Annotated in this window: 47 protein-coding genes and 15 pseudogenes (1 of these 62 cut by a window edge); 23 read left to right on the forward strand and 39 right to left on the reverse strand. The window is 69.3% G+C overall.

Annotated features, from left to right (window positions below):
- Nucleotides 1–208: 208 nt before the first annotated feature.
- Entirely contained in the window at nucleotides 209–748 is a 540-nt protein-coding gene (locus tag ACFRAC_RS25445) for a hypothetical protein (RefSeq protein ID WP_382928660.1), read from the forward strand.
- On the opposite strand, the pseudogene ACFRAC_RS25450 reads toward ACFRAC_RS25445, so the two are convergent.
- From ACFRAC_RS25450 to ACFRAC_RS25460, 3 genes and pseudogenes are all read right to left on the reverse strand, one after another.
- Nucleotides 666–1,459: pseudogene (locus ACFRAC_RS25450) on the reverse strand (IS5 family transposase). The gene ACFRAC_RS25445 and the pseudogene ACFRAC_RS25450 overlap by 83 nt on opposite strands.
- Nucleotides 1,460–2,050: 591 nt before the next feature.
- The gene (locus tag ACFRAC_RS25455) at nucleotides 2,051–2,320 is read right to left on the reverse strand and encodes a hypothetical protein (RefSeq protein ID WP_382928665.1); all 270 of its coding nucleotides are present in this window, start codon (nucleotides 2,318–2,320) and stop codon (nucleotides 2,051–2,053) included.
- A gap of 296 nt (nucleotides 2,321–2,616) precedes the next feature.
- On the reverse strand, nucleotides 2,617–3,168 hold the full coding sequence (locus ACFRAC_RS25460; protein ID WP_382928674.1) for a hypothetical protein: 552 nt from the start codon (nucleotides 3,166–3,168) through the stop codon (nucleotides 2,617–2,619).
- Between the two features lie 114 nt (nucleotides 3,169–3,282).
- Here ACFRAC_RS25460 and ACFRAC_RS25465 point away from each other — a divergent pair.
- Nucleotides 3,283–3,561 (forward strand): annotated as a pseudogene (locus tag ACFRAC_RS25465) (Tn3 family transposase); the annotation flags it as partial.
- Nucleotides 3,562–3,710: 149 nt separating this feature from the next.
- Here ACFRAC_RS25465 and ACFRAC_RS25470 read toward each other — a convergent pair.
- Nucleotides 3,711–4,512, reverse strand: a pseudogene (locus tag ACFRAC_RS25470) (aminoglycoside phosphotransferase family protein).
- Between the two features lie 56 nt (nucleotides 4,513–4,568).
- Nucleotides 4,569–5,243 (reverse strand): formylglycine-generating enzyme family protein, encoded by a 675-nt coding sequence (locus tag ACFRAC_RS25475; RefSeq protein WP_382928682.1) that lies wholly within the window; start codon nucleotides 5,241–5,243, stop codon nucleotides 4,569–4,571.
- 415 nt (nucleotides 5,244–5,658) lie between these two features.
- On the opposite strand from ACFRAC_RS25475, the gene ACFRAC_RS25480 reads away from it, so the two are divergent.
- Entirely contained in the window at nucleotides 5,659–6,060 is a 402-nt protein-coding gene (locus tag ACFRAC_RS25480) for a hypothetical protein (protein WP_382928691.1), read from the forward strand.
- 265 nt (nucleotides 6,061–6,325) lie between these two features.
- Here the strand turns inward: ACFRAC_RS25480 and ACFRAC_RS25485 are convergent, their stop codons facing one another.
- The 10 genes and pseudogenes from ACFRAC_RS25485 to ACFRAC_RS25530 form a co-directional block, all read right to left on the reverse strand.
- Nucleotides 6,326–7,489: an IS110 family transposase gene (locus ACFRAC_RS25485; RefSeq protein ID WP_382928703.1), complete on the reverse strand. Its 1,164-nt coding sequence runs from the start codon at nucleotides 7,487–7,489 to the stop codon at nucleotides 6,326–6,328.
- A 457-nt stretch (nucleotides 7,490–7,946) separates the two neighbouring features.
- Nucleotides 7,947–8,711: an ABC transporter ATP-binding protein gene (locus ACFRAC_RS25490; RefSeq protein ID WP_382928713.1), complete on the reverse strand. Its 765-nt coding sequence runs from the start codon at nucleotides 8,709–8,711 to the stop codon at nucleotides 7,947–7,949.
- A complete protein-coding gene (locus tag ACFRAC_RS25495) occupies nucleotides 8,708–9,508 on the reverse strand; it encodes an ATP-binding cassette domain-containing protein (protein WP_382928723.1) in 801 nt (266 codons plus the stop codon). Before ACFRAC_RS25495 ends, ACFRAC_RS25490 begins: the two co-directional genes overlap by 4 nt.
- Nucleotides 9,505–10,374, reverse strand: coding sequence for an ABC transporter permease (locus ACFRAC_RS25500; protein ID WP_382928732.1), 870 nt, complete (start codon nucleotides 10,372–10,374; stop codon nucleotides 9,505–9,507). Before ACFRAC_RS25500 ends, ACFRAC_RS25495 begins: the two co-directional genes overlap by 4 nt.
- Complete coding sequence (locus ACFRAC_RS25505; RefSeq protein ID WP_382928742.1) at nucleotides 10,371–11,336, reverse strand: ABC transporter permease; 966 nt, start codon at nucleotides 11,334–11,336, stop codon at nucleotides 10,371–10,373. The genes ACFRAC_RS25500 and ACFRAC_RS25505 overlap by 4 nt, the downstream gene beginning before the upstream one ends.
- Nucleotides 11,336–12,850, reverse strand: coding sequence for an ABC transporter substrate-binding protein (locus tag ACFRAC_RS25510; protein WP_382928746.1), 1,515 nt, complete (start codon nucleotides 12,848–12,850; stop codon nucleotides 11,336–11,338). Before ACFRAC_RS25510 ends, ACFRAC_RS25505 begins: the two co-directional genes overlap by 1 nt.
- 49 nt (nucleotides 12,851–12,899) lie before the next feature.
- On the reverse strand, nucleotides 12,900–13,640 hold the full coding sequence (locus ACFRAC_RS25515) for a DUF1684 domain-containing protein (RefSeq protein ID WP_382928750.1): 741 nt from the start codon (nucleotides 13,638–13,640) through the stop codon (nucleotides 12,900–12,902).
- Nucleotides 13,641–14,390: 750 nt separating this feature from the next.
- Nucleotides 14,391–15,250 (reverse strand): annotated as a pseudogene (locus ACFRAC_RS25520) (IS5 family transposase); the annotation flags it as partial.
- Between the two features lie 124 nt (nucleotides 15,251–15,374).
- The gene (locus ACFRAC_RS25525; RefSeq protein WP_382928756.1) at nucleotides 15,375–15,761 is read right to left on the reverse strand and encodes a hypothetical protein; all 387 of its coding nucleotides are present in this window, start codon (nucleotides 15,759–15,761) and stop codon (nucleotides 15,375–15,377) included.
- Complete coding sequence (locus tag ACFRAC_RS25530; protein ID WP_361349852.1) at nucleotides 15,758–16,021, reverse strand: hypothetical protein; 264 nt, start codon at nucleotides 16,019–16,021, stop codon at nucleotides 15,758–15,760. Before ACFRAC_RS25530 ends, ACFRAC_RS25525 begins: the two co-directional genes overlap by 4 nt.
- Nucleotides 16,022–16,481: 460 nt before the next feature.
- Here ACFRAC_RS25530 and ACFRAC_RS25535 point away from each other — a divergent pair, with 460 nt between their 5' ends.
- Nucleotides 16,482–16,625 (forward strand): hypothetical protein, encoded by a 144-nt coding sequence (locus tag ACFRAC_RS25535; RefSeq protein WP_382928769.1) that lies wholly within the window; start codon nucleotides 16,482–16,484, stop codon nucleotides 16,623–16,625.
- Between the two features lie 6 nt (nucleotides 16,626–16,631).
- Here the strand turns inward: ACFRAC_RS25535 and ACFRAC_RS25540 are convergent.
- Nucleotides 16,632–17,380, reverse strand: a pseudogene (locus ACFRAC_RS25540) (transposase family protein).
- Nucleotides 17,381–17,499: 119 nt separating this feature from the next.
- Here ACFRAC_RS25540 and ACFRAC_RS25545 point away from each other — a divergent pair.
- The 4 genes and pseudogenes from ACFRAC_RS25545 to ACFRAC_RS25560 form a co-directional block, all read left to right on the forward strand.
- Nucleotides 17,500–17,700 (forward strand): annotated as a pseudogene (locus ACFRAC_RS25545) (replication-relaxation family protein); the annotation flags it as partial.
- A 28-nt stretch (nucleotides 17,701–17,728) separates the two neighbouring features.
- Nucleotides 17,729–17,920, forward strand: coding sequence for a hypothetical protein (locus ACFRAC_RS25550; protein ID WP_382928774.1), 192 nt, complete (start codon nucleotides 17,729–17,731; stop codon nucleotides 17,918–17,920).
- Nucleotides 17,919–18,298, forward strand: a pseudogene (locus ACFRAC_RS25555) (IS3 family transposase); the annotation flags it as partial. The gene ACFRAC_RS25550 and the pseudogene ACFRAC_RS25555, both read left to right, overlap by 2 nt.
- Nucleotides 18,299–18,578: 280 nt before the next feature.
- On the forward strand, nucleotides 18,579–18,863 hold the full coding sequence (locus ACFRAC_RS25560) for a hypothetical protein (RefSeq protein ID WP_382928779.1): 285 nt from the start codon (nucleotides 18,579–18,581) through the stop codon (nucleotides 18,861–18,863).
- A 570-nt stretch (nucleotides 18,864–19,433) separates the two neighbouring features.
- On the opposite strand, the gene ACFRAC_RS25565 is transcribed toward ACFRAC_RS25560, so the two are convergent.
- The 3 genes from ACFRAC_RS25565 to ACFRAC_RS25575 form a co-directional block, all read right to left on the reverse strand.
- Nucleotides 19,434–19,832, reverse strand: coding sequence for a hypothetical protein (locus tag ACFRAC_RS25565; protein WP_382928782.1), 399 nt, complete (start codon nucleotides 19,830–19,832; stop codon nucleotides 19,434–19,436).
- A 342-nt stretch (nucleotides 19,833–20,174) separates the two neighbouring features.
- A complete protein-coding gene (locus ACFRAC_RS25570; protein WP_382928789.1) occupies nucleotides 20,175–20,864 on the reverse strand; it encodes a hypothetical protein in 690 nt (229 codons plus the stop codon).
- On the reverse strand, nucleotides 20,861–21,037 hold the full coding sequence (locus ACFRAC_RS25575; protein WP_382928794.1) for a hypothetical protein: 177 nt from the start codon (nucleotides 21,035–21,037) through the stop codon (nucleotides 20,861–20,863). Before ACFRAC_RS25575 ends, ACFRAC_RS25570 begins: the two co-directional genes overlap by 4 nt.
- Before the next feature lie 394 nt (nucleotides 21,038–21,431).
- On the opposite strand from ACFRAC_RS25575, the gene ACFRAC_RS25580 reads away from it, so the two are divergent.
- Nucleotides 21,432–21,827 carry a hypothetical protein gene (locus ACFRAC_RS25580; RefSeq protein WP_382929416.1) on the forward strand — a complete coding sequence of 132 codons (396 nt, stop codon included), beginning with the start codon at nucleotides 21,432–21,434 and terminating at the stop codon, nucleotides 21,825–21,827.
- A gap of 175 nt (nucleotides 21,828–22,002) precedes the next feature.
- Here the strand turns inward: ACFRAC_RS25580 and ACFRAC_RS25585 are convergent, their stop codons facing one another.
- The 8 genes and pseudogenes from ACFRAC_RS25585 to ACFRAC_RS25620 all read right to left on the reverse strand — a co-directional run.
- Nucleotides 22,003–25,335, reverse strand: a complete 3,333-nt coding sequence (locus tag ACFRAC_RS25585) for an SAV_2336 N-terminal domain-related protein (protein ID WP_382928804.1) — start codon at nucleotides 25,333–25,335, stop codon at nucleotides 22,003–22,005.
- 202 nt (nucleotides 25,336–25,537) lie between these two features.
- A complete protein-coding gene (locus ACFRAC_RS25590; RefSeq protein ID WP_361349800.1) occupies nucleotides 25,538–26,488 on the reverse strand; it encodes a MoxR family ATPase in 951 nt (316 codons plus the stop codon).
- A complete protein-coding gene (locus ACFRAC_RS25595; RefSeq protein ID WP_382928817.1) occupies nucleotides 26,485–28,653 on the reverse strand; it encodes a trypsin-like peptidase domain-containing protein in 2,169 nt (722 codons plus the stop codon). Before ACFRAC_RS25595 ends, ACFRAC_RS25590 begins: the two co-directional genes overlap by 4 nt.
- Before the next feature lie 2 nt (nucleotides 28,654–28,655).
- Nucleotides 28,656–28,925, reverse strand: coding sequence for a CU044_2847 family protein (locus ACFRAC_RS25600; protein ID WP_382928823.1), 270 nt, complete (start codon nucleotides 28,923–28,925; stop codon nucleotides 28,656–28,658).
- A 253-nt stretch (nucleotides 28,926–29,178) separates the two neighbouring features.
- Complete coding sequence (locus ACFRAC_RS25605) at nucleotides 29,179–29,379, reverse strand: hypothetical protein (protein ID WP_382928828.1); 201 nt, start codon at nucleotides 29,377–29,379, stop codon at nucleotides 29,179–29,181.
- A 171-nt stretch (nucleotides 29,380–29,550) separates the two neighbouring features.
- A complete protein-coding gene (locus tag ACFRAC_RS25610; RefSeq protein WP_382929426.1) occupies nucleotides 29,551–30,084 on the reverse strand; it encodes a Ku protein in 534 nt (177 codons plus the stop codon).
- 140 nt (nucleotides 30,085–30,224) lie between these two features.
- Nucleotides 30,225–31,214 carry an aldo/keto reductase gene (locus tag ACFRAC_RS25615; protein ID WP_382928845.1) on the reverse strand — a complete coding sequence of 330 codons (990 nt, stop codon included), beginning with the start codon at nucleotides 31,212–31,214 and terminating at the stop codon, nucleotides 30,225–30,227.
- Between the two features lie 159 nt (nucleotides 31,215–31,373).
- Nucleotides 31,374–32,156: pseudogene (locus ACFRAC_RS25620) on the reverse strand (cytochrome P450); the annotation flags it as partial.
- Between the two features lie 570 nt (nucleotides 32,157–32,726).
- Between ACFRAC_RS25620 and ACFRAC_RS25625 the strand changes: the two are divergent.
- The 5 genes and pseudogenes from ACFRAC_RS25625 to ACFRAC_RS25645 all read left to right on the forward strand — a co-directional run.
- Nucleotides 32,727–33,572, forward strand: a pseudogene (locus tag ACFRAC_RS25625) (transcriptional regulator); the annotation flags it as partial.
- Nucleotides 33,573–33,586: 14 nt separating this feature from the next.
- On the forward strand, nucleotides 33,587–34,144 hold the full coding sequence (gene tpg, locus ACFRAC_RS25630; protein WP_382928863.1) for a telomere-protecting terminal protein Tpg: 558 nt from the start codon (nucleotides 33,587–33,589) through the stop codon (nucleotides 34,142–34,144).
- Nucleotides 34,145–34,241: 97 nt separating this feature from the next.
- Nucleotides 34,242–34,661, forward strand: a complete 420-nt coding sequence (locus ACFRAC_RS25635) for a PPOX class F420-dependent oxidoreductase (protein ID WP_382928874.1) — start codon at nucleotides 34,242–34,244, stop codon at nucleotides 34,659–34,661.
- 606 nt (nucleotides 34,662–35,267) lie between these two features.
- Nucleotides 35,268–35,498: a hypothetical protein gene (locus ACFRAC_RS25640; RefSeq protein ID WP_382928886.1), complete on the forward strand. Its 231-nt coding sequence runs from the start codon at nucleotides 35,268–35,270 to the stop codon at nucleotides 35,496–35,498.
- A 169-nt stretch (nucleotides 35,499–35,667) separates the two neighbouring features.
- A complete protein-coding gene (locus tag ACFRAC_RS25645) occupies nucleotides 35,668–36,555 on the forward strand; it encodes a neutral zinc metallopeptidase (RefSeq protein ID WP_382928894.1) in 888 nt (295 codons plus the stop codon).
- Nucleotides 36,556–36,675: 120 nt separating this feature from the next.
- On the opposite strand, the pseudogene ACFRAC_RS25650 reads toward ACFRAC_RS25645, so the two are convergent.
- Nucleotides 36,676–37,531, reverse strand: a pseudogene (locus ACFRAC_RS25650) (IS5 family transposase).
- 71 nt (nucleotides 37,532–37,602) lie between these two features.
- Nucleotides 37,603–38,417 (reverse strand): IS5 family transposase gene (locus tag ACFRAC_RS25655; protein WP_382929436.1). Its coding sequence is split into 2 segments (ribosomal slippage): nucleotides 37,603–38,075 and nucleotides 38,075–38,417, totalling 816 coding nucleotides; the frame shifts between segments, so codons are not numbered across the junction.
- Between the two features lie 73 nt (nucleotides 38,418–38,490).
- Between ACFRAC_RS25655 and ACFRAC_RS25660 the strand changes: the two are divergent.
- Nucleotides 38,491–38,619: pseudogene (locus ACFRAC_RS25660) on the forward strand (hypothetical protein); the annotation flags it as partial.
- Nucleotides 38,620–39,236: 617 nt separating this feature from the next.
- Here ACFRAC_RS25660 and ACFRAC_RS25665 read toward each other — a convergent pair.
- Nucleotides 39,237–40,190 carry a YcxB family protein gene (locus tag ACFRAC_RS25665; protein WP_382928901.1) on the reverse strand — a complete coding sequence of 318 codons (954 nt, stop codon included), beginning with the start codon at nucleotides 40,188–40,190 and terminating at the stop codon, nucleotides 39,237–39,239.
- A 402-nt stretch (nucleotides 40,191–40,592) separates the two neighbouring features.
- Complete coding sequence (locus ACFRAC_RS25670) at nucleotides 40,593–41,519, reverse strand: restriction endonuclease (protein WP_382928906.1); 927 nt, start codon at nucleotides 41,517–41,519, stop codon at nucleotides 40,593–40,595.
- A 207-nt stretch (nucleotides 41,520–41,726) separates the two neighbouring features.
- Here ACFRAC_RS25670 and ACFRAC_RS25675 point away from each other — a divergent pair, with 207 nt between their 5' ends.
- The gene (locus ACFRAC_RS25675; RefSeq protein ID WP_382928914.1) at nucleotides 41,727–41,978 is read left to right on the forward strand and encodes a WhiB family transcriptional regulator; all 252 of its coding nucleotides are present in this window, start codon (nucleotides 41,727–41,729) and stop codon (nucleotides 41,976–41,978) included.
- Between the two features lie 167 nt (nucleotides 41,979–42,145).
- Nucleotides 42,146–42,289, forward strand: a complete 144-nt coding sequence (locus ACFRAC_RS25680; protein WP_382928920.1) for a hypothetical protein — start codon at nucleotides 42,146–42,148, stop codon at nucleotides 42,287–42,289.
- A 149-nt stretch (nucleotides 42,290–42,438) separates the two neighbouring features.
- Here the strand turns inward: ACFRAC_RS25680 and ACFRAC_RS25685 are convergent, their stop codons facing one another.
- Entirely contained in the window at nucleotides 42,439–42,642 is a 204-nt protein-coding gene (locus ACFRAC_RS25685) for a hypothetical protein (protein ID WP_382928927.1), read from the reverse strand.
- Nucleotides 42,643–42,805: 163 nt separating this feature from the next.
- On the opposite strand from ACFRAC_RS25685, the pseudogene ACFRAC_RS25690 reads away from it, so the two are divergent.
- From ACFRAC_RS25690 to ACFRAC_RS25705, 4 genes and pseudogenes are all read left to right on the forward strand, one after another.
- Nucleotides 42,806–43,059: pseudogene (locus tag ACFRAC_RS25690) on the forward strand (transposase); the annotation flags it as partial.
- Nucleotides 43,060–43,427: 368 nt separating this feature from the next.
- A complete protein-coding gene (locus ACFRAC_RS25695; protein WP_382928934.1) occupies nucleotides 43,428–45,260 on the forward strand; it encodes an AMP-dependent synthetase/ligase in 1,833 nt (610 codons plus the stop codon).
- A gap of 537 nt (nucleotides 45,261–45,797) precedes the next feature.
- Nucleotides 45,798–46,085 (forward strand): annotated as a pseudogene (locus ACFRAC_RS25700) (transposase family protein); the annotation flags it as partial.
- Nucleotides 46,086–46,143: 58 nt separating this feature from the next.
- A pseudogene (locus ACFRAC_RS25705) lies at nucleotides 46,144–46,302 on the forward strand (transposase); the annotation flags it as partial.
- A 159-nt stretch (nucleotides 46,303–46,461) separates the two neighbouring features.
- Here the strand turns inward: ACFRAC_RS25705 and ACFRAC_RS25710 are convergent.
- Nucleotides 46,462–46,848, reverse strand: coding sequence for a hypothetical protein (locus tag ACFRAC_RS25710; RefSeq protein WP_382928938.1), 387 nt, complete (start codon nucleotides 46,846–46,848; stop codon nucleotides 46,462–46,464).
- Nucleotides 46,845–47,108: a hypothetical protein gene (locus ACFRAC_RS25715; RefSeq protein ID WP_361349852.1), complete on the reverse strand. Its 264-nt coding sequence runs from the start codon at nucleotides 47,106–47,108 to the stop codon at nucleotides 46,845–46,847. Before ACFRAC_RS25715 ends, ACFRAC_RS25710 begins: the two co-directional genes overlap by 4 nt.
- A gap of 398 nt (nucleotides 47,109–47,506) precedes the next feature.
- Between ACFRAC_RS25715 and ACFRAC_RS25720 the strand changes: the two genes are divergently transcribed.
- Nucleotides 47,507–47,779 carry a hypothetical protein gene (locus ACFRAC_RS25720; protein ID WP_382928943.1) on the forward strand — a complete coding sequence of 91 codons (273 nt, stop codon included), beginning with the start codon at nucleotides 47,507–47,509 and terminating at the stop codon, nucleotides 47,777–47,779.
- 301 nt (nucleotides 47,780–48,080) lie between these two features.
- Here the strand turns inward: ACFRAC_RS25720 and ACFRAC_RS25725 are convergent, their stop codons facing one another.
- Genes ACFRAC_RS25725 through ACFRAC_RS25735 form a run of 3 tightly spaced genes read right to left on the reverse strand, consistent with a single transcriptional unit; the run spans nucleotide 48,081 to nucleotide 51,868 of the window.
- Nucleotides 48,081–50,309, reverse strand: a complete 2,229-nt coding sequence (locus ACFRAC_RS25725) for a molybdopterin cofactor-binding domain-containing protein (protein ID WP_382928952.1) — start codon at nucleotides 50,307–50,309, stop codon at nucleotides 48,081–48,083.
- 9 nt (nucleotides 50,310–50,318) lie between these two features.
- Complete coding sequence (locus tag ACFRAC_RS25730) at nucleotides 50,319–51,302, reverse strand: FAD binding domain-containing protein (protein ID WP_382928961.1); 984 nt, start codon at nucleotides 51,300–51,302, stop codon at nucleotides 50,319–50,321.
- A complete protein-coding gene (locus tag ACFRAC_RS25735) occupies nucleotides 51,299–51,868 on the reverse strand; it encodes a 2Fe-2S iron-sulfur cluster-binding protein (protein ID WP_382929445.1) in 570 nt (189 codons plus the stop codon). The genes ACFRAC_RS25730 and ACFRAC_RS25735 overlap by 4 nt, the downstream gene beginning before the upstream one ends.
- A gap of 531 nt (nucleotides 51,869–52,399) precedes the next feature.
- Between ACFRAC_RS25735 and ACFRAC_RS25740 the strand changes: the two are divergent.
- Nucleotides 52,400–52,870: pseudogene (locus tag ACFRAC_RS25740) on the forward strand (IS5 family transposase); the annotation flags it as partial.
- A gap of 359 nt (nucleotides 52,871–53,229) precedes the next feature.
- Here ACFRAC_RS25740 and ACFRAC_RS25745 read toward each other — a convergent pair.
- Both ACFRAC_RS25745 and ACFRAC_RS25750 read right to left on the reverse strand, forming a co-directional pair.
- Nucleotides 53,230–54,384 (reverse strand): hypothetical protein, encoded by a 1,155-nt coding sequence (locus tag ACFRAC_RS25745; protein WP_382928969.1) that lies wholly within the window; start codon nucleotides 54,382–54,384, stop codon nucleotides 53,230–53,232.
- Between the two features lie 31 nt (nucleotides 54,385–54,415).
- A protein-coding gene (locus ACFRAC_RS25750) for a patatin-like phospholipase family protein (RefSeq protein ID WP_382928978.1) crosses the window boundary here: on the reverse strand, nucleotides 54,416–55,921 show its 3' portion. The gene runs 78 nt beyond the window's last position; 1,506 of the gene's 1,584 nt are visible here — the last part of the coding sequence; the start codon falls outside the window, past its right edge; its stop codon occupies nucleotides 54,416–54,418.

Raw genomic sequence — 55,921 nt, forward strand, 5'->3', positions numbered from 1 at the left:
GGCACCCCGCTACGACGTCGGCAAAACCGTCAAACGCCCCGAGACCCTCAAGGCCATCGGCAAGCCCGGAAGATCTTGGTAGATAAAGAACAAGCTCAGAGGCCGTTCTCTTTCCGAATGCGGTGTGCGGATTCCGCTGGTCAGGCATGAGATTGCGGCTGTGGCGGGAGTCTCGACTCGTTGCTGATCGAGTTGGTGGGGGTGGCGGATGCCGTCGATGCGGGCGGTCCTGGAAACGCGGCGGAAGGCCGCTGTCGTGCGGGTGGATGAGCTCGAAGCCGAACTGAAGCGGGTGCGGGCAGACTTGGCGGATGCCGAGGAGGTTCTCAAGCTTCGGACGATCGGCCTCGAGCAGTATCTGGAAGCGCTCGCCGAGGAGGAACAGCCGGCCGAGACAGTCGTTGGCCCGTCGCCGAGGACACGGGTGGGCCCGCGCCGTGCGGTGCCGCATCGACAGAACGCGGCCGGGGTCGAAGACCTGTCGGTGGACTACCAGGCGGTGATGGCAGCCGCGGCCGAGGCCGGGAACGACGGGCTGGGTGCCCGGCGGGCGGCCGTGGTGCTTGGCTGGGACAGTGCCTCGGCCTCACGCGTCGAGGGCGCGAGAGCACGGCTGAAGAGGCTGGTGGAACCTCCCTGGCTGGTGGAGACCAAGCCAGGGAGGTTCACCCTGCCGTCAGGACTGCAGGCCGACGAGATCGTGCGGCCAGGCGGCGGCTCATCAGGGCGATCATCGACCAGCGGATGACGGCTTCGCTCGTGTCGGTGCGGCGTTCGTAGTCCCTGACCAGGCGGCGGCTGCGCAGAAACCACGCAAAGGACCGTTCGACGACCCAGCGGCGGGGAAGGGCCTGGAAGCCCCGGACGTCCTCACTGCGGCGGACGATCCCCAGGTGCAGGCTGGTCCAGTCGGTGAGGTGGCCGGTGTAGCCGCCGTCGGCCCAGACCCGGGCCAGCCGCCGGAAGCGGCCGGCCGCCGCTGGCAGAAGGGACCGGGCGCCGTCCCGGTCGGTCACGGACGCCGGTGTGACCAGCACGGCCAGGAGAAGTCCGAGCGTGTCGGTGAGCAGGTGCCGCTTGCGACCGTTGATCTTCTTGCCCGCGTCGAAGCCCCGTGAGCCGAAGGTGACGGTGGCGTCTGCCTTCACCGACTGCGAGTCCACGACCCCCGCGCTCGGCTCGGCGCTGCGGCCTTCACCGGCGCGGACGGCTTCCCGCAGCCGGTCGTGCAGCTCGGTTACCAGTCCCGTGTCCCGCCAGCGGGGAAGAAGGCGTAGACACGCGGCCAGGGCGGGAAGTCCGCGGGCATCGTCCGCCACTTGATGCCGTTGTCGACGAGCTAGCGCACTGCGTCGATCATCTGCCGGTGGCAGTAACCCTCCGGACGCCCGCCACGGCCCGAAAGCCAGCCCGGCACCGGCAGAAGGTCCCTCACCACGGCCCACTCGGCATCGCTCATGTCCGACCCGTATCGGGGCCGGCCCTGCGGCCGGTCGACCGCGTTCCCGAACCTGTGGGCGAGGCAGTCACACCCACCAGTGGACGAACTGGACCCGGCGACCACGACCACGCGACACTTCGACAACAGGGCCTCTTGCTTCTCGCTGGACTCGACATCCGCGAGCTACCAAGAGGCCCTTCCTTCATGCACCCAACCCGGACAACTCACCCGAACCAGGACCCCGTTCGAACCTGCCCGACCGCGCGAGCGGATAGAGAACAGGCATTTAGCCAGCCACTTTGGCGCGAGCCTCGCAGATCATGGCCCCAACGTCGTGCTTTACCGGGCAGGTCCACAGACTGCCCGACGCGCCGGAAGCTTACGGGGCCATGATCACTCGGGCCAAAGCAGCTCCCGGCCAAAGTCACTACGCCAACCGCGTGCCTCACTGACCGCTGCATGATGAACCGCAGCGCGGCCGAACGATGCCAAATCCCTGGGCACCCACCCGACGCAATAGCCGGATTACTCACCTGCCTGCGTACGCCCCGACAAGCCGAAACGGTCCGACGGCCCCGAACCGCCGGACCGCCGGACCGCTGTGAGAGATCAAGATCCGAAGGTGATGATGTACACGGGGCTGTTGGAGCTGCCCTCGTTGTGCACCACCGGACAGGACGTCTTCTGCTCGGTGTCCTTGGTCTTGACCTGAACTCCGCAGAAGGGCGAATCGTCCCAGTCCAGCGTGTTGATGTTGCTGAGAACGGGGATGTTGTCCCCGCCGTTGTCCTGGGGGTCAGCGCTGGCCACCCCGACACCGGCGAAGAGAATCCCGCAGGTGGCCGCGGCCACCGCTGCAATCTTCTGGACGGTCCTCATGTGTTCTCCTCCGCTACTGTGCCCCGGATCGGGCAGATACCTGGAGAACGATGCACAAAAAGGATCAGAGGGTAACGTCATTTACCTTCTGATCACTCCTACGGCCGTACAAAACACAAAGTTGCTTGACAAACTGAGCGGGCAATAGGCCTCGTTGTCCATCGCGCCTAGCGTGACGCTGTTCAAGCCCGGGGTTATCCCTGGAGCCGTCTGTGGGCCGCAGGAGGGCGCTCAACGACGACCAACGCTGACAACGATCCGGCTGTGGCTTCGGTCATGACCCTTGAGGGCAGTGTTCAGTTCTGCCAGAGGAACGCGGCCTCACCACAGGGTTGGCAGCTAAAGAGGTAGCCGCGGCCCCCGCCGCCGAAGTTCGCCTTGGTGGCGAAGTCGTGGCCCTCTTCGAGCTCGGCCACGAACGCCATGTGGTTGGCGCAGGTCGGACAGTCGGGGGTTTCGTCGTCCTGGATCCAGTCGGGTTCACCCCCCAGCCGGCCCAGCACCGGCTGTTCAGTCGGCGTGTCAGCGGGATGGCCTCGTAGAGCGGTGACCGCGCCGAGCAGTGTCGTGTCCTCGGCGGGGACGGCGGCTGGGGAGAGGTCGCCGTTGAACAGGAAGGCGCGGTTGGCACCGGCCGTGGCATCCCAGTCGTCACACAGGCCGGGGTCATTCTGGCAGACGAACACCGAGAACACGTCGGTGCCGAGCGGCAGATGGGCGAGGAACTGCATGCTCCCACCGCATTCACGGCACCCCGGCCAGACGAACTCATCCGGTACCAGTGGGACACCACCGGTACGCAGCACGGGCGCGTCAGCGGCGGGTTCTCCGGCGTAGATCAAAAGCATGGCTACAGCCTAGGGCTGGCTCTGCAGCCAGAAGAGAGGGGGCTGGGTTCCCAACCTGACCCGTCGAACACGCCCTAAGCCCGTGATCAGGCGTCTAGCACAGGTGGCAGGCTCGACGGGATGGAGGATCAGCTCGGCGCGCTCGGCCTGGTCCTCAACGCCATCGTGCTCTGGACGACGAAGTACATCGACGCCGCCGTCGCCCAGCTCCAAGCCGAGGGCCACGAGATCCGGGAAGAGGACATCGTCCGACCCTCCCCGCTCAAGCACCGCAACCTGAACCTGCTCGGCCGCTACAGCTTCGCCGCCAGCGTCCCGGCCGCCGGCGCCCTGCGTCTGCTGCGCGACCCGGATGCGCACGAGCTGGATGAGGACGAAGAGGGCGAGGAGTGAGCAGGAGGGTGCTGCTCAACGGTTACGCGGTGCCCTGGATCTCGGCCCGCAGCCGGGGCGGCGAAGCCACAGCGCCGGACATGCTCCCAGCGTTGCCGCACGCGGCACCAAGAAACACCCTTGAGTTTGTCCTCGAACGGCCGGGCCGGTCAGTTCAGCAGGGCAGCCGTGAACGTCTTGCGGTGGTCCACCAGCCAGGTCTGCACGCGGTCCCAGCGCTCCCATCCACCACGCTCGGCCAACGCCTGGAGATAGATAGGGTCTCCGCTGGCTACGCGGTGGGCGACGAAGGCCCGGCAGACCTCCGTGGCCTGCTCGATGACGCCAGGCAACTCGGCGCGGCCCTCCGCCGAGAGGCCGTAGCCGTCGGCAAGAATCCGCAGACGTGCGGCCGTCTCTAGCCCGGGGGGGATGGAGAGCAGCCGCGGACTCGGGATCAAGCATGGGCACCCAATAACGGGCGGTCATGGCGATGTCCCAGAGGGCACGGCCCGGGGCCGCCAAGTCAAAATCGATCAGGGCCGCGGCACGACCGTCGCGGAAGACGACGTTCTCCGGGCACACATCGTTGTGGCACAGCATCGTTCCCCCTTCCGGGTCGGCCAGGTCCCGCGGCCACTCGGCACGGGTGTCGACCGCGACGGCCGCGCTGGTCTCGTGCAGACGCCGCAGCAGGCTCCCCACCGATTCGAGGGCAGAACTCCTCATCGCCCAGGTCGGGAAGGGCGGCAGAGCCACGTCGCCAGGGATGAAGGTCAGCTGCTCACGGCCATCCGCTGTGAGACCCACAGGGGCCGGCGCCGCGTTGAAGCCGTGCTCCTTCAGCGCAACGAGATAAGCATGCAGGGCGCGTGCGTTGCGCGGTGCCGGTCGCTCCACCAAATCCCCCCGGCGGAAGACCGCCCCCACGTTCACCATCCCGCCGACCAGCGCCTCGTCTTCAGCCGTCATGAAGTCACGCTATCGGCAGATCGACCCCGCGCGGGGCGGACTGCGCACGACGTGGATCAACGTACGACGGAACGCGCGACGCGGAATCCCACGTCGTCGACCTGGAAAGTCGGGTGGCTGCGGCGCCGCGCGGAGGCCCGGCAACTCCAGTGCTCATCGAACCAACCACCGCCACGGAGCACCCGGTAGGCGCCATAGACCTCGGCGTCGTAGACGTCCCAGCACCAGTCCCAGACATTGCCGAGCATGTCGTAAAGCCCCCACGAGTTGGGGCGTTTGCCGCCCACCTCGTGTATGCGCTCGTGCGAGTTACCGCGGTACCAGCCGATCTCGTCGAGATCCCCGTAGTGCGGCCCGGTCGTCCCGGCCCGGCAGGCGTGCTCCCACTCGGCTTCGGTCGGCAGTCGATACCCGTCGGCGGACGCGTCCCACTCGATGACTTCAGCCTCGGCACGGATGTGGTACGCGGGCGTGAGGCCGGCGCGCTGGGACAGGGCGTTGCAGAACCGCGTCGCGTCCCACCAGGAGACGCACTCGACGGGCAACTGGTCCCCAGGGGTGGTACTGGGCCGCTGGCCTGTGATCTGTGCGTACAACGCCTGGGTGACCGGGGATGCCGCGAGCTGGTAGGGCGCAAGTTCGACCGACCAACTGCGCCGTGTCCGCCGGTCCGACAGCGTCACCTGCCCCGGCGGGATGGCGATCATCTCGTTCCCCGTCATCACGTCCATGATCAGGAGATCCTAACGAGACCTGTCAGTGCGAAACGACAGAGCCGAACGGTTGTCCTTGGCTGACACGAATCTGCAAGTCGTCCTTCACTGACACAGGCAGCCATCGATCATCCTTCAGCGGCAATCGATCAACGTTCACTGGCACAGGTCAATCTTCCCAGGCCAAGATCGATGAAGCAGGCCAGCGGCACACAGAGCCGGACAGGTACATGCTCTAACACGTCCGCGATACCGCCGAGATCACCGGCCAACACGCGAGTTCCTCTCTGCACAGGGCCGAGAACTGGCGCGCTTCCGCGTTCGATCTGCTGAGGCTGTCTGGAACCGAAACGACCGGATGGCCGTACCAGCGGCGCACGGCCGCGCTCGAGTCCGTGTTCGCCTCGCGTCGGTTATCCGCCCCCTGGGCGCTGTGCCCGTCGACAGGGCGATCGTTTCGCCCTACGACACCTCGGCCCGCTACGCGCGGCACGGACACATCATCAGCTGGAAGAGGTTCGCTGCTCACCTGACCGAGACCTGTGCTGCCGACGGCCCCAACGTGATCACGGATGTCGCCACCACCGCGGCCACCACCCACGACAGCCAGGTCCTGCCCGGCATCCACACCCGCCTCGCCCGACGCGGCCTGCTGCCCGCCGAGCACCTGGTCGACGCCGGCTACACCTCCCTGCCCCACCTGAAACAGGCCGCCCGTGAATACCAGGTCACCGTCTCCGGTCCGCTGATCGGAAAATCGATGTGCGGGAGGGCAGGCGGCGGCATCCAGGCCGCTTGCAGACCAGATGACGGTGAGACGGGACGGTCAGGCTGATGCAGAGCTGAGAGCGACCTGGTGGCCAAGGGCCTGGAGCTGGCGGACGAGGTCGCGGGTTTTGCGGGCGGGGTCGAGGTGGCGGCGGTGCCAGTCGGCGCCGAGCTCCTGGTAGGAGGCGTCCGGCTCGTTGATCAGGTGCCAGGTGATGACGAGTATCGAGCGGGCGACGGCGACCAGAGCTTTGGCATGGCCGCGGCGTTTGACGATGCGCCGGTAGCGCGCGCCGAGGAAGGTGTCGGTGCGGGCGGCGGCGTTGGCGGCTTCACCGAGAGCGCCCTTGAGCCAGGGGCTTTCCCTGCCCGGCCGGCCCCGAGGTGTTCTTCGCTCCGGACTGTACCGTCCGCGGGCACAACTTGGCCCAGGACACCAGGTGTTCAGGGGTGGGGAAGCGGCTCATGTCCGCCCCGATCTCGGCAAGGATGATCTGCGCGGTGGCCGGCCAGATCCCGGGGCCAGCGTCCAGCTTCTCGGCCAGAGTCCGCGCACTGACCGCGGCGGCCTCACCCCCGGTGCCTGTGCTTCCTGGCGGGGTGGTGATCTCTTCCAACGTCCGGGCAATCAGCCGGTCGAGTTCGTCGATCTGCGCGGTGAGGTGGTCGATAGTCGACAGCAGCAGCCGGGCGTGGTGGTCTTCGAACTGCCCGGTCAAAGCCTCGATGAGGGCCGGCTTCTTCTTGACCAGGTTGCCCTTGGCGAGGTCGGCCAGAGTGCGCGGGTTGCGTTCCCCGGCGACCATCGCGTCGAGCATGGCCCGCCCGGACACGCCGAACAGGTCCGAGACGACGCCGGACAGTTTGATCTGCGCGTCCTGCAGGGCCTTGTCGACGCGGTGCTTGTGCCGGGTACGTTCCTGGACGAACACGGTGCGGGTTCGGGTGAAGTCTCGCAGCTGTCGCACCGGCTTCGGTGGGACGAACGAGGCGCGAACCATGCCGCGTTCGGCGAGTTTGGCCAGCCAGACCGCGTCCAGCTTGTCCGTCTTCGGGCATCCGGGGACGTTCTTCACGTCGCGGGCGTTGACGAGCCAGCAGTCCAGGCCGCGGGCCTCCAGGAGGTAGAAGAACGGGCGCCAGTACGAGCCTGTCGCTTCCATGACCACCCGCTCTACGCCCTGGCACACAAGCCGGTCGCCGAGTTCGAGGATCGTGTTCGTGGTCGACGCGACCGTCCACACCTTCTGAACACGTCGGCCTTCGATGGTGTCGTGCGGGACCCGCAGGCAGACCATCCCGGACGCCTTTGCGATGTCGATCGCCGCGACCCTGGCGACCGTCCCGTCGTCGTGGTCTTCTCCCCACTCCTCCATGACATACCCCCTGATGCGCTGGTGCGGGCAAGGGCTGCCCGGGAAGCCAAAGGGGTAACGGAGAAGCTGATCGGCGTGCTCAAGGCGACAGTGTGCGGCCCCCTCGGACGGCTCCCTCACCAGACTCCTATGCGGGCTCACAGCCCAAACATCAAGCGGCGTCGGCGGACAGCCCCTGGACCGATTTTCACGCCCGCGGGGCGTCACCGCAGGTGAACGGTCGACTCCTATGAAGTCACGGATGCCCGATCGGCCGCGCGCAGCGGCACCGCTTGGTAGATCGACAATTCCAAGCAAGGCCAACCCAAGTGCCGGTCAGCTGCCGGGTCAGACCTCCAAGCGGTGCCCCGGGCTACATCATCACTGTCAGCTGCTGCAGCAGACCTCCCTCGCCGGTCAGCCGCAGCCCATCGGCCTGGGCCCCGCGCCACCAGCTGGGCGACCAGCTCGTCATCCACACCGGCTACCGGCTCCTCTGCCCGGCCCTCGGTCTCGGTGACACTCACGTCGGTCATCGACTTGCGCTTCCTGCCCGGGAGTTACACCGATCACCGTAGAGACCCGCCGCCCGCCTGACTCAGGCGGGCAGCCGGGGCACGCTGTCTATCAGCCGACGAGTGTACGGGTGCTCCGGTGCGCCCAGCACCCGGTCGGTGGCGCCCTGTTCGACCAGCCGGCCGCGTTCCAGCACCGCGGTGCGCTCGCACAGGGAGGCGACCACCGAGAGGTCGTGGCTGACCATGACCAGGGTGAGATCACGCTCCTGCTTCAGCTCGGCGAGCAGGTCGACGACCTTCACGCGGGTCGTGAGGTCGAGTGCGCTCACCGGTTCGTCGGCGAGCAGCACGCGCGGGTCGCAGACGATGGCGCGGGCGATGGCGATGCGCTGCCGCTGGCCGCCGGAGAACTCGTGCGGGTAGCGGTCGGCCGCGTCGGCGGGCAGCCCGACCCGCTCCAGGGCAGCGGCCACCTTCGGCGCCGCCGTCGTACGGCTTTCCAGGCCGAGGGAACGCAGCGGTTCGGCGACGATGGCGGCCACGCGGCGGCGCGGGTCCAGGGAGGAGTACGGGTCCTGGAAGACGCACTGCACGCCCCGCCGGAAGCGGCGCAGCTGCCGCCGGTCGCGCGGGGCGAGGGGCTCACCGTCGAAGCGGACCGTGCCGCGGGTGGGACGGGCGAGGCCGAGCAGGAGACGCAGCAGGGTGGTCTTGCCGGCGCCGGACTCGCCGACCAGCGCCAGCGACTGCCCCGGTTCGACGGTGAGGGACACGCCCTGGACGACGTCGGCGCCGGCGCCCCGGTAGCGGACCGCCACGTCGTCGAGTTCGAGTACAGCGGTCATCGGGCGCTCCTCAGGTCCAGGGCGGCCTCCAGCTTGCGGGCACCGGCGACGAGCGTCCGGGTGTACTCGGCGGTCGGAGTGCCGATCACGTCGAGGACCGGGCCCTCCTCGACGGCCCGGCCGTCCTTGAGGACGAGGGCGCGGTCGGCGATCTTCGCGACGACGGCGAGGTCGTGGCTGACGAACAGCACGGCCATCCCGCGCTCGCGCACCAGGGTGTCGAGCAGGTCGAGCACCTCGGCCTGCACGGACACGTCAAGGGCGGTGGTGGGTTCGTCGGCGACGAGCAGGTCGGGCTCGCAGGCGAGGGCCATCGCGAGGGCGACGCGCTGGCGCTGGCCGCCGGAGATCTCGTGCGGGAAGGAACGGGCGATCCGCCCGGGCTCGGGCAGCCGGACCCGGTCCAGGGCCTCCCCCACGGCGACCCGCAGCTGCCTGCCCCTGAGGCCGGTACGGCGGGCGAGCGGCTCGGCGATCTGCCGGCCCACCCGCATCAGCGGGTCGAGGGCGGTCAGCGGTTCCTGGAAGACCACGGCCGCCCGGCGTCCGCGGACCGCCGTGAGCTGCTTCTCGGTGGCGCCGACGACCTGCGTGCCGGCCAGCGTCACGCTCCCCTCGGCGCGCATCCCGTCGGGCAGCAGGCCGAGCAGGGCGAGGGTGGTCAGGGACTTGCCGGAGCCGGACTCACCGATCAGGCCCAGCCGTTCGCCCGCGTCGATCCGGAAGGAGATGTCGTCGACCAGGGCGCGACCGTCGGCGGTGCGCACGGTCAGGCCGTCTGCGTCGAGGAGGGTCATGACCGCCTCTGTCGGGTCGCCGGGTCGAGGGTGTCGCGCAGCCCGTCGGCGATCAGGTTGACGCCGACGACCAGCAGGACCAGCAGGATGCCGGGGGCCAGCGCGCCGGCCGGGGCGGTGGTGAAGGTGGCCTGGGCTTCCTGGAGCATGCGGCCCCAGGAGGCGTTGGGCGGCGGAGCGCCGAGACCGAGGTAGGACAGGCCGGCCTCGGCCAGCACGGCGAGGCCGAACTGGAGGGCGAGATTGACCACGAGGGTCGGCCAGATGTTGGGCAGCACGTGCCCGGCGACGGTGCGGGGCCAGGAGGTGCCCGAGGTGCGGGCGGCGGTGACGTAGTCCTGCGCGAGGACCCGCTTGACCAGGATCCGCACCAGCCGGGCGACGACGGCGCTCTGGGCCAGGCCGATGGCAAGGACGGCGGAGCCGAGGGTGGCCGAGCGGGCGGCGACGACGAGCATCGCCAGCAGCAGCGTCGGGAAGGCGATCAGGATGTCGAGAAAGGCGGCGAGGGTGTCGTCGAGCCACCCTTGCGCGAACGCGGCGAGCACGCCGAGCGTGACACCGATCAGCGCGGCGATCAGCACTGAGCCGAGGCCGGCCTCGACGGCGATCCGCGAGCCCGTCATGAGCTGGGTGAACAGGTCCCGGCCCAGTTTGTCGGTGCCGAGCAGGTGTCCGCCGCCGGGACCGGCGAGCCGGCCGCCTGAGGTGTCGTCGGTGGCGTACGGCAGCCAGACCAGCGAGACGAGCGCGAACAGCGCGATCAGTCCAGTGAGAGTGCAGCCCGCGAGCAGCGTCGCCGAGCGGCGGCGGCCGCGGGCGGGTGCGGCGGCCGGTGCCTTGTCCAGGACGTCGGTCGTGGTCATCGGGCGGCTCCCGACAGTCGGCGGCGCAGCCGCGGGTCGATGAACCGCTGCACGAGGTCGGCGACGAACCCGATCAGCAGGACGGCGAGGGTGGAGACGAACAGCACGCCCTGGATCACCGGGTAGTCGTGCTGGGCCATGCCGGTGGCGAGCAGCGAGCCGAGGCCGGGCAGGGCGTACACGGACTCCACGACGACGGCGCCGAGCAGGGTGGAGGCGAGTTCGATGCCGAGTACGGAGATCACCGGTGCGGATGCGTTGCGCAGGCCGTGCCGCCACATGGCGGCCGGGAAGGACGCGCCGAGGGCGCGGGCGGTGCGCAGGTGGTCGCTGCCGAGGACGTCGAGGGTGGCCGAGCGGACGTAGCGGATCAGGGAGGCGCTCATCACCAGGGCGATGGTCACGACCGGCAGGACCAGGGAGCGGACGGCGTCGGCGGGCGCGGCCCAGCCGTCCTGCGGGAAGCCGCCGGCGGGCAGCCAGCCCGCGTTCAGTGCGAACACCGCGATGAGGATCATGCCGAGCCAGAAGACCGGTACTGCCATGCCCAGTTGGGAGACCCCGCTGAGCAGGGCGCCGTACCAGGTGTGCCGCTTGTGGGCGGCGACGAAGCCGACGGGTACGGCGACAAGGACGGCCAGCACGAACGCGGCCAGCGTCAGCGGGACGGTGACGCTCAGGCGGGCGGAAACCTCGGGGCCGACCGGCAGCGAGCTGACGAAGGAGGTGCCGAGATCACCGCAGGCCAGCTGCCCGAGCCAGTGGGTGAACTGCTCGGGCAGCGGCCGGTCGGAGCCGATCGAGTGGCGGGCCGCGGCGATCTGCTCCGGGCTGGCGCCCACCGAGGTGAGCGCGTTGGCCGGGTCGCCGGGCAGCAGGCGCAGCAGGACGAAGAGCACCACGCTCGCCATCACCAGCGACACCACCAGGAAGGCGAGGCGTCTGAGGAGGTAGCGCCCCATCAGTCCTTCTTCTTGATGTCGAAGGCGTAGAACTGGGAGTTCAGGCCGTTGAGCGGGTAGCCGGAGAGCTTGGAGCTCGCGACCACGATCTGCGGGTAGAGGTAGAGCCAGTCGCTGGCCGCGTCCTTGGCGGTCTGACGGTTGACCTTCTTCAGCAGGTCGGTCTGCTGCGCGGTGGTGGTGGCTTCCTCGGCCTGGGCGACCCACTTCGTGACCTGCTTGTTGTCGTAGCCCCAGTAGAAGTCGGGGTTGCCGTACCAGACCAGGTCGCGGTCGTTGACGTGCTCCTGGAGCGTCGCCGTGAAGTCGTGGTTCTTGTAGACCTTGGTGTACCACTCGTCGGGCGTGATCGTGTTGATCTTGACGTCGATGCCGACCTTGGCGAGCTGTGCCTTGATGAAGGTCGCGGCCGTGGGGTGCGGGTCGTAGTTGGGGGTGTCCAGGGTGAAGGAGAAGCCCTTGGCGTAACCGGCTTCTGCGAGCAGTTGCTTGGCCTTGGTGACGTCGTAGGCGTTGACCTTGGTGAGGTCCTCGTACCAGGGGTCGGTGGGCGGCACCATCGAGCCGATGAGCTTGCCGTAGCCGCCCCAGACCGACTCGAGGAGCTTCTTGTCGTCGATGGCCGCGGAGACGGCCTGCCGCACCTTGACGTCCGTGAAAGGCTTGGCCTTGTCGTTGAAGGCGAGCAGCAGCTTGGTGGTGGAGTTGCCGTCGTTGACCTTGTAGTTCTGGTTGCTCTTGAACTGGTCCAGGGCGTCCGGGGACTGTTCGCTGGTGACCACGTCGACGGCGTTGGTCAGCAGGGCGTTGTTGAGGGCGGTGGCGTCCTTGAAGTAGTGGAAGACGACCTGCTTGTTGGCGGCCTGGTCACCCCAGTAGCCGGGGAACCGGTTCAGGCTCAGGGCCGAGCCGCGCGTCCACTTGCCGAGGCTGTAGGGGCCGGTGCCGTCCTCTCCGGTCTTCAGGTTCTTCGCCTGGGAGTTGATGATCCAGACGTAGGAGAGGTTGTAGACGAAGGAGATCGACCGCTGGGACAGCGTGACCTTGACGGTGTGCGCGTCGGGGGTGGCGATGTCCTTGACGACCTCGAGGTTGCTCTTGCGGGCGGACTGCGAGTCGTCGGCGAGGACCTTCTCCAGGCTGTACTTGACGTCGGCGCTGGTGAGTTCCTTGCCGCTGTGGAACTTCACGCCGTCGCGCAGGGTGAAGGTGTAGGTGAGGCCGTCGGCGCTGGCCTTGTAGTCCTTCGCGAGGAGCTTGTCGACCTTGCCGCCGTCGGTGAGACGGAAGAGTCCTTCGTAGACGTTGCCGTTGAGGGCCTCGGTGACTCCCTGGCCGCCGCCCGCGGTGTTGTCGAGGTTCTGCGGCTCGTACAGGGAGCCGATGTTGACGGTGGCGTTCTTGTCCCAGGTGCCGCCGGAGGCGCTGGTCGCCGAGCCGCCGCAGGCGGTGAGGACGAGCGCGAGGGTGGCGGTGGTCGCGGCGGCGTACAGGGCGGGCTTGTTCAGTCTCATGGCGTGCGTGCGCTTTCGTGCTGAGGTACGGGGAGGGGGCGTCGGGCGATCAGTGCTGTGCGGCGAAGCCGTCGCGGAAGACGGGGCGCTTCTCGCCGGCCCCGACGGGCAGGTGGAAGCGGTTCTGCCGCGGCGGCATCGGACAGTTGTACTGATCGGAGAAGCCGCAGGGCGGCACGAACGCCCGGTTGAAGTCGAGGACTACCCGGCCTTCGTCGGCGGTGCGCTCGACGAACAGGAAGCGGCCGGCACCGTAGGTGGTGTCGCCATTGGTCGGGTCGCCGAAGACAAGCAGCAGAGTGCCGTCGTCGTCGAAGGCGCTGAGGTTGTAGTCGCGGCCGTCAACGGTGAGCGTGATGTCGCCGGGGACGACCAGGTCGCGGCTGCCGCCATTGTCCCGGATGTGTTCGAAGGCGATCCGGCGGGCGCCCGGGACCGGGGTGTAGGCGGCTTCCAGGACCCAGGCGGGGTCGTACGGGAAGGTGTCGACGCCCTCGAAGTGGCGGATGGCGGGCGCGTCGGCGTCCCAGAAGCGCAGGCCGTGTTCGGGCTCGCCGGTGACGGGGTCGGTGCGGTTCAGCGTGGTGACCGTCACGGTGGTGGGCTGCCCGGCGCGGGCGGCGTCGGCGTCGGGTCTCTCCCCGGCCGGGAGCCAGCGGGTCTCGACGAGGGCGAGGTTGCCGGTCGGCGAGGTGAGCGCACGACGGCGCCCGGCACACCAGGCGTCCCACTCCTGTCGCGGGTCGACGGGGGCCGGGGAGGCGGAGGGGTGGGACACGTCGGTACTCATTCGGCTAGCAGGGCTGGACCGCCACGGAAAGTCACAACGTGGCCAAAGCAAATACTTTATCCGCCATAAGTTCGCCTAATGTCAAACACCCGTCTCGGCCATTGAGACGGCTGATGGACGAGGTCACGGCCGTTCGCGCCACGGCCGCGGCGGCCCGGGGAGACGCCATTCGAGTTGCATGGTCGCACTCGGCGAGACATCGTTACTCTTAGTAATCACACGGCTGCGAGGGCCCCTACCCCACGCCCCCTCACCCGCCGTGCAGCAGTCGGCACGCATGAAACGGACGTCACACCCCGGAAACAGCCCATTCACCACGCGCCCGTCGATCAGGCGCCCCTCCTCGCACCCGCGACTCCGGCCCCCGGACCCACAGCAAGGAGATCCGTGATGCCCGATCTCCCGCGCTCGCACTCCCGCCGGACGTTGTTTCGCAGGGGGTATGCACTACCGGGTTGCGTATGGATTCGATGATCAGGCTCGACAGGGCGACCGTTCGTTATCCAGAGACCGAGGTGGCTCACGGTGAGTCCCGGGATGCCGGAGGCCGTAGTTGAGAAGCGGCGCGCAGGTGAACGACCGACCGATGTCACGACCCGTTCCCGGTTCACGGCTGCCCACGTCCGTCGCATCGCCCGCGACCATGGCATCGAGCCCGCTAGGGCGCGTATCGCGTCGTGATCAATTGGTGGTCCGGGTGAGGTCTTTGATCCAGATCATCGAGGCTCGTAGGTGGAGGCCAGCGAGTTAGCTGTCCGGGGTCTTGTCGTATCGGGTGGCGATGCCTCGCCAGGCCTTGAGCTTGTTGATCAGGCGCTCGACGGTGTTCCTCTCCTTGTAAAGGGTGGCGTCGTAGCTGACGGGTCGACCGCCCCCGGAGCCCTTCTTCTTTCGGTTGGAGGCCTGGTCCTTCTTCTCGGGATCACTGCCTTGATGCCGCGTCGGCGCACGTGGGCCCGGTTGCCGCGGGACGAGTAGGCCCTGTCTCCGGCGACCGCGTCCGGCCGGGTGCGGGGGCGGCCGACGGGGCCGCGGACCCGTAACTTCTTGAGCACCGGGATGAACTGCGGACTGTCCGCGGCCTGCCCGGCGGTCAGCACGAACGCCAAAGGGAGGCGCCTGCGGTCGGCGGCGAGGTGAATCTTGCTGGTCTGCCCGCCACGGGATCGGCCGAGCAGGGCTTCCTTCAGGCGGAGCCGGTGTCGCCGGCGGGCGCGCCGGCGTTCTTCCCGCTCCGGCCCGTTTCCGCCGCGTGGCCCGTTGTGTTCCGCCTCGCCGCCCCTTTTTGCCGGGCCTGTTCCTGCTCGGCGGCGGCTCCTTCCAGAGCCTCCATGACATCCTCGCCGACGAGCATCCCGGCGGCGTCGTGGTGCGCGCGGACGGTCGTGGAGTCCACGCTGACCAGGGACAAGTCCGTCCTGCCCCGGCGGGCGGCCTCGGCGATCAGGCCCTCCAGCAGGGCGGTGAAGACACCGGCGTTCCGCCAGACCCGGAAGCGTCCGTAGACGGTCGGCCACGGCCCGAACTCGGTCGGCATCTCACGCCACTGCCCGCCGGTCCTGAACCGCCAGACCCTCGAACTGCTCCCGCAGCCGCCCGGCGTACGGGCCTGGTTGGGCCTGCCCGCGCACCTACCACAAGCAGGCATTCACCATGGTGCCTACCGGGAGGCGGGACAGGCCATCGGTGGGGATGCGCCTGGGACGTGGGGGTGCTGGCCGAAACGGAGGGGCATCACCGGTTGAGATCGAGTACACGAACACCGTGCCCGGCATAGACCTTCGGCTCCACCGTTGCGATCAGCGCGTCCGTTCCCCACTCGGGCAGGTGTCGCGCTGCGTGGATCGCCGCGCCAATGCCAACCGGGACGCCCTCGTGGAACAGGTCTGCCGTCGCGAGTGCCGCAGGATAGTCGAGATCGACAGTGTGCAGGACCTCCAGCTGCCCAACGTGTTCGACCATCCCCCGATGTTCCCGGTCGGCCTCCAGGACCGACAGCGCCGGCACCCACAATCGGGTCTCCGTCTCGAAGTGCGCCCGATGGACCAGCGCAGAGACCTGCCGGTTCCCAGCGAGCGCCAGCAGGGTCGGCGCATCGAGCACCAGATGGTGAAGGATCACGCGGTCGCGCCGTTCGCAGGACCGAATGCCTCGCGCAGACGGGCACCCATTGCCACGCTTTCCTCGTCGGACACCTCGACACCGAATTGCTCCGCAAGATAGGCACGGGTACGTTCGGCCCGATCGCGGCGCTCTTCGTCCGTCAGCGTGGACTCCGCGAACTCCTGCACCAGGGTCCGGATCGACGTGCCGCGGGACTCCGCGAGCACTGCCAGCCGGTCACGAACCTCGGCCGGCACTCGAATCATCGCATCAGACATAACCTAAGTATACGCTCATGTATACGCGGGGCGGGCCCGCCCCGCGTATCTGAAGCGATACTTCCGTACGGCGCCACGCCCCACTGCAGCCCTGACTGCCGCGGGACCGACCATCGCCGAATCCCTCGCGGGGGCCGCCGTCTTTCCGGTTCGCCAGTGACCCCCTGCCCCACCTGACCGCAGTCCCCGCTGCAAGAGCAAGCAGTGGCAGGGGGCGCGGCCCGTGGTCGGGGCCACGAACGGATGCCGGGACCGATGCAGGCCGCCAAGCTGTTTCGCCTTCGTGACCGTGGTCAGCTCTTTGTGGTCGGGGGCTTGGTCGGGCCCAACGGGTTTCCTCGAGCAGCAACCACAGGATTTTGTCGAAGACCGCCACGGCCGGGCCGTGGGAAAGAACGTCTCATGAGCAGCCCCGCACCGCATGTCCCGGCAACGGCCACAGCCCAGCCCCGCTGAGCCCTTGGCCCACCAGGTGCTGGCAGGGCTCGCCCAGCACCGCATCGCCACCACCAGCCAACTGCACCGCATGCTGCGGCCCGCAGGCACCCGGCAGTTGCTGTCCCGCGTTCTGAACAGGCTGCGCTCCGACGGCTTCGTCGACTGAGCTCTTTCAGCGGTGCCGCTCCAGGGTAAGGACGGCTTTGGCGATTGACGTCATGCGGTTGGGGCTGCATCGGGCTCTGCGGAAGATTCGCCAGGATTTCAGGCGGGCGATTCCGCGTTCGACGGATGCGCGGGCCGCGGACAAGGCCCGGTTGGCCGTCTGCTCGGTCGGGGTGAGTTCGCCCTGGGGCGGCGGCGTTTGGGGGTGGTGACCCACTGGCCGGCGCCGATGTAGGCCATGTCGGCGAGGATAGGGACGCCCTGGCGCTCGCAGATCCTGATGATCTTGTGGGTGCGGGCGGCAGTCAGGTCGTGCGTTCGGCCGGGCAGGGCGGGTGAGAGCCACAGGGTACGACCGGCCGGATCCGTGATGCCCTGCACGTTCACGCCGTGCCGTTTGTGCTTCGTCGAGTAGTCCGCGCGCCCGTCACCGACCCGGTCGCACTCGGCGAGTGTGCCGTCCACGAGCACATAGTCGGGGTCTGTCTCGCGCAGGACCTTCCGCAGGCCAGGCGCCTTGTCGGCCAGGTGCTCGACGACGGTGGTGACGTACGCGTGGGCGGTGCCGACGGAAATATGGAAATCGGCGGCGAGTTGAGCCAGGGAGTCGTGTCGGCGCAGGTACGCGAGAGCGATCACCGCACGCTCGGACGGCCGGAGTTTGCAGCGTCGGTCACCCTCACGGGTGACGATCAGCATCGTCACCCACTCCACCAGTGCGTGCGGCAGGTCGAGTGCGGCAGGATATGGCACCAACAGGGCTCCTGAGCTGGAGAGTTGAGACCTAGACACCTCTCTCAACGGCACGGGAGCCCTGTCCGTTGCCTACGGTCCCGCCGTCACCCGTCCGGGGCCACCCTGAAAACCCTCACTGCACGGTGCTGCCGGACGCGAACCGGACCCGTACCCACGCCTGGTACCTCACCCCTGAGGGCGCGCGGCTGACCCGGGACCTGCCCGTCCTGCGGGGACGGCCGCCCTACCCCATCACCTCGAGAACGGCAGCGTCGCTGAAGACCCCGCACACCCTCGCCGTCGTGCGCGCACATCTTGCCTTCGCCGCAGACGCCCGCCGGCGCTGGGCTTGACGTCCAGCGATCGATGTTGTCCCTGTTCAGCCGCCAGGACGATTTCGCGCTGGAGTGGTCGGATGAAATCACCGCAGCCGTACTGGCGTCCCGCAAAGCTGCAGCTGAGGAGGCGCTCGCCTCCGCCGTACGGGCCGGGGAAGTCGGAGTCGCGATAGCGCCGTTCGCCGACCTGATCGCCCGCTTCGGCAAGCAAGCCACGGCCTGAGTGGGCCGCGATGAAGGCGGTCGCTGCGAAGCTGGGCATCGGTTCCGCTGAGACGGTGCGGACGTGGGTCCGCGAGGCCAAGGTCGACACCGGCAGGCGTCCCGGGGTGACTTCGGAGGAGGCCGCGAAGATCAAACGACTGCGGGCCGAGAACGCCGAGCTGCGTCAGGCGAATGAGATCCTCAAGGCGGCCTCGGCTTTCTTCGCGGCCGAGCTCGACCGGCCGTCGAAGCGCTCGTAGCGTTCATCGACGCCCACCGGCAGGTGTTCGGACTCGAGCCGATCTGCAAAGTCCTGACCAGCCACGCACTGAAGATCGCGACGAGCACCTACTACGCCGCCAAGAACCGCACCCCCAGCCCGCAGTCGGTCCGCGACGGTCTCCCAGGCGTCCGCGAAACGTGGGCGGCCGGGCGCACCCGCCCACACGAGCACCAGCAGGAACACGCCCGCCGCGTACATCGGTACGACGCCGACGAGCAGGAACCGCATCCCGAACATCCCAAAAGGTCCGCCGTCCTTCATATGGGCTCCCCGGGTTCGCCAGGGCCTCGGCGAAGTCGCGTGATGCCCGATTTGTGATCGTGGGGTCCCCAGGAGGTGAGGCGCGCCGAAGGTCACAGGCCCCACGAACTCGAGTGCTGATAGCTTCGCGCCCGTGATCGTGTATCCGCTGTGGCATGTCGGCCATCAGAACGAAGCCGGCCACGACGGCTCGACAGTGCACGTCGATGAGAGCGGCGTGTTCTGCGACGAGTCGGACGGCGACGACGTAAAGCTGCTCGGTATCTACTCAACCCTTGAACGGGTCGAAGAGCGTGTGCGTCAGGCTCGACTGCTACCAGGCTTCCGTGATGAACCGGAGTGCTTTTACTTCGACGCCTGCGAGCTTGACGAGGACGATTGGAACGAGGGCTTCGTCCGGGTTCCGCTGGGCGAGTAGGCCGTGGGCAGAGTCACGATGGGATGCCGTTCCGTGGTCACGTAAGCCCCAGGGCTTGAGCGGGGCGCTGTGCGAGCAGAAGCCCAGTGACGAGCTGCTGGCGGTCGTGGCGGACGAGCTGTACAAGGGCGGCTTCTACACGTGAGTGTTCGTGCAGAAGGGCCCCGGTGAGCCGTCACGCTCGGCCGGGGCCCTTCTGCTGTGCAGGCTACGGGGGTCGAGGAACATCGACGTCAAAACGTGCGCCAAGCCCTCCGGGGGCCGTTGCCGCAGATAACAGGGCCCTACGCGCGTCTCGAACGGTGCGGAACCGCAGCTCACTGTGACCGGTGGCACGGATAACGGGGCCATTATCTGCGGTGGCCGTCACGGAGAGTACAAGCGCCGGTTTTCGCTCGGATGTTCCTCAACCCCCTGCTCCTGCACCGAGCACCGCCGGGGGCTTCTCCACTGCTGCCGGTCCGGCCGCAGCAGGCGGAAGACACTCCCGCAGTACCGAAGTTCCGGACTACGGGAGTATCGGAGTCCGGTACTTCGAGATTCCGGGATTGGAGGGTGTGGACTCCGAGGTCATCCGGCTTTGGCTCTGGAGGGGCGCCCCCACCCGGCGGCCCTCTCAATCGCGTCGAGCAGGGCTGGCTCCCATCCGACAGCGGTCAGGTCGGCGGTGTCGGTAAGACCGACCTCGACCAGTGCGGACAGCTGCATCGCGTGCTCGACGCCCTCAGCCCACGCCGCCCGCATCGCTTTGCGGCAGGCCACCCGCGCTTCGAGTTCCTCGGTGGTGTCCGGCTCGCCGGAACGCCGTACCGAGGCAAGGACGCGGCCGCACTCAGTGACGTCGTCCAGGAGGACGGCCGCCTGTTCGGCGTCGGGTTGGCGGGGCGCCGGGGAGGTCTTCGGGCTGACGCCACGACGCAGCTGTTCCATGCGGGTGGGCAGGAGGTTCCATGAAGGTTCGCCGGCCATCTGCACGTTGGTCTGCGTGACAGCCCGAGTCCATGCCCGGTAGAGGCCGCGCGGCTACAGGGGGGTCCCGGACGGGACGGCGTGCTCGCCGCGGTGGTTGGGGTGCAGGGAAACCCACAGTGCTGTGGTCGTGCCCTGCACGCGCTCCATCAGCGCGTGCCGCTCGGTGAGCCAGCGGCGCGCTATACGAGAGCAGGGCCGGTTCCACAGATCGGTGCCACCGCCCCTCCCCCACCGTGGGCTCCGGGCCCACCCGCCGGCGGACTCCGTCCAGGCCCCGGTGTCCTACCTCTGACCCACGGTGCAAAGTAGCCGTCGGCCCTCTGCCCGCCCCCGGAGCCGTCAGTCCGAGGGCTGCCAGGCCGTCGTCTTGAAGACATAGAAGGGGCGGTGGACTTCCCCGTTGTCGTACCGCTTCCAGTTCGCCTCAGTGACTTCGACACGGGCGATGTTGCCGAGTTCCGTCTCTAAGCACATGGTCATGCCCTGCCTGATCGGCTTTTGCTCATAGACCGCGTCCCAGTCTTCGAGGGTCTGCAGGCCGCCGGTCTGCGAGGCTTCCATGCACTGCTGCGCATCGGGGTGCTGAATGTCGGAGAAGCCCGCGGACCGGGCGTTGATGTACTGCCCGAAGTCGACGTAGCAGGCTTTGAGATTGATCTCGGCCTCGTCGTCTCCGCGGTCATCCGCGCTCCACGCCCGGCCCTTGTCGAAGTCGACGAACGTGTCGTAACAGTTGTTGGGGTAGGCCAGCCCCACCTTGAGGTTCCGGTCCTTGTACAGCGTGGTGAAGCCGCTCTCATCGGCCTTGGGGGAGCCAACCCCTTGGAGAGGACGTGTTGTGGCCTCTGCCGATGCCCGTCCACCGCCTCCGCCGCCGGCCGCCCCTCCCCCTTCCTCATGAACAGCCCTGTCCCCTGCGCACTGCGCGGAACCACTGCAGTTCAGTTCGGTTGACGTGCCGCAACCCGTCAGAGCGAGAACGGCGCTGACCGCGAGCACGGTGACGCCCCACCGCCGGATGGGGGTCACGGGGACTTCTCGATGTTGACGTTGTCGCGCTGCGCGCACTGGGCGGAGTCTCGACAGTTGTTCTGCGAGCCGCCCTCCGACTTAGCGAGAAGCACCCCGGCAAGTCCGATGAGGGCGCACACGATCGGCACGACAATCGCAATCAGTTGATTCCTTGACAGGCGGCTCGCCACGGCGCGGCACTCCTTGCTCGGGAGAAGAATGGGGCACACACCTTAACGCCTCTGTGCAGTAGGTCAGTTCGAGTTCGAGACCCCGAACACCATGCCGTCGGAGAACGTCGCCTGTCCGGCGGCCAGACGATCCGCTCACCCCGGAGGAAGTCGACCTCCGTCAATCTCCGCGCCATGTGCCAGGGCCGCCACCTGCACTACGACCAGGACCACCACGCCTACACCCGGGCCGAAGCCCGCCGCACCACCGTCGAAGCCTCCGGCCAGCTGGCTTTCGAGCTGTAGCGGCTTTTTTGCACCGCGGGTCAGGGGTAGGACACCGGGGCCGTCCAGCCAGATCGGGCTGCACGTGATGGAGCAGAGCATCGACACAGCCACGGTGGAGGGTCGGGCGATGTTCGGCATGCTGTCAGTGCTCGCCTGGCTCCAGCGCGAGCTGATCGCGGCGAACACGATGGACGGCCTGGCCGCCGCTCGCGCTCGCGGCCGGGTCGGCGGGCGCCGCCCAGGGCTCACCGAGGACCAGGCCGCCCTCGCCCAGCAGCTCTACGACGCACGAGAACGACAACCACAAGAGCGCCCGGGCGCAGGTCAGGTGCCGTATAGGTGGGGAGATCCGCCGAGCAGGTCCGGGGGCACCCCCGAGCAGGGAGTGGTCGTTTTCAAGGAACGCCATCAGCGTCGCCCCACTGGGGATCGGTGCGGACCAGCGGTTGCGCCGCATCGGCTTATTGGCCGTGGGTGTCCTTCGCCTTGTGGTGGAAGTAGCGCATGTACTTGTCGAACTTGAGCGTGACGCCCGCGTCCTCGGTGCAGTCGGCCTCGATGAAGATTCAGGAGGAGCGCGACGCGGTCCGCTCCCTCGGCCTGATCTGACGGATCCGAGCCGACCTCTCACCTGTGCTCCCGGGGCAGCGGCAGCCGCCCGGGGATCCGTGCGTCTCACACCCCCGCAGTCGGCCGTCTCAGTGCCTCACGACCAGCTCGGCCAGGTCCAGAAACGCGTTCAGCGTCGGCGTCCGCAACTGGTTCAGCTCCCGGAAGCCCGGAGAGTGCAGGGACTTGTCGAAGGGGACGGTGACCACCTGGTCGGCACCGATGTCGAAGCGCGTGTGCAGATTGTCCGGTATGGGCCGGGCGGAGAGGCCCTCCACCTGGGTCATCACGACGACCGCCTCGTCCGCCAGGCGTCGGCGCCCGCTGCCGCGCAGCCGGTCGAGCACCCGCCACGCGGCGTCGAGGAACCAGCCGGCGCTGCCGCAGCAAAGGATCAGCCGGTCGGTGAGGTCGAGGACTGTGTCGGCCGACCGGTCCAGCCGCAGGGGAGCCCAGTCGGTGAGGACGAAGGAGTAGTAGGGAGCGGTTCGCGCCAGCGCGTGTGCGTACGCCTGGGCGTGAGCGAGGTTCGGAGGCACGTGCCCAGGCGGGTACGCGGCGACCTCCAGGCCTGACGGCAAGGCCGTAGTGCGGGCGCGAACCTCCTCGTACGACGCCTCGGCCGGCAGGTCGGCCAGATCGCGCACGGTAGCCGGATTCCGGCGGGTGAGAAAGGCGCCGAGCGCGCCCTCGTCGGCTGCCCCGTCGAGGGCGAGGACGGGCTCGCCGCGGACGGCGGCGAGCAGCGAGCCGAGCGCCATCGTCGTGGTCGCCCGGCCGCTGTAGTGGTAGGCGCCGACGAGGGTGACACGCCGGGCGTGGCGCAACGGTCTGCGCAGGCGCGCCAGCCGGGCCTCCCGTTCGCGGCGGGCGGCGGCGAACCGGGGTGGCCGGATCGGCGGTTCGGCGGTGGGCCACACGGCGGCCGGCGGGAGGGCGAGCGGCGCGCGCACCGCCTGCTGGAGGGTGGGGTTGGGCTGCCGCGCGGGAACGTGCTCGTGAGCGATGTAGTTCGCCAGGACGTCCGCGACCTCTCCGGCGGTGGGGCGTTCGGCCGGATCTGGGTCGAGGCAGCGCAGCACGACCCGCCGCAGTGGCGCCCAGGTGTCGCCCTGCCACAGGTGCATGCCCTCGGGCTGTCCGGGCAGTTCCCACCCCGCCTTGCTGCTGACCAGCTGGAGCAGTTCGCCCAGCGCACGCACGTTGTCCTCGGGGACCGGTGCGGGCCCCGTACCCGCGTACCGGCCGGCCACCGCGCAGTCGGACAGGTCGGCGAGCAGGACGGTCCGCCGCAGCACGAAGATGTTCTCGGCGCTGAGGTCCACGGGCACGATCTCGTGGAGATGGCACAGGGCCAGCGCGCTCGCCAGGTGCCAGCCGACGAGGAGCGCCGTGAGTTTGTCGAACGGGGCGGTGCCGGTCCGGTGCGCCTGGTTGAAGAGCTCCGCGAGCCGTGGCGGCCTTCCGGAGCCGTCGTGGACCGGGGTCGTCGCCAGCCAGTGCCTGCGGCTGTCGGCGTCGGTTGCTTCGACGAGCATGGCGGGCGCGTAGTGCCCGTCCAGTCGACGCAGCGCCTCGGCCTCCAGCGCGATCAACTCAGACGTGTCGAAGAGGAGATCGGAGCGTGCGATGTGGACCATGGCCGGGGTGCCCTGCCGGTCGATGCTGTTGTACTCCACCGTCCGCCGCAGCCGTCGTCGGGCGAGGAGCCGGTACTGGCCCAGCCGGCGGGGGTCGTCGTCGGTCAGCGGCTGCCAGCCGTCCGGGGAGGCGGCGCTCTGGCCGGGTCCGCGTTCCAGTCCGTGTACACCCGGGTCGAAGGACACCCCGAACCGGGTCAGCAGCCGCCGCTCCACGCTGGTGAAAGGGCGGTGCGACCCGGGGAGCTGTGCGGAGCCGTCCGGGTGGGCGAGCCAGGCCGGGAAATCGGGAGAGTTGCCCGCGAGCTGTTCCAGGCGACGACCGATGCTGCGGCTGGTGCGCAGCAGTTCGGACTGCGGGACCGCGTCGAGAAGCACCGACCTCGACGCGTCGGAGAAGTCGAAGACCTGGTGTTTGGCGGGTAGTGGGCCGGGCACCGGCGCTGGATGCGGCCGCATGAGGCCGCCGAGGAAGACCTCCGCGAGGTGGGAGGTCCGAGCCCGCCACGGGACCGCCGTCTGGACGAGCCGCATGACCGGCACCGTGAGCGGGGATACGGCCGCCAGATGGGCGGCGAGCCGGTACGCCTCCGGGGTGGCCGCGTCCCGGAAGTGCTGGGCGTCGCCCGGGTCGAGCGGTGCGGTGGCCATGTCGCCGTACCGGCGCGGTCGGGCCAGCAGCGGCAGTTGGACCGTGGCGCCGGGTGAGGCGAGCAGGTGGGACCAGTTCCGCAAGGAGGCGGCGGTCGGTTCCAGGACCGGGACCGGTACACCGTCGAAGCGGGCGAGGTCGGGTGGCAGGACCGGGTCGGTAATCTCCCAGGAGGTGTTGGCGCCGCCGATCCGCCGGGTCGTGGCCTGCCAGCGCTCCGCCTGGATGCCGGACCCTTCCCACAGGTCGGGCGGCAGGGTGTGCAGAAGGGCGGCCGGGCCGCGGGAGGCCCACGCGGACAGCAGGGCGTGCAGGGCGCCGCTGCGCCAGGAGGCGCCCATGCCGTCGCTGACGACCAGGACTAGGGTCCGGCCCGACGGGTCGCTGACCGCACTGAGCGGTACGGGGGTGCTGTCGGGGCGGAACGGGCGTGCGTGCAGGCGCGGTTCGCCGGGGCTGCGGGCGTCGAGGCCCAGGACGCGGGTGGTGGCGAAGGCGCCGAGGCGTTCGAGGAGCGTGCGCAGTTCGGCACCGAGGCGGTGCCAGAGCAGCATCGACAGGCCGTCGTCGACGAGCAGCGCGAGATGGAGCCAGCGCTCCTGTACGGGGCGTAGTACCACGTCGGGCAGCAGGGTCTCGGCGAGTTCGGCGGCGGTGCGCTCCTCGTCGATCTCCAGCCGGTGCGGGCTTGCCTGACGACGCCGCAAGGGCCGCAGCGCACGCCCCAGTTCGAGCTCGCCGGTCAGGGCCTTGTCCTCCGGTACCCGCACGGGGAGTGCCTTGCTCGGCCCGGGGTCCTGCCGCAACCGGATCTCGGGGATCGTCGGCGAGGGCTGCCGGGCCGCCGCGTAGAGGGAGGGGGCGGTGAGGTCGGGCAGGTCCGGATCGTCGGGGTCGGGCCCCGTGGCGGGCCGGGTCGGCGCGGCCTTGTCCGGCTCGTCGGCGGCAGGCGGCTGCGGCACCTGCGGCTCGACGCCCGCGGGCCGGCCGAGCGGTGCCTCGACCCCACCGGGCAGCCGCCGGGCCAGCCACAGCACGTCCAGCACCTGATCGGCGTCCAGCTCCTGTCCGGCCGACGCCAGCACCCGCAGAGCCTCGCTGAGCCGCGTACCACCCCCACCGGCACTCACGACGCCCCCGCCCCCGCGGCTGAATATGTCCCAGCCCCGCACCCCTTCGGGGCGCTGCCGCGGCGGACCCGCTCAGTGTCCCGACAGACAGCGTCCGCCCCCTCGCGGCGCCCACCCTCGCCACGGGCGCGGGGCCCGCAGTGGGCCCGCCCAGGGGGCAGCCCTGCGGGGCCTCGCACCACCTCCAGCACTCCCATCGCCGTCACAACGCCCCGGTCAGCTGGTGCAACACAGCGTCCAGCAGGCCCTCCGCGTCCAGGTCCACCCCGCCATTGCGCAGGAACACCGCGTTGAGGAGCTGGTCTGTGGCCAGCTCACCCGGGGCGCGGCGGCGCAGGAAGGCCTCGATCAGGTCGTCCGCGTCCCGCAGGGCCTCCTCGCCGAGGTGGGCGGTGACGATGGCGCGCAGGCGGGCCTCGTCCGGGACCGGGAGGGCCAGACGGACGCAGCGGCGCAGGAAGGCCGGCGGGAACTCGCGTTCGCCGTTGCTCGTAATAACGACGACCGGGAACTCGGCGCACTGGACGCGGCCCTGGTGGACCGTCACCGTGCCCCGGTGGTCGGCGGTCTGGACCTCCACGTCGGCCATGTCTTCGGGAAGCCGGGTCAGTTCGGGGATGTCGAAGTAGCCCTCCTCGAAGACGGTGAGCAGGTCGTTGGGCAGGTCGACGTCGCCCTTGTCCATCTCGTCGATGAGCAGGGCCCGTGGGGTCGCCGACGGGACGAGCGCCGTCCCCAGCGGGCCGAGCCTGATGAACGTGCCGATCGACGGCTCGCGTTCGCCTCGGTCGCGACTCAGCGTCGTCTCGCGCAGGCGGCCGATCGCGTCGTACTGATAGAGCGCCTCCCGTACCGTCGACCGGCTGTTGATGGACCAGCGCAGCAGCTCGCCCAGCCGCAGCTCGTGCGCGATCGCCCGGGCGAGCGACGACTTGCCGGTGCCGGCCGGGCCGGTCACCAGCAGTGGGCGGCGCAGATGCAGCGCGGCGTTGACGACGTCGGCGTGTTCCGGCTGGATCAGATACGGCAGTTCGGGACGGACGGTGGGTGTCGGGCTAAACCGGCGCCACGGGGGCGCTGAGGGCAGGGTGACGGCGCGCGGGACGCCGTCGCCGCGGAAGAGGCGCCAGTCGGCCTCAGAAGCGGAGGTCATGCGCTCTCCTGTGGTTCGCTCAGGTGCAGTCGGGGCACGGTACGGTCGGCGTCGGCCCAGGCGAGGACCGGGCGGCCGGGAAACTCCGGGGCGCGGGTGCCCCGGGCGTTGGCCCGGTAGACCCGTACCGCGTCGGGCAGTTCGCGGATGGCGACGTCCGCCATGTGCTTGGTGACATGCGAGGGCGTGTCCCGGCCGCGGTCCCACACGACCACCGGTATGCCCACGGCGAGACAGATCTGAACGATGGCGTCGCGCGGCCCCGGCGGCACGTCGACGCAGACCCGGACCGTGTCGAGTCGTCCCATCAGCTCGTAGTAGATCTGGTGCGGGTCCTGCGCCGGGTCCGAGACGACGAGCGTCTCGCCGGAGTCGAGCTGTCTCCACCGCTCTCGCCAGTCGGGAAGAAAACGCTCGTGCCGGCGCAGGAGTTCCGGACAGTGCACGACCAGCGGGAACTCCACACCGAGCACCCCCGGCACGACCTCGCCGGGCACCTGAGCCGCCCACTCGTCGACCGGCAGGTTCAGATCGGCGCGGTCCACCAGCACCTCCACTAGCGGCCGCCCGCCGTCCTCGGTGGACGGCGTGAGGGTTTCCAGGACGCGCAGCAGTTCGCGGGCCGCCTGGGACGCCGTGTGGGAGGCGGTGCTGTCCGCCGACACTTGCCGGGGCCCGGTGCCCTCGTCGCACCAGATGCGCAGCCGGTGCCGCCCCCGCCCGGCTCGCGCCACCTGGACCAGCACCCGCTTGCGCGGGGGGCGGCCGCGGAGCATCCGGGCCCAGTCCCGAGCGTCCGAGCGCCGCTCCCGCAGTGCCGCCTCCGGGATGCCGAGCCGCACCCGCACACCGTCCGACCACAGCCGGAGCTCCGCCTGCCGGGGCGCCGGGCACAGCACGGCGACGTACTCGACGACCCGCAGCAGCGCCGGGACCCGGGGCTCGCCGTCGTCGGAGTGGCCGTCCCCGGACAGCTCCTCCAGCTTGTCCAGCAGGACGTCCAGGGTGCTCCCGTCGGTCGGGACGGCGACCCGTTTGGCGGCCTCGCGCACCGCCTCGGGGATCCGCTCCAGCACCGGCCGGTCGACCTTGCGCAGCAGCTGGTGCAGCCGGTGGCGTTCGCGTGGGGAGAGCAGCAGCGGGGTCCGGGAGAGCCGGCCGGCGACCAGCACGCGGTTGGTGGCCTCAGGGTTCCTGGGCCGCAGGATCTCGGTGAAGGCCGCGAGGGCGCGAGGATGGCGGAGCAGAAAGGCAGCGAATTCCTCGATGAGCGGCGGGCTGACAGGGCTGCCCTGCCCGACGTCGCACGCGAGCGCCAGTTGGCGGGCGGTGTCGCCGAGCGAGTACGGAGACGGCAGAGCATTGCGGACCGCGTCCACGAGCATGCCGAAGGCGGGCTCGTCCGGGTCGGTGTCCTCGCTGTCCTCGGCGTCCTCGGCGTCCTCGGTGAGGAGTACGCCGAGGGGTCGCAGCTCGGCCTCGATCCGCTGCCAGGGGATGCCCCAGCTGCGCCGGATCATGTGCTGGGGGCTGTGCGGCAGCGTGGCCCCGCCGGCATCGCAGGGCGGCATGAAGTGCGCGGCGACGAGTCCTACGACGGCCCCGTCCTCCTCGGACCACAGCGGACCGCCGCTGTAGCCGGGGCCGACCGCCATGCCCGTGCCCTTGCCGTCGAGATAGCCGATCGGGCCGTCGAGGGCGGCGACCTGCAGATCGGCGAAGGTAGCGCTGTGCCCGCTGCCGTGCCAGGCGCGCACCTTCTGACCGGGCGCCATGGCCGTACGGCGGTCGGGCGCGGGCACCCCGCCGGGCGGCGCGTCGATCCGCAGCACCGCCAGATCACCGAGCCACTCCCCGTCGCCGTCCCGCACGGCTCCACCGTCGCGGGCGCGCGGCTCGATCCAGTGGGCGACACGCGCGGGGTACCGCTCGGTCTTGCGGGTCCCCTTCACCTCGACGAACAGCTCGTCGAGGCCGGGCGGTCGGGGCTCGAACATCGCCCTGCCCAAGGCGTCGTTGACGACATGCGCGCACGTCAGAACCGCGTCGTCGCCGAGTACGACCGCCGCGCCCGCCGTCTTGCCGTCGGCGGTGCGGCGCACGGTCGCCACGCAGGGTCTCGCCTCGCCGCCGGGCACCGCCTCGACCTGCTTGAACCACCCCACGGTCACTCCGCGCCGGGCGCCGGCTTCCAACTGGCGGTGACGGTGAGGTGCGCCTGCCCGTTGCCGCCGACGATCCCGAGCTTGAGGTCCTGCCCGACCTGCACGCCGAAGGTCACGCTGAGTTCGCTCGGCGGATCCGGTACGGCCGTGGCGGCGTCGTGCACCTCCTGCAGCAGCGGCCCGAGCGGCTTGAGCGCCCCGCGCAGGGTGGCGGCCGCGAGGTTGGCGACGCTCGCACCCCCTCCCGCGGCGACGGGGACGGCCCTTCCCATGCCCTCAGGGAGGTCGTCGTCGCGCGCGGGGGGTTGCTCGGGGCCCGGGGTGGGAGCGAGCAGGAACCTTACGGGCGTACCGTCTTCGAACTCTGACTCCAAGAAGGTGGACACCCCGACATTGTGACTGAATTCCCGTGGCCCGAGGGAGAGTTCGGCACGTGAGACGCATCGACCCGACACGAAGATGTATCATGCCGGTCGATCCTGCCGAGGCCAACTCCCCTGATCAGAGGTGCAGTCGGCCCCGGCGTCAGCCGCCGTCGGGGCCGGGCAGCCGCCTCTCGAACCGGTGGCTGGCGTAAACGTTGTCGTCGTACGCCGGGATGTCCGTGTAACCGCACGCCCGGTACACGCCTGCGCCTCGGTGAGCGCGGCGTGCGTGTCGAGGTGCCGTGGCCTCGCGTTCGAGGGCACCGAGCAGGCGGCGGGCGTCGGGGGTGGACCCAGACATGGCCGATCTCAACCGAGATCCTCTGCCGTGCTGCCGCTGCCTGCGGCGCTACTGAACGGATGCCTGCCCAACTGAACCTTGGCCGTACGACTGGATTTCCGATTCTCGCGCAACAGTTCACTGCGCTGCTGAACTCTTTTGTGCTGTTCAAAATCAGTGCCGTGCGTTCGCTCATGGGCTGCGTGGCCGGCGTGCGGCCGTCTTCTTGGATGCTGTCTTCTTGGTCGGCTGCTTCTTCGTGGCCGCTTTCGCGCTCGTCTGCTTCTTGGCCGCGGTCTTCTTCCTCGGCAGCTCATGCACGTCCGCGTCCTCGCCGCGGGATGCCCTGGCCTTGGACACCGACTCGGCCAGTGCTGCCATGAAGTCGAGGACCTGCCCCGGTGCCTCGGGCTTTGGCGCGTACGGCAGTGGCTTGTCCTCGCGCTTCGCCGCGATGATCTCGGCGAGGGCGTCCGTGTAGGTATCGCGGAACTCCTCGCCGTCAAGATCGTCCCGGCTCACCGACTCCATCAGCGCGAGCGCGCCCTCGATCTCCTCATCGGTGACCTCGACGGGCGGGGGCAGCAGCTCCTGCGGTGAGCGGATTTCGTCGGGCCAGCGCATGGCATGCAGGACCAGGACGTCGCCGCGCACACGGATGAGGCCGAGACGCTCGCGGCCCGACCAGGCATAGCGCGCGACCGCCACCTTCGACGACCGGCCCAGCGCGTGTAGGGGAGCTGGTCACGGACCAGCGTGCTGCTGCTGGCGAGCCCATGCTGACCTCACCCTCGCCGGACGGCGAGCCCTGACGTGGTCCGGCCGGGACCCGGCATGCGGCGCGGGCCCCGACCGGGGCGGTCGGGTCAGCGGTTCACGGCTCGCATGCCCGCCTCGTCGTAGCGTTCGCCCGAGACCTCGGGCAGTTCCGCGTCGATCTGGGAGAGTTCCTCGGGGGTGAGGACGATGTCCACCGCGGCGGCGTTCTGTTCGAGGTAGGAGCGGCGCTTGGTGCCGGGGATGGGGACGATGTGGTCGCCCTGGGCGAGGACCCAGGCGAGCGCGAGCTGGGCGGGGGTGACGCCCTTCCTCTCGGCGATCTCCTTGACCTTGGCCGCCAGGCGCAGGTTGGCCTTCAGGTGCTCGTCGGTGAAGCGGGGGTTGTTGCGGCGGTAGTCGTTCTCGTCCAGCTCGTCGGGGGAGGAGAAGCGGCCGGCGAGGAAGCCCCGGCCCAGCGGCGAGTAGGCGACGAAGCCGATGCCCAGCTCGCGGCAGGTCGGCAGCACCTCCGCCTCCACGTCCCGCGACCACAGCGAGTACTCGCTCTGCACGGCCGTGATCGGGTGGACCGCGTTGCCCCGGCGCAGCGTCTCCGCGCTCGCCTCGCTCAGCCCGATGTGCCCGATCTTGCCCTCGGCGACCAGCTCGGCCATCGCGCCCACCGTCTCCTCGATCGGCACGTCCGGGTCGACCCGGTGCTGGTAGTACAGGTCGATGTGGTCGGTGCCGAGCCGCTGGAGCGAGCCCTCCACCGAGGCCCGGACATGCTCGGCGGAGCCGTCCTGACGGCCCACGCTGGACATGTCGCCCGGTACCGCGTCGTCCATCCGGTAGTTGAACTTGGTGGCCAGCACGTACTCGTCACGGTGGCCCCGGATCGCCTCGCCGACCAGGGACTCGTTGGTGAGCGGCCCGTACATCTGGGCCGTGTCGAGGAAGTTGATGCCCAGCTCGCGGGCGCGCCGGATGGTCTCCACGCCCTCGTCCTGGTCCGCCGTCCCGTAGAAAGCCGACATGCCCATACAACCCAGGCCGATCGCCGACACTTGCAGGTCCCGCAGACTGCGCTGTCGCATGTGGTGTTCCAGCCTTTCGCTCGCACTCGATCGTCACGTCGGACGACTTCGGGCCCCTTCATCCATCTAGCGACGGATCTGGCCGCCCGGCATCCCGTGAGGGACGCCGGGCACCGGAGCGCCTGCGACGCTACGAGCTGAAGCGCGCTCGAAGTCAAGTCACCCGTTCAGGCGGACCGGAAGCTCGAACAGGTCGTTCTGGGTGACCACCGGCTTGTGGCGCAGCTCGGCCGCCGAGACCGCCAGGTCCAGGTGCGGGAAACGGGCGTACAGCGCGGGCAGCGCCACCCCCGCCTCCAGCCGGGACAGTGCCGCGCCGGGACAGACGTGCGGGCCGTGGCCGAAGGAGATGTGACGGTTTTTGGTCTCCCGCGTGATGTCGAACTCCCCGGCGCTCGGCCCGTGCGCCTCCTCGTCGCGACCGAGGGCGCCGTACGACACGATCAGCGCGTCGCCGACCGGGATGACCTTCTCGCCGACCGGCACGTCCTCGGTGGCGAAGCGGATCAGCACGTGCGAGGTCGGGGTGTACCAGCGCAGCGTCTCCTCGACCACCGCCGACCAGTCGGCCTGCCCGGAGAGCACCAGCTCCCGCTGGTCAGGGTGCGTGGAGAGGTTGACGACCGCATTGACGATCAGCGAGATCGTCGTCTCGTGCCCCGCCGCGATCATCAACTGGAGGGTGGCGACGATCTCCTCGTCCGTGAGGTGGTCGCCGTCCGCCGAGCCGAGGACCAGCGCGCTGGTGAGGTCGTCACCCGGCTCGGCACGCTTGGCCGCGACGGTCGCCGCCATGATCCCTGCCAGCTCGGTCAGGGTGGTGATGACCTCGGCGGGCGGGGTCTGGGTGGAGAAGAACTTCTCGAACAGCACCTTCAGCCGGGGCAGCAGCGCCTCGTCGATGCCCATCAGCTCGGCCACCACGTACATCGGCAGCGGGTAGATCGGGTCGGTGGCACGTGACGGGTGTGCGCGGTGAAGAGGCGGGCCGGGGCGAGGTGTCTGGCCCGCCCGCCGGGGCCCCGTCGGGAGTCCCCGGCAGGGAGTGGGGTGGTCGGCGGCCGGTCGAGGCGATCAGGACGCGGCCACCCCGGACAAGTTCGTGCGTGCACTGGCCCGTGTCGGCGGGGTGGGTGAGCTGGGCGGTGTGCAGGCGGGCCAGTTCGGTCCAGAACCGGTACAGGTGCGGCTGGTCCGGGCGGGAGTACTGCGGCGGCCGGGCGACGTAGCCGGTGGGGGCGGCGGCGAAGGGGACCATCTCGGCTGCGAGCTCGACCCAGGCGCGCCGGTGCTCCAGGTCAATGCCGAAGATCCGGTATACGGCGTGGATGCCCCGGTCGTCGGTGTGGTCGCGGCCGGTGCCGATCTGGCCGGAGCCGGTGTCGTATCGCCCGTCGGGGTCGTACGGCCAGTCGGCGAAGGTGCAGTGCATGGTGCAGGCGGGGGTGGCGGGCTGGTCGCTGGTGGCGGGGCGCAGATCGGGGCCCTGGCGGCCCCGGCGGCTGATCGGCGCCGTCGCTGCCCGGCTCGTGGCTGGTCGACCTCTCCCACGTCGATCCGTCCCGGGTGAAGGTGGGCAAGCAGTGGCGCGACCTCGACGGTGATCTGCTGCCCAGCCCGTTCACGCCGTCCGGCCGGCGCCCTGAGGGGCCGGCCTGGTATGCCACGCCCACCGTGGCGTATGCCGTCGAGCTCGGCTACGACGTCGTCCCCATGGAGGCGTGGGTGCGCCTAGAGCACGGCCGGTTCCTGGACGGCTGGTACAAGCGGCTGCGCGATGCCTACGTCGCGACTATGTCGGATCTCGGGGTGGGCGAGAAGCTGTCACCGCAGGAGTTCCTGGAGGCGACGGACGGCTACAAGAGCCGTGACCCGGAACTGGGCATCGTCGTCGACGCGGTCAAGATGACCGTCAAGGGCGGCATCGGCAAGCTGCGGGAGAAGGCGCGCGGCGGCGGCTGGAAGCCGGGACAGGCCTGGCCCGCCCTCGCCCGCCCGACCTGGCGGCCCGACATCCGTGCCACCGTGATCTCCCGGGCCCGGATCAACATGCACCGCAAGATGGCCGCCCTTGCCGCGGCCACCGGGCAGTATCCGGTCGCGGTCCTCTCCGACTGCGCCGTGTACGCCGCCGACGGACCCAGCCCGCTCGACGTCCTGCCCAACGACGCCGACGGCAAGACCGTGCCCGGCAGCTTCCGGCTCGGCGTCTCCCCGGGGATGGTCAAGCACGAGGGCACCCAGAGCGTGCTGTGGGGCTCAGGCGTGCTCGAACAGCTCGCCGGTGACGGCCACGTCGCCAACCTCGCCCGCTACATCAAGACCGGCGAGGTCACCACCAAGGACACCGGAGAATAAGGGGAAATCGCGGCATGGTCACGGTCGGGGAAGGACTCGACAAGGCGGTGCAGGGCGCGTTCACGCGCCCCATCCCGAAGTCCGCCGGAGCACAGGTGCGCTATCTCGTCCGCCAGCACCAGCGCAGCACCAGACGCGTGGCCGAACTGCTCGGCATCAGCCAGCGCACCGTCGAACGCTATGTGAAGAACCAGATCAAAACGCCCCGCCCGGAACTCGCCGACCGACTCGAACGCGAAGTCCGCGCCCGCTGGCAGCCACAGATCAAGGCCAAGGCCAAACAGACGGCCGCCGCCACCAGCGGCATCATGATCGATGTCCAGGGCCGCTTCGGCTACACCGCCGCACCCGGCAGCACCGACGACGCCCGCATCCGACACCTCACCCTCGCCCTGCCCCCCCAACACGCCGCCCGCCTCTTCACCGCCCAAGAGGAAGGCGCCACCGAGGACCAGCTCCGCCGGATCGCCGCCGAGGCCCTGGGCGAGGTCTACTTCCGCGACAACGGCCACCGCGCCCACGGCCTCGAAGTCGAACTCACCGACCTGATCGACCTGGAATTCGAGCTGTAGTCGGCCGCGGGACGTGGCCCGACGGCTCCGGCGAGGTGCGCCGCACCCCGTTCAGGGAACTCGGCGGCCAACGACAGGGAGACAGGAAGGGAACCCCATGTCCAAGCCCCCGCTGCCGCCCGCGGCCGAAGAGATGCTGCGTCACCCCAACCCGTGCGTGATAGCCACCCTGCGCAAGGACGGTGCCCCGGTGACCACACCCACCTGGTACCTCTGGGAGGACGGCCGCGTCCTCCTGAACATGGACGAGGGCCGGGTCCGTCTGGAGCACCTACGCCGCGACCCGCGGGTGTCCCTCACCGTCCTCGACCGGGACGACTGGTACACGCACGTCACCCTCATCGGCCGGGTGACCGACATACAGGAGGACAAGGGTCTGGCCGACATCGACCGCCTCTCCACGCACTACACCGGACGGCCCTACCCGGACCGGGGGCGCACCCGGTTCAGCGCCTGGGTCGAGGTCGAGCGCTGGCACGGCTGGGGCGCGCACAAGGACAGCGACCAGGCGGGGTGAGACCCGGTGGAGGGCCGAGATCACCGGTCCGCGCGCACCCGCACGCCCCCGGCGAAGGATCGGGATCACCGGCTCGGGGGCACCCGCCCGCCCCGGGCAGCGGGTCCGGCACACCGCCGCCCCGCATGTCCGGGCACCCGTAGCCGAACGGAAGGCCCGACACGTGATCGACGTGCGCCTCCTTGCCCTGGGTGTCGCCGCTTCTCGGATGGCCGCGCCGAGGCCGCGCCGGTCAGGGCGCGGCCCTGGGGGTGGAGCCTCCCGGGTTCTGGCCGGGGGTGGGCGGCTGCTGGTGCTACGCGCGTCGCGTGGCAGGCTCCTCGCGGGGTGCCCGACTGGACGTGCGGAGTACCGCTCTCATCCTGGCGGACAGCTGGCCGATCGCGTCGACGACCTCCGCGATGCGCTGAGGGTCCGGTAAGGCGAAGGCGGATGAGGTCAGGGCCGGATCCAAGGCGGCCAGTGTCTCGTTCAGCTCCCGCAGGGTGCGCGTCGCGGGGGCTCCCGCTTCCACGGCCATGATCCGGGCTGGCTTGGCCGGGCTTCCGGCCCGACCCACTCCTGCACCGCGCGGGCCCGTGCGGCCGCGGTGGCGGCGGTGGCGAGGTGGCCCTGCTGGGCGAGTTCGACCAGGCGCGCCTGGTCGGCTTCGGCGCCGGGATGACTGCGGCGGGGAATCATCGTGGCGACGGCGGCCAGGAGTGGCTGTGCACGGATGAGGCTGGTGTAGACCTGTGTGGCGTGCTGCGTCAGTGGATCCGCAGCCGGGCGCAGGTCCAGCTGGCCCGCCTCGCGGGGAAAGGCGCGCCAGCCGAGGACGGCGCATGGACCTGCTGATCTACGACGAGCGCGGTCCTCGGCTACCTCCTCCGGCGTCGCGGCGTCGCCCGCCGGCTCCTCCCAGAGGTGGAGCAGGAAGAGGACGGGATGGGGATGTCCTCGTACGGGGTAGGCGAGCGGGACGACGCGGGGCGGTCCAGCGTGCTGCTTGAGGGAAGGCCAACGTATGCAATTCGACGACGATGCTGCTCTGGACACGTCCGAGGTCGAGGACGGGCGGGGAGGTGCGCTGGGCGGGATCCCAGGCGGCGGGAAGACCATCGGCGGGGGACTGGTCGGGCTCGTGGTGCTGGTCGCGTCCGTGCTCTTGGGTGTCGACCCCGGCATGTTCGGCTCGGGCAGCAGCGACACGTCCTCTTCCGGCAAGTCAGCCGCGGACCTCGCGGCGGACTGCCGGACCGGTGCCGACGCCAATCGCAAGGAGGAGTGCCGGATCGTCGCCATGGTCGACAGCGTGCAGGCATTCTGGAAGCAGACGGAGACAGCCGTCGGCAAGCCCTACCAGCAAGCCCCGACGTTCCTGTTCACCGGCAGTGTGAATACCGGCTGCGGGAACGCGACTTCCGACGTCGGCCCGTTCTACTGCTCAGCCGATGACAAGGTCTATCTCGACCTCGACTTCTTCAACGACCTGAGCAGCAAGTTCGGCGCCAAGGGCGGCCCGTTCGCCGAGGCCTACGTCATCGCGCACGAATACGGCCACCACGTCCAGGACCTCAGCGGAACGATCTCCCGCGGCAGCGGAAAGGGCCAGAACAGCGGTTCGGTGAAACTCGAGTTGCAGGCGGACTGCTATGCCGGAGTGTGGGCCCACCACGCCACCACCACCCCCGACCCCAAGAGCGGTAAGCCACTGATCACCGACTTGACGAAGGAGGACATCAACCGCGGGCTGGACGCGGCCGCCGCCGTCGGAGACGACCGTATCCAGCAGCGCTACCAGGGCAGGGTCACACCCGACACCTGGACGCACGGCTCCGCGCGCCAGCGCCAGCAATGGTTCTCCACCGGCTACCGCTCCGGCCGCGTCTCCAGCTGCAACACGTTCAGCTGACTACGCTGACAACCACGGCACGACGCCCGGCTGTGGGCCGCCGCTGGTGGGCAGATCGCGTATCGTGCCGTGCCGTGCCGCGGTCGGTGGTTACTGACTTAGAGAGCATCTGATCAGTGTTCACGCCGATGTGGGCGGGATGTCCTTTTCGATTTGCCAGGTTGGTACGGATTCTCCAGTCAGCTCGCGGGACATTTTGTTAGCCATCGCCCTGGGGATCATTGTCCGGGATCTCTGCGGGAGGGCTTCGTAGTCCCGCGCCAGGCGCCGGTGCTGCATCAGCCAGCTGAAGGTCCGCTCGATCACCCACCGCTTCGGCAGCGGCTCGAACCGCCTTCGCCCGTGGCCGCTGCACCACCTCGACATCGATGCCCAGCCGGGCGCTGTGGTTGAAGATGCTGTTCTGGTAACCGCCGTCGGCCCAGACCTTGGTCACGCTGGGATGTGCCGCAGTCAGGTCGTCGAGCAGGAGTTTGCCGCCGGTGGTGTCGTGCACGTTGGCGGCGGTGACCAGGACGGCCAACACCAGATCGAGCGTGTCCGTGATCAGGTGCCGCTTGCGCCCTTTGATCTTCTTGCCGGCGTCGATGCCCTGGCTGGTCTCGGCGACGTTTGCCGAGGTCTTCACGCTCTGCGCGTCCACCACGGCCGCAGTGGGCTCCGCGCTGCGGCCGTGAGCCCGCCGGGCCTTGTCGCGTAATAGGTCGTGGACCTGCTGGGTGGTGTCGTCTGCTTCCCACTTCGCGTAGTAGTCGTAGACGGTCTTGTACGGCGGGAAGTCGTGCGGCAGGTACTCCCATCGGATGCCGGTGCGGTTGACGTAGAGGATCGCGTTGACGATCTCCCGCAGGTCGTGCACCCGAGCTGCCGTGCCGGGTCCGGTCCGTCTCGTCGCCCGCCAGGCGGAGAAGACCGGTTCGATCAAGGCCCAGCGGGCATCGGACACGTCACTGCGGTACGGACGACGAGCACTCACTCCTCGCCTAACGACCGCCCACATCAGCCGTCACAAAATCATCCCTAACTACCAACTACTTAAACCGTGTCCTACATGGTCAGCGTGAGGAGCCGTTTGTAGCAGCAGAGGGCTGCGGCCAGTCCGAGAAAGGCCAGGTAGTTGCCTGGTTTCCGCTCGTAGCGGTGGTTGAGCCGGCGGTAGCCGGTCAGCCAGGACATGGTGCGTTCGATGACCCACCTTCGACGGCCGAGTCGCTCGCTGGACTCGACTCCCTTGCGGGCAATGCGGACGCCGATGTGCTTGCCCCGTAGCCATCGCCGCAGGTGAGGCACGTCGTACGCCTTGTCCGCATGGAGGCGTTGGGGCTTGGAATCGGTCGCGTGGGATTCGTGTCCCATGTGGAAATGGGACAGCATCGGCTTCAGGGCGAGGCTGTCGTGGGTGTTGGCGGCGGAGACTCCGACGCGTAGGGGCAGTCCGTTCGCGTCGGACAGGACATGCATCTTGGAACCGGGCTTACCCCGGTCCACGGGGCTCGGACCTGCAAGTTCGCCCCCCTTTTAGCCCTCACGTGGGCTGAATCGAGAACCGCGCGGGAGAGGTCGACCAGGTCTCGCTCGTCCAGAAGCTGGAGAACCTTCTGATGCAGCTGCCCCCATACTCCGGCGCGAGACCAGATGACGAAGCGGCGATGCACGGTCGACTTCGACGCCCCAAAGCACGGCGGTAACGCCCGCCATGCACACCCGCTGACCAGAACATAGATGATCGCGGCAAACACCGCCTCATCATCGATGTTCGCGACCCCGCCCCCTTGCGGACGCACCCGGGCCGGCGGCAGCAGCGGCCTCGCGATCTCCCACAAGCCGTCCGGAACGATCCATCCCCACCGTCCACTCCCCATGTCCAGCGCAACGACCAACTGCCATGTAGGACACGGTCTTAGATCAGATGCTCTCTAAGCTCAGGTTCACGGCCACCTCTCCCCCACCACCCACCACAACGGCTTTCCCCTCGCCAGGTGGCTGGTAGAAACACGCCACAAAGCGCAACAAGGCCGCCTGGCCCCCACCACAAACCAGGCACTCACCGCGATCACCCCCTGATGGCCCCCCTGGCCCCACATCACGCACCTACCAGCAGCCGCAGTTGGACCACCTCCGCGGCCAGGACCCTCCCCCATCCTCCAGCGATGGACCGAGCAGCAACGCACTCGCTGGAACACCCTCCACCCCCAGCAGCAACACCTCCTCACCATCGGCATCCACCCCAAGTAGGACAGGGGTGTACGCCCAGGAGTTGATCTGCCCGGCGGCCGGTGGCCTCCTCTGTAGCGCCGAGACGACACACACAGCGAGAGGGCTACCCGGCCAGGGCGCGCCCTGGACGGGGTACGCAGCTGCCAGCCTCGTTGTCGGGGGAAAGATCGGCGGGCGCGAGGGCACGGCAGTTCGGACCCCTAGGAGACAGAAAACCCTGGCCACGGGGCAAGGACTCAGCGGGGCTCAGGGGAACTCGCGGGATGTCGCACAATCCTGCGGGCCGCCCAGGCCGACGCCGACGCGGAGGGCTGCATCGACTAGTCCATCCTGAGCGTGGACTTCACCGTGCGTGGAGCCCACCAGCACGCCGCCGGACTGCTTCGTCGACGTCCACCATCGAGATCTTCGGCACGTGCGATGGCTGCGCCGCGCAGCCGCCGCAGAGTGAGCTCCGGGCCCGATCAGAAGTCGTAGCAGGCGTAGTCGCCGTCGGGGCCCCGGGCGATCCGGTCCGAGCCCCAGCAGTGCAGCATCGGCCCGATGCGGTAGACGGCGGCGCCGCCGACCAGCAGCACGGCTGCGGCGAGCACGGCGGTCACGATCCGCATCACCTTCATCCGGCGTACGACCCACCATGCGCGGGCGACGGCCGAGGCCCCCAAGATCAGGGCGATGGCCGAGACCGGCGCGTTGTTGTGCTGGAGCCGGGGGAAGGCATCTGGATTCACGGTCTTCTGGACGGCGGCGTAGGCGAAGAAGAGCAGCACCAGCCCGAGGAGCCGCAGCCCGACGGAGCCCGCTCCGCGCCTGACGTCCCCGTCCCGGCCCCGGCTCGGCGTCCCGTCGACGTCCGACGCCGCGGCGGCGTCCGCGCGTATGAGGTGCCGACCGAAGATCGCCCGCAGCCGGTCTGCATCCTCCGGGTTGCTCAGGCCGCGCTTGGGCAGGATGCTGACGCCGACGGCGGACTTGTCGGCGCTGAGCAGCACGAACAGCTCCGGGGTCTCGGCATAGCGCGGGTAGAGGTGCCAGTCGAGGCCGGCCGAGCTGTGGGCGGTGGTAAGGCAGATCCCCGTGTCGTCGACGACGGCGCGGAAGTCACCCTGCCGCTCGCTGAGCCGGTGGAACTGGCGAGCCTGCAGCCGCGGCCTGGCGGTCATGAAGGCGACGGAGGCCACCAGCGCCACGTACAGATACCACGGGGTGTCACGCCGGCCGTCGCCGAGCGTCGACAGAAGGACTCCGACGGCCGTGACCACCAGCGTGTAGACCAGCAGCCGACGCCGGAAAACACCCGCTCTGGTGACCTTCGCCCGGGTACGGATCGCTGCCGCGAGATCGTCGACGGTGAGCTGGTAGGCCAACTCCACCGGTCTCTCCGCGACGGTGCCCGTCGCTTCCCGGCCCTCGGCCATGTCCCCTCCCCGGTTCGATGATCAACCGGATCGTAGCGCCGGGGAGGGAGGGGACGTGCTCAGGGTGTGGGCGCGCCCCTCATACCGCCCGTCGGCATCCGTCGAGTACAGCTGCACACCAGCCAGAACCCCCAGCGGCAGAACGTCCCCGGACCCGGCGAGGGCCTGCCGGGTCCGCCAGGGGCAAGTGCTGGGACCGCGCCGAGGCCCTGCGCGCCGACTTCGAAAGGGCAGTCGTCGCCTACGAGGCCCTGCGCACCCGCGTGATCACCACGAGCAGGTACGTCCGGCAGCAGAAGCGCGCCGACTTCCCCCTGCGCGGCGGCGACACCCGGCACCGCGTCCTCGACACCCTCGACGCGTAGACCGAAGACCCCGGCCCCCTCAAGCTCGCCCGGTCGCTCAGGAAGCGGTCGTGACCTCGAAGTCCCACGGCCGGGACCCGGTACCGTCGTGCCAGGCACTCAGTTCGTCGCCGTTCACGCACAGGATTCCGCACTGTTCGGCGTATTCGAGGGCGGGGGCGGTGAAGTCGCTCGTCGTGACGACCACAGCAATGTCGGCCTCGTGGACGGTGAAGCACGTGCCCCCGAACCGCTGGAGATCCTGGGAGCCCACCTTGTTGGTCTCACAGTAGCGCTTGCACTGGACGACCAGGCGCCGCCCGTCCGGGGTGACGGCCGTGACGTCGGCGCCCAAGTCCCCGGCTCCTCCGACCACTTTGACGTCCCCGCAGCCATCACGCAGGCACAGGTCGGCCACGGTCCGCTCGAAGGCGTCGGGGTCGAGTTCGAAGCAGTCCACCGGCAGGTCGAGAACAGCGGTGGCCTCCTCCCCCGCTGCCGCCGCCGGGCTGGGCGCCGGCGGCACCTCCGGGCGGAGAGGGCCGGCGCCGTACCCGAAGGCCGGTTCCGCCGCGCCTGCCGGGCACTCGACGGCCGGTAGCGCCACGGCCGCTGCCGCGCCCCTGACGAATTCGGCCGCCGCCGTGCCGCTCATGCCCTCCATCGCCGTCGTATGGCGCATGTCGCGGAGGTTGTCGGACGCGGTCTCGGCCGCGGCCTCCAGCGCCTCGGCCGCGCGGCGCGCGCATCTCGCGGCGGACAACCTGCGCCACCGGGGCCGGGAGGCGAGCACGGACGCGACGATCAGTACGGCGAGCAGTCCGGCCCCTTCCGGGCGGCGTTCCACCATGCCCATCGCGATGCGCCCCACCGATGCCACGAGACACAGGACGAGCGCCAGCAGGACGAAGAACAGCGTGGTGGTACGGAGGTCGAACCGCCGGTCGCCGTACAGGCGTCGGTCGCGTGGTGCGGGTACGGTCATGCCGGTCTTCCCCTCCCGAGAACGAAGATCGTTATGTCCTCGTTCCCAAGATCACTGACTTCATCTGTCGGGAGAACGAGCCGAGTTGGGGACGGCCGGCCAAGGGGCGTCGGCCCTCAGGATGCGGCGGAGCGGGTTCCCGCATCTGCGCGGGAACCCGCTCCCGGCACACGCCTTTCGGGGCCGGACCTCCAAGAGGAGGTCGGATTGGTCAACCCGGACACCCCCTGCCGGGAACAGCCAGACCTGCTCGTCGACTCCAGCCGCACCACCCCGCTCAAGAAGAAGACGACCGCAGCCAAGGCCCTGTGCACCCGCTGCCCCCTCAGTGACGCCTGCACCGACTACGCCATCGCCAACGACTACCGAGACGGCATCTGGGGCGGCCTCACCGTTGACGAACGCGACCAGCTCACACGCGAACGAGCCAGCGCCATCGCCATCGCCGACGAGAACTGAAACAGCGAGCCGCCCAGGACGGGCTCCTGGCGGCTACTGCACCGGGTGCGGGACGGCGTGGACGGAGGGAGAGGCGGTCGCCGCCCGAGAAGGGGGCCGTTGTCAGACCCTGCTGCCACGCTCGCGGGACCCGCGGCATCCCAGCCGCACCAAAGGAAGGGACCGCTATGGACGAACTGCACTGGTATACCGCCGACGTTGTCCTCTACGACAAGCTCGTGCCGGACCCCACGTCCCCGAGCAACCTCATGAGCAATGTGCAGCAGGCCAGAGTCGTCATTCGGGGCGCCTTCCTCCACATCGACCCCTAGCGCGGGAAGGAGGCATACCCGGGCCAGGGGACGTGGAAGGTAACGGTCGTGGCCGCATTGGCCGTCAAGACGATCGAGTACACCACCATGGAGCCCTGACCGTAGCCACGCCCCGCTGTCCCTCTCGGCGAATCTGCGGCGGGGCGCCCCTACGTCCAGATCTCCGGTCCGCCGCCGCGCCAGTCGATCAGGTCGGACCGGACCACGTCCATCTCGTCGAAGTCCTGGAGCCCGGACTTCTGCAAGAACGCCGCGATGTCCCGGACGCGGAACGCCCGGCCGAGGATCTTGCCGCCGACCTGGACGCGCCGGCCGCCCTCGTCGGCCGGCGGATACACGATCACTGCGGCCATACTCCCAGCGTGCGACCCCCGCTACGGAGGGAGTGTCTGATCAACGGCGGATCTGATGATCAAGGAGATGCGTCTGATGACGGAGACCGCCGTGGAGAACGAGCAGGTCGAGCAGGTGGTTCAGGCACCGTCGAGTGCGGTGTCTGACGAGGAGCTCGTCGCGATGCTGGTTGACCGGGTCCGAAGCGAGGGACTGCAGCTGACCGGCGAGGGCGGGTTGTTGCAGCGGCTGACCAAGCGGGTGCTGGAGTCCGCCCTGGGGGCGAGATCACCGACCACGTCGGCTATGAGAAGCACGACCCGGCCGGGAAGAACAACGGCAACAGCCGCAACGGCACCGGGCCAAGACCCGTACTTACCGACGTCGGTCCGGTGGAGGTGAGGGTGCCCCGCGACACCGCCGGCACCTTCGAGCCATGAGCCTGGACCCGACCGGGAAGGGCCGCAAGCGGTGGACCATGCGCTGGAAGGCACCCGAACGCCTTCCAGATCGCCTTCGAGGGCCGCCTGACCTCGAGCAACAACTGACACCTCAGCAACCGCGATCAGCCGAGTTGACACACCCCCTCCCGGCAAGCGGCCTGCAGGTGCTGCCACTTTGCCCAGGATCACAGCACCAGTGGTGGGGAGGCAACGGTGTGGGAGAACCCCCGGCACCGGACACCGCGCACCAAGGCAACGAGAATTGGCCGACAGCACCTAGGCACCCGGGATGCCTGCCGGTATGTTGCGCCCCCTGCCCGCCGCGAGGCGCGGCACGGTGAACGGCTCATCCTGGGGGTAGCGTGCGTGACTTCAGCCTTCCGGCACTGGTGGAAACCCTGTCGGCGGGAGGCCTTGCGGACTCGGTGTACCACGTGGCGGAACGCGACCCGAAGCTGGAGCAGTTGGCCCGGCGCGACCCCCTGGACGAGCAGAGGTGGTGTGCGGTCACCGCGGCCGAGTTCCGTGACGAGGTGCTGGCGCTGGCCAAGGGGCTGCTGGCCGGCGGGATCCAGTTCGGTCACCGCGTCGCCGTGATGTCCCGGACGCGTTACGAGTGGACGCTGTTCAGCTACGCGTTGTGGTCCATCGGCGCCCAGGTGGTGCCCGTCTACCCGACCTCCTCGGCGGACCAGGTCCGCTGGATCCTGTCGGACGCGCAGGTGGTGGCCGTCGTGGTGGAACACGAGGACCATGCCATGACCGTGGGGGCGGTCTGCGACCAGCTGCCGCTGCTGAGGGCGATATGGCAACTGGACGCCAACTGCGTCCAATGGCTGGCGGACGCGGGCCGGGGCATCCCCGACCACGTGGTGCACCAGCACCGCAGGGCAGTGCAACCGGGCTCGGTCGCCACCATCGCCTACACCTCCGGCACCACCGGCCCCCACCCCAAGGGCTGCCTGATCACCCACGCCAGTCTCGCGGCCGAATGCGACACCCTGAACGCCGGCTGGCGGGAGATCCTCGCCGAGCCCGGTGAGCAGCCGGCCGTTCTCGCCTTCCTGCCCCTCTCCCACATCTACGGTCTGATGGTGCAGGTCGTCTGCATGCGCGGCGGCATCCGGCTGGGGCATCAGCCGGACCTGTCCCCCGCCGCGCTGCTGCCCGCCCTGGCGTCGTTCCGGCCGACGTACGTCTTCGCCGTGCCGTACATCTTCGAGAAGATCTTCCATTCGGCCAGGCGTTCGGCCGAAGCAGCCGGCCGGGAGGCGTTCTTCGACCGGGCCGTGGACGTCGCGGTGCGCTACGCCGAGGAAGTGGAGCGCCAGGACAGGGGCGAGGGCTCGGGGCCCGGACCGCTGCTGAAGGCCTCGCACGCCGTCTTCGACCGTCTGGTGTACGGGCGGCTGCGGGCCGTCCTCGGCGGCCGGGTCCGGTACGCCACCTCCGGCGGGTCGAGTCTCGACCGGGAACTCTGCCTGTTCTTCGCCGGAGCCGGGGTCACCATCCACGACGGGTACGGGCTCACCGAGACGACCGCCGCCGTCACCAGCCAGCCACCGGGCCGGCCCCGCTTCGGGACCGTCGGCAGACCCCTGCCCGGCTGCTCCGTCCACGTGGCACGGGACGGGGAGATCTGGGTCCGCGGGGACGTCGTCTTCTCCGGCTACCTCGGCGATCCGGCGGCCACCGGGTCGGTGCTGCGCGACGGGTGGTTCGCGACGGGCGACGTGGGCCGGCTGGACGACGACGGCTTCCTGGTCATCACCGGACGCAAGAAGGACATCCTCATCACCAGTGGGGGCAAGAGCGTCAATCCCCGGGTGCTCGAGGAGCGGCTCCTGAGACATCCCCTGATCTCCCAGTGCCTCGTCGTCGGCGACAACCGTCCCTTCATCGCGGCGCTGATCACCCTGGATCCCGAGGCGTCCCAGCACTGGTGCCGGCCCCGCGCACAGCAGCACGCCCGGCCCCGGGAGGCGACGATCAACGAGGAACTGAATGGGGAGATCCAGCGGGCCGTGACGATGGCGAACGCGGCGGTCTCCCAGGCCGAGGCGATCCGCGCGTTCCGGATCATCCCGCACGAGTTCAGCACGGCCAACGGCCTCATGACACCGTCGCTGAAGCTGCGCCGCGCCGCGATCGTGCAGGCGTACGCGGCCGACATTGAAGCGCTGTACGGCTCCTGAGGCCCCCTCACCGGCGGTCGGACGGCCCCGCTACTGCTCTTGGGATCATCCACGGTGAAAGCGGGCAGGGCCCGGGCCAGCACCGCCGGCTCAACCCCGCGCTTCGTTGAGCACGATCTCCGCGTCGGCCCGCACGCCGCCGCCGTCCAGCCAGCCGGGCCGGGGAGTTGCGGCACGTCCACTGCCGCAGCACACCAGCGGTCGGCAGACCGTAGCGGGCCGCAGCCCGATTGATCAGCGACGCGGTGAAGAGGCGCGGCAAGTGGCGCTGCCAGCGGAAGTACGGGATGCGGTCCCGGTTGTTCACAGTGCTCCCTGACTTGTTGACTCGACCCCAGGTGCTCGGTCTGTAGGCGTAGCGTCCAGGGTGTCGGTGGGCACGGGCTCGCAGTGCTCCTTGCTGCCCTCGGGCTGGCTCGCTGAGCTCTTTCAGCGTGGCCACTGGTCGGGTGACGGGTCGGTGTCCCGCAACGCACGAGGCTCCCGTGCCGTTAAGTGAGGCGTTCGACGTCTCAACTCATCAGCGCAGGAGCCTCGTTGGTTCCCTATCCTGCCGCACTCGACCTGCCTCACGCCCTCGTCGAGTGGGTAACCATGCTCATCGTCACCCGTGAGGGTGACCGACGCTGCAAGCTCCCGCCTCACCAGCGTGCTCTCGTCGCCCTGGTCTACCTGCGCCGGCACGACCCGCTTACGCAGATCGCCGCCGGGTTCGGCATATCCGTCGGCACCGCCCACCCCTACGTCACCGCCGTCGTCGACCACCTCGCCCGGCGGGCGCCCGGCCTGCTGCGAATCCTGCGGGAGACCGATCCCGAGCATGTCCGGAATCAGACCCAGGAACAAGGTAAGGAGACACGACCCCCACCGCAGCCGCCACTTCAAGCCTCAGCGCCTGCACGCCGACAAGGCGTATGACGTCCCCCACCTGCGGAAATGGTTACGCGGCAAACGCATCGGCGTGCGCATCGCCCGCAAAGGCATCGAGTCCAGCGAACGCCTGGGGCGCCGTCGTTGGGTGATCGAGCGGACGATGTCCTGGCGAGAGGGCAGACCACGGTGGGTCACGCCGAAACCTGGTTGGGCTTGCCCGGGCACCTACCACAAGCAGGCATTCACCATGGTGCCTACCGGGAGGCGGGACAGGCCATCGGTGGGGATGCGCCCGGGACGTGGGGGTGCTGGCCGAAACGGAGGGGCATCACCGGTTGAGATCGAGTACACGAACACCGTGCCCGGCATAGACCTTCGGCTCCACCGTTGCGATCAGCGCGTCCGTTCCCCACTCGGGCAGGTGTCGCGCTGCGTGGATCGCCGCGCCAATGCCAACCGGGACGCCCTCGTGGAACAGGTCTGCCGTCGCGAGTGCCGCAGGATAGTCGAGATCGACAGTGTGCAGGACCTCCAGCTGCCCAACGTGTTCGACCATCCCCCGATGTTCCCGGTCGGCCTCCAGGACCGACAGCGCCGGCACCCACAATCGGGTCTCCGTCTCGAAGTACGCCCGATGGACCAGCGCAGAGACCTGCCGGTTCCCAGCGAGCGCCAGCAGGGTCGGCGCATCGAGCACCAGATGGTGAAGGATCACGCGGTCGCGCCGTTCGCAGGACCGAATGCCTCGCGCAGACGGGCACCCATTGCCACGCTTTCCTCGTCGGACACCTCGACACCGAATTGCTCCGCAAGATAGGCACGGGTACGTTCGGCCCGATCGCGGCGCTCTTCGTCCGTCAGCGTGGACTCCGCGAACTCCTGCACCAGGGTCCGGATCGACGTGCCGCGGGACTCCGCGAGCACTGCCAGCCGGTCACGAACCTCGGCCGGCACTCGAATCATCGCATCAGACATAACCTAAGTATACGCACATGTATACGCGGGGGCCCGCCCCGCGTATCTGGAGCGATAGTTCCGTACGGCGCAGATGCTCGCCTCCTGGTCGCCCACGCCGTTGACTGCCTTGACGCGGCGGCACGTGGCAACCCCGGTCTGCGCCGGCTCCGTCGTACCCGTCGCCGAACCGGAAGAATGCTTGTGGTGGCTGGCGCGCGGGTTCCCGGTCGCTGTCGTGCAAGATTCTGACTCCAGGGCTCGCTCTGGCCACGGCGAGCTCGTGCACAGCACAGCCGGATGCGATGACTGCAGCTGACCGCTACCCCTCTTACGCGGGGATATTGCTCATGATGACGACGACCCTGCGCATCCTCGACCTCGCTGCGGCAGCCCCGGCCAGCCACGGCTAGGACCTGGTGCTGCTCCTGAGCGAGGCGAACGAGCTGTACCAGCAGGGCCTGCAACTTCTGCTCTGGGAGGTGACAGCGCGCGTCGATGGACTGGCGACCGCAGACCTGGTGTCCGCTACGGAAACGGCTGGCATGCCGTGCAATGCCTCGCAGGACCGCGACGAGGTGATCCTGCTGCTGGCCCTGGCCGAGTGGGAGAGGACGCCGGCGGCCATGGCCTACGTGGAGATGGCCGAGGCCGCCGCGCGCCCCGGTGTCTGCCTGATCCCGCAGGAGTAGGCCGTAAGCCGGGAGCGTCGGAGAAACACCTGGCCGACGCTGCCGAGATCGCGGCTGAGCAGGGCCTGACGCCCGCACGGATCACCGGCCTCTACACCGGGCGCGCACAGAACGCGGTCGGCAAGGCGTTCCCCGAGCCTGTCGGCACGCGCGGCCGCGCCCGGCTGTGGGACCTCGCGGAGGTCACCGAGTCGGCTACAAGAACTCCAACCAGGTCACGACCTCGTGCGCGACCAGCGCGGAGGGCCGGCGACGGGTCAGTGCGCTCGCTGTCCGCGGTGGTTGCGTCGCGGCGCCGGTTTCAGGCCTCCAGCAGCGGCAGACCGGGCAACACCTTCTCGATGGTGATCGGGAAGTCGCGGACCCGCACTCCGGTGGCGTTGAACACCGCGTTCGCGACAGCCGCACCGGCCCCGCAGATGCCGACCTCGCCGGCGCCCTTCGCGCCCAGGGGGTTGGCCTTGTCGTCGTACCCGTCGAGGACGACAGCTTCCACGGCGGGGATGTCGGCGTGGACCGGCACCAGATACCCCGCCAGATCGCGGTTGACGAAGGCACCGGATCGCAGGTCGACGACGGCCTCCTCCTCGAGTGCCGCGCCGACTCCCCAGATCATGCCGCCGATCAGCTGCGAGCGGATCGTCTTCGGGTTGAAGACGCGGCCCACCGAGAACACGCCGAGCATGCGCCGCAGCCGGATCTCGGCGGTGTCCGCGTCGACTCCCACTTCGGCGAAATGGGCCCCGTAGGTGTTGATCGAGTAGTCCGTGTAGTTCGGATCGTCGCCCATGTAGCGGACCCGGCCCTCCGCCTCCACGCCTTCGGGATGGCTGCGCGCGACGATCTCGCTCAGCGCCTCGGAGACGCCCCCGATGGCCACGTTGCCATCGGAGAACACGGCGTCGGCCGGGTCCAGGCCGTGCAGCGGAGAGCCTGCGTCGCCGCGGGCCGCGTTCAGCAGCTTCTCGCGCAGGGCCGCGCACGCCCGATGCGCGGCGGTGCACGAGTTGGTGGCACCCCACGACCCTCCGGACCCCCAGCTGGTGGGATTGTCGGAACGCCCGAGCTCGACCCGTACCCTTTCGAGCGGGAGCCCGAGCCCCTCGGCCGCGACCTGGGACAGGATGGTGTACGTGCCTGTGCCGATGTCGGTCATGTCCGTCAGGACGACGGCGGTGCCGTCGGCGTCGAGGCGTACACGTACGGTCGTCGGTCCCTGGAAGTGTCCCCGGATGGCGGACGACATGCCGTAGCCGACCAGCCATCGTCCCTCGCGAGCGCTCGCCGGGGTGTCCGGGTGGTTCTCCCAGCCGAACCGGCGCGCGCCCTCGCGCAGGCACTCGACCAGGTGCCGGTCGCTGTACGGCACGTCGCGCTCGGGATCGACGGTGGGTTCGTTGCGGATCCGCAGCTCGACCGGGTCCATCCGGAGGGCGTCGGCCAGTTCGTCCATCGCCGACTCGATCGCCAGCATGCCCGGCGCCTCGCCCGGCGCGCGGACGTCCGTTCCCCGCGGCAGGTCAAGGGCCGTCAGCCGGTGGCTGGTCAACCGGTGGGGCGCGGCGTAGAGGCTGCGGACGGTGGCGGCGGTCTGCTCGGCGAACTCGATGTCGGGGTTGGTGTGCATGGTGACGTCGTGGGCGATCGCGGTCAGCCGTCCGTCGCGCCCCGCGCCCAGCCGGACCCGCTGGCTCGATATGGGGCGCATACCGACGAGTTGGAAGACCTGCTGCCGGGTCAGCGCGACCTTGACCGGACGCCGCAACGTTCGGGCGGCGAGCGCCGCCAGGATCGTCTCGGCATGGATGCCCAGCTTGGAGCCGAACCCGCCGCCGACGAACGGGGCGACGACATGAACCCGCTCCGAGTCCATCCGGAGCGTTCCGGCGACCGAGGCCTGCGCCGCGTCGACGATCTGCGTGCTGAGGTAGACGATCAAGTCCTCGCCACGCGGCTCCGCCAGGCACGCGTTGGGTTCGATCGGCAGTGAGAACTCGTACGGCGTCGAGTACTGCTGGTCGATCTGGACGTCCGCACCGGCGAACCCGGCATCGAAATCGCCCACCGCGGTGTCGGTGGGCAGGCCGGCATTGACCGCTTTCGGGATGTATACGTCATCTTCGTACTCACCGAAGTCGAAACGACCCCGGCCTGTGGTGTATTCGACCTCGACGAGCCCGGCCGCGGCGCGGGCCTGTTCCAAGGTCGTGGCGACGACGAGGGCGACCGGTTCGCCGTAGTAGTGAATCTCGGCGCTGGTCATCTCCGGCTGGGCGCGCCAGTATTCGAAGGAAATGGACTCGTCGCGCGGGCCTTGCTCCGGGGCGTTGAGATGAGTCATCACCCAGTGCACGCCCGGTGCGCGTTCGGCATCGTCGGTGTCGATCCGGGTGATGCGGCCTTTGCCGATCGTCGCGCCGACGATGAAACCGTAGAGCGGTTGACCGGCCTCCCAGTGCTCGTAGGCGTAGGCTGCCCGGCCGGTGGCCTTCAGCGGGCCGTCGACCCGGTTCACAGCTTGCCCGATCATGTGGCCTCCTCAGCTCGCGCCGGCCACCTGCGCCAGCGTGCGGCACAGCGTGCGCTTGGCCAGGTCGATCTTGAAGTCGTTGTGCCCCTGCCCGACCGCGTCGCGCATGGCCTCCTCGGCCGCCGCGCGATAGGTGGCCATCGTGGCCGGACGACCCCTCAGCGCTGCCTCCGCCTCGGCGGACCGCCACGGCTTGTGCGCCACACCGCCGAACGCCACACGCGCCTCATGGATCGTGCCCTGGTCGACCGAGACGACGGCCGCCACGGAGACCAGTGCGAACTCGTAGGACGCCCGGTCGCGCACCTTGCGGTACTTCTGCCGGCCCGGCGGGGGCGGCGGCAGGACGACGCCCGTGATCATCTCGCCGCGCCGCAGCTCGGTCTCGATGTGTGGCGTAGCGCCCGGCAGCCGGTAGAAGTCGGCGATGGCGACGCGGCGCACCGCCTGATCGGCGTCGAGCAACTCGACCTCCGCCTCCAGGGCGGCCAGCGCGACGGCCATATCCGACGGGTTGGTGGCGATGCAGGAGTCGCTGGCACCGAGGATCGCGTGTATCCGGTTGAACCCGCCTATCGCGGAGCAACCGGAGCCCGGATCGCGCTTGTTGCAGCCCGCGGCCGTGTCATAGAAGTACGGGCACCGCGTGCGCTGGAGCAGATTTCCCCCGGTGGACGCCATGTTGCGCAACTGGCCCGAGGCGCCGGCCACCAGCGCCTCCGACAGCACCGGATAGCGGGCACGCACTCGTTCGTCCGCGGCCACCTCGGAGTTGGCCGCCTGAGAGCCGATGCGCAGTCCGCTGTCCGGAAGTTCCTCGATGGCCCGCAGGGGAAGCCGACTGATGTCGACGAGATGGCTGGGCGCCTCGATGTCGAGCTTCATCAGGTCGAGCAGATTGGTGCCACCGCTGATGAACTTCGCGCCGTCTCTGGACACGGCGGCGACGGCGGCCCGGGCGTCCGTCGCTCGCTCGTAGGTGAAGGACCTCATTGCGTGCCGCCTCCCGCCGTGCTCCGGATGGCCGCGACGATGTTCGGATAGGCGGCGCACCGGCAGATGTTGCCGCTCATCCGCTCGCGGATCTCCTCGTCCGTCAACGCGATGTGCGGCGTCGCCACGTCGGCGGTGACGTGACTGGGCCAGCCCGCCTCCACCTCGGCGAGCATGCCGACCGCCGAGCAGATCTGGCCCGGCGTGCAGTAGCCGCACTGAAAGCCGTCCATCTCGACGAAGGCGCGTTGCATGGGGTGCATGCCTTCGGGATCGCCCAGGCCTTCGACCGTGACGATCTCGTCGTCCTCGTGCATGACGGCCAGCGTCAGGCAGGAGTTGACGCGGCGGCCGTTGATCAGCACCGTGCAGGCGCCGCACTGCCCGTGGTCGCACCCCTTCTTGGTCCCACTCAGCCGCAGATGCTCGCGCAGCGCGTCGAGCAGCGAAGTGCGCGGATCCACCTCGAGCCGGTGCACCTGCTCATTGACGCTCAGCCTGACCGCAGAGACTGGACCGACCTCGCCGTGGCTCCGCCCGGTGGTTCCGGTATCCGATTCGGTCATCACGGCCCGCCTTCCTCACTAGGTGCGGGTGTGTGCTGGATGTGCGTCGCCGTTCTCGGGCGCGCTCTCCTGTCGCCCGTCGCCACTGCCGGGCGCGGCCCCGATCTCAGGGTCTCGCGAAAACCGTCGCACCGCTCGTCGGAAGGTGGACGCCGGACTGTCGGCAAACTGCCTCGTGCGGCCGCATCGCGCGGCCGCAGGCGGCAGCCTTGCTGCCGCATCGCGCGGCAGGGGCTTCTCGCGGCATCCCGCCCCTGATTGAGGATCTTGCGCGGCGGCGTGACGGGAACCGGTGGTCGTGGCCGGGGATTCTGTGCTGTGCACGGTGGTTCTCGCGCACATGACACCAGAAGTGGTGTCACGCATCACGCGGACCGGGGAGCCGGCTGCCCGCCCTGGTTGTTACCAGCCTGCCCCGGTGCGCGGTGCCGTGGCCGGCGGTGGTGTCACCAGCGTCAGGGGCTTGGCGGTCCGTGCAGAGGCCCCACCAGGTGATTTCGGCTTCGTCGACGGCGAAGCCCTTGTCGTCCTCAAAGGGGGGCTCACACCGGACCTTCGCCGGTCGACCGGGCCCGGCCCGACAGCAAGCACCACCTGATCGTCGACCGGCACAAAACCCCCTTGGCCGTCTCGCTGACCAGCGGAAACCGTCACGACGTGACCCAGCTGATGCCCTTGCTGGACGCGATACCCCGCATCCGCGGTGTTCGAGGCCGGCCTCGCAACCGGCCACGTCGGCTGTTCGCCGACCGCGGCTACGACTACGACAAGTACCGCCGACCGATCCGGGCCCGCGACATCACACCGAAGATCGCCCGCAAAGGCACACCCCACGGCTCCGGCCTGGGCAAAACCCGCTGGGTCGTCGAGCGGACCTTCGCATGGCTCCACCAGTTCAAACGACTCCAAATCCGCTACGAGATACGCGCCGACCTCCACCACGGACTACTCCAACTCGCCTGCAGCATCTTCTCCTTGAAACGACTCCGAACCTCATTCTGAAACAATCAGTAGTCGCTGAACGGTTCCATCGGCTAACTCCCTGGACACCGCGGCCAGTCCCGGACGCGTGCTCTGGCTTGCCCCAGGTTCCATGCCCATTCACCATTGCCTTCTTTCTGCCGAATCAAAGGGTGTCGAACCACGAGCAGCATGTTGCAACGCTATGCCGATGCTGACATACCCGCATCTCGTGTCACCGGACGGCCGTGAAAGGGTCTGTCAAACACCGCCCCCGCTGCGCATCGAGCCAAGGACGAAGCACTTACCCTGCTGCTGAGGCTGGGCATCGATCAGGAGGGCGACGCCTCGTAATGAGCGCTTCACCGACCTCGACGGCAACCGGCAGCAATCTCTTCCACCTAGCGGAATTCGTTCATCACTCCGGGCGTGGCAAGCTTCGCGACATAGTGATGCGGCGCGTGGTCCTCGATCGAATACACGAAAGGCGGAACCAGGTACTGACCGACCATGGGGATCCGCTCGGCCGCATCGGAGATCCGACCGTCGACGGTCCCCGCGAGCTTGTTCCAGCCCTGGATGAGGTTCCGTCCGACCGGCGACCTGCGGCCCGTGTAGTCCACGAGGAACGGCAGAAGAGGAAACTCGATGAGGTTCGCCTGCCCGGTGCGGCGAGTATCGAGTGTCCATTCCTGACTCGGGCTCTTCTCTCCCGGCTTGCTTCCGTTGGGCCGGTATACCCATTCCTGCCCGAAGTGCTCAAAGGGACCCGCCGCCCCGGGTGGCACGTGGGGCACGACATCGCGGCGGTGGATGTACCGGACGACGTTGCGGTCGAAGAACCCGTCCATCTGCTGGCACTGCGCGGCGAACTTGGGGGAGCCGATCATGGGCTGGCCGTATGTGTAAACGGCCTTCAGTGTCGACGCGATCTCTCGCAACTCTTCGTCGTCGTCCTCCTGTTTCAGCAGGACCGCCGTCAGCAGCCCGACGGCTCCGCCGAGGCTGTGCCCGGTGATGTAGAGGGCCTTCATCTTCTTCCCGAGCCGAGCGTCGGCATCCTCCTCCGCCACTGACTCCCCGCGCCAGGCGCGCTTGAGCGCCGTCGCCACGTCGTCGTACGTGGCCCGCGCGCCGCGGAACCAGCCGCTGTGAACGTTGGCGCTCTGTTCTGCCCCGCGGAAATGGAAGGTGTAGATCTCCGGCTCGACATCGAAGTCGCTCAGCCAGTCGACGAAGTCGAAGACCTCACTGCCCCGGTAGCAGAGGATCACGACCTCGCCGTCGTGGCTCTGGATCAGGAACACGGTGCTGTCGATGTACATCGAGTCGATCGACCGCTCGATGGCGTGGCAGCGGTTCTCCAAGAGTCCCATCCGCGCCATCATCGTCGCGACCGTTCTGGTGTCGGCGCGCCCGTTCGCGTGCGCGTAGGCGTAGCCCGAGCAGGTGGCGAGCGCGTACGCGATCTCGGGATCCGGGTGTTCCGTCGTCGAAACCAGGCAGTCGGCCAGCTTCGGGTAGTGAGGGGTAACGTCGTTCGGGCCGATGGACATGGCTTCTCCTCCCGTTGGCCGGAGCCGGACCCTAGATGGGGCCCCAGGTGAGGACGGGACGGGCGTAGACGTCCCACAACTTGCCGATGACCATCGCGCCCAACCGGGCAAGACCGGCGGCCCTGGCGCCCGGCCGCGATCCCGAGACGCGGATGGTGGTCAGCTGCCGGAGCAGGTCGACGGGACCGAGGCGCAGCACCGCGGCGACCACGGCACCGTCCGTCTCCGGGCCGTTCCACGCGTCGGCCGGTGCACGGTGCCCCCGCAGGACACGGGCGCGCAGGACGGTGGTCTCGTTCCACATCCGCAGCGGATCACCGCTGACCAGCCGTCTGCTGCCGATCAGGGTCAGCGGCGCCCGGTGCTCATCGGTGAAGTACAGCCGGTACCGGATCTCCTTGCGCGCCGGGTCGCTGTCGTCGTCCACCAGCAACTGGAGGCTTCCGCCGGTGATCTGACGGTCGCCGCCGAACGCGGGGGAACTCAGCCGGCCGTTCACCGAGGCGATGTGCTCCGGGTCGGTCAGGAACCGGTCCAGGTCGTCGGTGGAAACGTCCAGGCTGGCGGAGAGTGGCATCCCCCAACCGGAGGTCGGCGACCCGTTGTCGTCGGCGGAGTGGGGATGCCCGTCGTCGGCGAACTGGAGCGCCGCCGTTCCCCGCAGCCGCTCGGTGAACCGCAGGGACACCGGGTCGGCGGGAGCGGGCGTCGGAGCGGGTTCGGCCAGCGGGATCTTGCGTTCCGCGCACCAGGCGCGGGCCGCCTGAACCCCGCGGTTGACCGCCTCGTGCAGCCGGTCGTCGCCGAAGCCGACCAGGTAGTGCAGCGGCACCTCGGCCGCCAGGACATTCATCTCGATACGGCGGCCGAATTCCCCTGTGCCTCCTGCGGCGATGGCCCCGTTGTTCCGCTCGACGCGGTCCCGGATCCGGCGGAACGCACCGTTCGCCGCGGCCTCGATGATCTGGAAGTACGCTGCGGTGAATCCCCGGTGCCATTCGCCCCGCTCACTCACGGTCCAGATCACCCAGATCTCGTCCGCTCCCCGGTCGATCGCCTCCTCCACGTTGGCGTCGGTGACGTACACCGGGTCGATGTAGGTCTCCCCGTCGATCCGCACCGGTGGGAACCACATGGGAAGGGAGACGCAGGCCGCCAGGAAGTCCTCCGACATCCGCTGCGGAGTGAGCACCTGGAGCCGCTGGCGGGTGACGTTGTAGACGTTGAACGTCGCGTCGAGGGCGGAGGCCCGGACGCGGTCGAAGTCCAGGCCCCAGCGCGGGAAGACGTTGCGCCGGTAGGCGTCCAGGGTGAACAGCGACTCCAGGTAGCCGGGCCGGGCGAACTGGCGCCAGTTCGGGGACACCCCGGACGCGGGAGAGGTCCGGCGCCAGGCGTCGGCGATCTCGGTGCCCGACATGCCCTGGCAGAGCATCGCCAGATTGAAACTGCCGCCACTGGCGCCGTCGGCGTGGTCGAAGCGCAGCCCCGCCTCGTCCAGCCACACCTGCAGCACTCCTGCCTGGAACGCCACCTT

It is taken from the genome of Streptomyces sp. NPDC056628, assembly GCF_042792555.1.
In the GTDB taxonomy this organism is placed as follows: domain Bacteria; phylum Actinomycetota; class Actinomycetes; order Streptomycetales; family Streptomycetaceae; genus Streptomyces.

Coding starts and splice junctions, on each gene's coding strand:
- ACFRAC_RS25445 (WP_382928660.1), top strand. CDS start 209: ATGCCGTCGATGCGGGCGGTCCTGGAAACGCGGCGGAAGGCCGCTGTC.
- ACFRAC_RS25455 (WP_382928665.1), bottom strand. CDS start 2,320: ATGAGGACCGTCCAGAAGATTGCAGCGGTGGCCGCGGCCACCTGCGGG.
- ACFRAC_RS25460 (WP_382928674.1), bottom strand. CDS start 3,168: ATGCTTTTGATCTACGCCGGAGAACCCGCCGCTGACGCGCCCGTGCTG.
- ACFRAC_RS25475 (WP_382928682.1), bottom strand. CDS start 5,243: ATGGACGTGATGACGGGGAACGAGATGATCGCCATCCCGCCGGGGCAG.
- ACFRAC_RS25490 (WP_382928713.1), bottom strand. CDS start 8,711: ATGACCGCTGTACTCGAACTCGACGACGTGGCGGTCCGCTACCGGGGC.
- ACFRAC_RS25495 (WP_382928723.1), bottom strand. CDS start 9,508: ATGACCCTCCTCGACGCAGACGGCCTGACCGTGCGCACCGCCGACGGT.
- ACFRAC_RS25500 (WP_382928732.1), bottom strand. CDS start 10,374: ATGACCACGACCGACGTCCTGGACAAGGCACCGGCCGCCGCACCCGCC.
- ACFRAC_RS25505 (WP_382928742.1), bottom strand. CDS start 11,336: ATGGGGCGCTACCTCCTCAGACGCCTCGCCTTCCTGGTGGTGTCGCTG.
- ACFRAC_RS25510 (WP_382928746.1), bottom strand. CDS start 12,850: ATGAGACTGAACAAGCCCGCCCTGTACGCCGCCGCGACCACCGCCACC.
- ACFRAC_RS25515 (WP_382928750.1), bottom strand. CDS start 13,640: ATGAGTACCGACGTGTCCCACCCCTCCGCCTCCCCGGCCCCCGTCGAC.
- ACFRAC_RS25530 (WP_361349852.1), bottom strand. CDS start 16,021: ATGTCTGATGCGATGATTCGAGTGCCGGCCGAGGTTCGTGACCGGCTG.
- ACFRAC_RS25565 (WP_382928782.1), bottom strand. CDS start 19,832: ATGGCCGGCGAACCTTCATGGAACCTCCTGCCCACCCGCATGGAACAG.
- ACFRAC_RS25580 (WP_382929416.1), top strand. CDS start 21,432: ATGTTCGGCATGCTGTCAGTGCTCGCCTGGCTCCAGCGCGAGCTGATC.
- ACFRAC_RS25590 (WP_361349800.1), bottom strand. CDS start 26,488: ATGACCTCCGCTTCTGAGGCCGACTGGCGCCTCTTCCGCGGCGACGGC.
- ACFRAC_RS25600 (WP_382928823.1), bottom strand. CDS start 28,925: ATGGGAAGGGCCGTCCCCGTCGCCGCGGGAGGGGGTGCGAGCGTCGCC.
- ACFRAC_RS25605 (WP_382928828.1), bottom strand. CDS start 29,379: ATGTCTGGGTCCACCCCCGACGCCCGCCGCCTGCTCGGTGCCCTCGAA.
- ACFRAC_RS25615 (WP_382928845.1), bottom strand. CDS start 31,214: ATGCGACAGCGCAGTCTGCGGGACCTGCAAGTGTCGGCGATCGGCCTG.
- tpg (WP_382928863.1), top strand. CDS start 33,587: ATGGTCACGGTCGGGGAAGGACTCGACAAGGCGGTGCAGGGCGCGTTC.
- ACFRAC_RS25635 (WP_382928874.1), top strand. CDS start 34,242: ATGTCCAAGCCCCCGCTGCCGCCCGCGGCCGAAGAGATGCTGCGTCAC.
- ACFRAC_RS25645 (WP_382928894.1), top strand. CDS start 35,668: ATGCAATTCGACGACGATGCTGCTCTGGACACGTCCGAGGTCGAGGAC.
- ACFRAC_RS25665 (WP_382928901.1), bottom strand. CDS start 40,190: ATGGCCGAGGGCCGGGAAGCGACGGGCACCGTCGCGGAGAGACCGGTG.
- ACFRAC_RS25670 (WP_382928906.1), bottom strand. CDS start 41,519: ATGACCGTACCCGCACCACGCGACCGACGCCTGTACGGCGACCGGCGG.
- ACFRAC_RS25680 (WP_382928920.1), top strand. CDS start 42,146: ATGGACGAACTGCACTGGTATACCGCCGACGTTGTCCTCTACGACAAG.
- ACFRAC_RS25685 (WP_382928927.1), bottom strand. CDS start 42,642: ATGGCCGCAGTGATCGTGTATCCGCCGGCCGACGAGGGCGGCCGGCGC.
- ACFRAC_RS25715 (WP_361349852.1), bottom strand. CDS start 47,108: ATGTCTGATGCGATGATTCGAGTGCCGGCCGAGGTTCGTGACCGGCTG.
- ACFRAC_RS25725 (WP_382928952.1), bottom strand. CDS start 50,309: ATGATCGGGCAAGCTGTGAACCGGGTCGACGGCCCGCTGAAGGCCACC.
- ACFRAC_RS25730 (WP_382928961.1), bottom strand. CDS start 51,302: ATGAGGTCCTTCACCTACGAGCGAGCGACGGACGCCCGGGCCGCCGTC.
- ACFRAC_RS25735 (WP_382929445.1), bottom strand. CDS start 51,868: ATGACCGAATCGGATACCGGAACCACCGGGCGGAGCCACGGCGAGGTC.
- ACFRAC_RS25745 (WP_382928969.1), bottom strand. CDS start 54,384: ATGTCCATCGGCCCGAACGACGTTACCCCTCACTACCCGAAGCTGGCC.